The organism is Pseudomonas sp. TWI628 (assembly GCF_039673865.1).
Taxonomy (GTDB): domain Bacteria; phylum Pseudomonadota; class Gammaproteobacteria; order Pseudomonadales; family Pseudomonadaceae; genus Aquipseudomonas.
The window spans coordinates 1-56,261 of record NZ_JBDJMM010000027.1; the positions used below are offsets into that span (position 1 = coordinate 1).

The 56,261-nt window shown below is 64.1% G+C and carries 53 protein-coding genes (1 of these 53 running past the window's edge); 20 read left to right on the forward strand and 33 right to left on the reverse strand.

Annotated elements, in window-relative coordinates:
* From ABE528_RS20285 to rpsB, 9 genes are all read right to left on the reverse strand, one after another.
* Positions 1-294, reverse strand: a 294-nt coding sequence (locus ABE528_RS20285; protein ID WP_346653913.1) for a POTRA domain-containing protein, incomplete at its 3' end; no start/stop codon positions are given.
* 74 nt (positions 295-368) lie between these two features.
* On the reverse strand, positions 369-1,721 hold the full coding sequence (gene rseP / locus ABE528_RS20290; protein WP_346653914.1) for a sigma E protease regulator RseP: 1,353 nt from the start codon (positions 1,719-1,721) through the stop codon (positions 369-371).
* A 48-nt stretch (positions 1,722-1,769) separates the two neighbouring features.
* A complete protein-coding gene (ispC, locus tag ABE528_RS20295) occupies positions 1,770-2,960 on the reverse strand; it encodes a 1-deoxy-D-xylulose-5-phosphate reductoisomerase (RefSeq protein ID WP_346653915.1) in 1,191 nt (396 codons plus the stop codon).
* Complete coding sequence (locus ABE528_RS20300) at positions 2,957-3,772, reverse strand: phosphatidate cytidylyltransferase (RefSeq protein WP_152959009.1); 816 nt, start codon at positions 3,770-3,772, stop codon at positions 2,957-2,959. The genes ispC and ABE528_RS20300 overlap by 4 nt, the downstream gene beginning before the upstream one ends.
* On the reverse strand, positions 3,772-4,527 hold the full coding sequence (uppS, locus tag ABE528_RS20305) for a polyprenyl diphosphate synthase (RefSeq protein WP_152959008.1): 756 nt from the start codon (positions 4,525-4,527) through the stop codon (positions 3,772-3,774). The genes ABE528_RS20300 and uppS overlap by 1 nt, the downstream gene beginning before the upstream one ends.
* A 15-nt stretch (positions 4,528-4,542) precedes the next feature.
* Positions 4,543-5,100 carry a ribosome recycling factor gene (gene frr, locus ABE528_RS20310; protein WP_152959007.1) on the reverse strand — a complete coding sequence of 186 codons (558 nt, stop codon included), beginning with the start codon at positions 5,098-5,100 and terminating at the stop codon, positions 4,543-4,545.
* Positions 5,097-5,840, reverse strand: a complete 744-nt coding sequence (gene pyrH / locus ABE528_RS20315) for a UMP kinase (RefSeq protein WP_110639358.1) — start codon at positions 5,838-5,840, stop codon at positions 5,097-5,099. Before pyrH ends, frr begins: the two co-directional genes overlap by 4 nt.
* Positions 5,841-6,020: 180 nt before the next feature.
* A complete protein-coding gene (tsf, locus tag ABE528_RS20320; RefSeq protein ID WP_152959006.1) occupies positions 6,021-6,884 on the reverse strand; it encodes a translation elongation factor Ts in 864 nt (287 codons plus the stop codon).
* 184 nt (positions 6,885-7,068) lie between these two features.
* Positions 7,069-7,806, reverse strand: coding sequence for a 30S ribosomal protein S2 (gene rpsB / locus ABE528_RS20325; RefSeq protein WP_060512637.1), 738 nt, complete (start codon positions 7,804-7,806; stop codon positions 7,069-7,071).
* A 346-nt stretch (positions 7,807-8,152) separates the two neighbouring features.
* On the opposite strand from rpsB, the gene map reads away from it, so the two are divergent.
* Genes map through dapC form a run of 3 tightly spaced genes read left to right on the forward strand, consistent with a single transcriptional unit; the run spans position 8,153 to position 12,907 of the window.
* Positions 8,153-8,935 carry a type I methionyl aminopeptidase gene (gene map / locus ABE528_RS20330; RefSeq protein ID WP_152959005.1) on the forward strand — a complete coding sequence of 261 codons (783 nt, stop codon included), beginning with the start codon at positions 8,153-8,155 and terminating at the stop codon, positions 8,933-8,935.
* A gap of 39 nt (positions 8,936-8,974) precedes the next feature.
* Positions 8,975-11,680: a [protein-PII] uridylyltransferase gene (locus tag ABE528_RS20335; RefSeq protein ID WP_152959004.1), complete on the forward strand. Its 2,706-nt coding sequence runs from the start codon at positions 8,975-8,977 to the stop codon at positions 11,678-11,680.
* A 30-nt stretch (positions 11,681-11,710) separates the two neighbouring features.
* Positions 11,711-12,907, forward strand: coding sequence for a succinyldiaminopimelate transaminase (dapC, locus tag ABE528_RS20340; RefSeq protein WP_346653916.1), 1,197 nt, complete (start codon positions 11,711-11,713; stop codon positions 12,905-12,907).
* Positions 12,908-12,940: 33 nt separating this feature from the next.
* On the opposite strand, the gene ABE528_RS20345 is transcribed toward dapC, so the two are convergent.
* Positions 12,941-14,587, reverse strand: a complete 1,647-nt coding sequence (locus ABE528_RS20345) for a Na+/H+ antiporter (RefSeq protein ID WP_152959002.1) — start codon at positions 14,585-14,587, stop codon at positions 12,941-12,943.
* A 343-nt stretch (positions 14,588-14,930) separates the two neighbouring features.
* Here ABE528_RS20345 and ABE528_RS20350 point away from each other — a divergent pair, with 343 nt between their 5' ends.
* From ABE528_RS20350 to ABE528_RS20365, 4 genes are all read left to right on the forward strand, one after another.
* Entirely contained in the window at positions 14,931-15,278 is a 348-nt protein-coding gene (locus ABE528_RS20350; protein WP_346653945.1) for an ArsC family reductase, read from the forward strand.
* A 31-nt stretch (positions 15,279-15,309) separates the two neighbouring features.
* Positions 15,310-16,344, forward strand: coding sequence for a 2,3,4,5-tetrahydropyridine-2,6-dicarboxylate N-succinyltransferase (gene dapD, locus ABE528_RS20355; RefSeq protein ID WP_346653917.1), 1,035 nt, complete (start codon positions 15,310-15,312; stop codon positions 16,342-16,344).
* Positions 16,345-16,425: 81 nt separating this feature from the next.
* The gene (locus tag ABE528_RS20360; RefSeq protein WP_346653918.1) at positions 16,426-17,631 is read left to right on the forward strand and encodes a cysteine desulfurase; all 1,206 of its coding nucleotides are present in this window, start codon (positions 16,426-16,428) and stop codon (positions 17,629-17,631) included.
* On the forward strand, positions 17,628-18,038 hold the full coding sequence (locus ABE528_RS20365; RefSeq protein ID WP_346653919.1) for a SufE family protein: 411 nt from the start codon (positions 17,628-17,630) through the stop codon (positions 18,036-18,038). The genes ABE528_RS20360 and ABE528_RS20365 overlap by 4 nt, the downstream gene beginning before the upstream one ends.
* A gap of 48 nt (positions 18,039-18,086) precedes the next feature.
* Here ABE528_RS20365 and tcdA read toward each other — a convergent pair whose 3' ends face one another.
* Complete coding sequence (gene tcdA, locus ABE528_RS20370; RefSeq protein ID WP_346653920.1) at positions 18,087-18,896, reverse strand: tRNA cyclic N6-threonylcarbamoyladenosine(37) synthase TcdA; 810 nt, start codon at positions 18,894-18,896, stop codon at positions 18,087-18,089.
* Between the two features lie 134 nt (positions 18,897-19,030).
* Between tcdA and ABE528_RS20375 the strand changes: the two genes are divergently transcribed.
* The 4 genes from ABE528_RS20375 to ABE528_RS20390 all read left to right on the forward strand — a co-directional run bounded on the left by ABE528_RS20375 (position 19,031) and on the right by ABE528_RS20390 (position 24,076).
* On the forward strand, positions 19,031-21,622 hold the full coding sequence (locus ABE528_RS20375; protein WP_346653921.1) for a glycosyltransferase: 2,592 nt from the start codon (positions 19,031-19,033) through the stop codon (positions 21,620-21,622).
* A 95-nt stretch (positions 21,623-21,717) separates the two neighbouring features.
* Positions 21,718-22,869: a succinyl-diaminopimelate desuccinylase gene (dapE, locus tag ABE528_RS20380; protein ID WP_152958993.1), complete on the forward strand. Its 1,152-nt coding sequence runs from the start codon at positions 21,718-21,720 to the stop codon at positions 22,867-22,869.
* Complete coding sequence (locus ABE528_RS20385) at positions 22,869-23,681, forward strand: putative RNA methyltransferase (RefSeq protein WP_346653922.1); 813 nt, start codon at positions 22,869-22,871, stop codon at positions 23,679-23,681. The genes dapE and ABE528_RS20385 overlap by 1 nt, the downstream gene beginning before the upstream one ends.
* A gap of 17 nt (positions 23,682-23,698) precedes the next feature.
* Positions 23,699-24,076 carry a hypothetical protein gene (locus tag ABE528_RS20390; protein WP_346653923.1) on the forward strand — a complete coding sequence of 126 codons (378 nt, stop codon included), beginning with the start codon at positions 23,699-23,701 and terminating at the stop codon, positions 24,074-24,076.
* A gap of 76 nt (positions 24,077-24,152) precedes the next feature.
* Here the strand turns inward: ABE528_RS20390 and ABE528_RS20395 are convergent, their stop codons facing one another.
* Entirely contained in the window at positions 24,153-24,362 is a 210-nt protein-coding gene (locus ABE528_RS20395; RefSeq protein ID WP_003252255.1) for a cold-shock protein, read from the reverse strand.
* Between the two features lie 231 nt (positions 24,363-24,593).
* On the opposite strand from ABE528_RS20395, the gene plsB reads away from it, so the two are divergent.
* The 4 genes from plsB to ABE528_RS20415 all read left to right on the forward strand — a co-directional run bounded on the left by plsB (position 24,594) and on the right by ABE528_RS20415 (position 28,605).
* On the forward strand, positions 24,594-27,080 hold the full coding sequence (gene plsB / locus ABE528_RS20400) for a glycerol-3-phosphate 1-O-acyltransferase PlsB (RefSeq protein ID WP_152958990.1): 2,487 nt from the start codon (positions 24,594-24,596) through the stop codon (positions 27,078-27,080).
* 83 nt (positions 27,081-27,163) lie between these two features.
* Positions 27,164-27,415, forward strand: a complete 252-nt coding sequence (locus tag ABE528_RS20405; protein WP_346653924.1) for a hypothetical protein — start codon at positions 27,164-27,166, stop codon at positions 27,413-27,415.
* Between the two features lie 72 nt (positions 27,416-27,487).
* Complete coding sequence (locus tag ABE528_RS20410) at positions 27,488-27,886, forward strand: YbaY family lipoprotein (protein WP_152958098.1); 399 nt, start codon at positions 27,488-27,490, stop codon at positions 27,884-27,886.
* 32 nt (positions 27,887-27,918) lie between these two features.
* Positions 27,919-28,605, forward strand: a complete 687-nt coding sequence (locus ABE528_RS20415; protein ID WP_152958099.1) for a DUF4197 domain-containing protein — start codon at positions 27,919-27,921, stop codon at positions 28,603-28,605.
* Between the two features lie 35 nt (positions 28,606-28,640).
* Here ABE528_RS20415 and ABE528_RS20420 read toward each other — a convergent pair whose 3' ends face one another.
* Complete coding sequence (locus tag ABE528_RS20420; protein ID WP_152958100.1) at positions 28,641-31,706, reverse strand: efflux RND transporter permease subunit; 3,066 nt, start codon at positions 31,704-31,706, stop codon at positions 28,641-28,643.
* 6 nt (positions 31,707-31,712) lie between these two features.
* Positions 31,713-32,813 carry an efflux RND transporter periplasmic adaptor subunit gene (locus ABE528_RS20425; protein ID WP_346653925.1) on the reverse strand — a complete coding sequence of 367 codons (1,101 nt, stop codon included), beginning with the start codon at positions 32,811-32,813 and terminating at the stop codon, positions 31,713-31,715.
* 168 nt (positions 32,814-32,981) lie between these two features.
* Between ABE528_RS20425 and ABE528_RS20430 the strand changes: the two genes are divergently transcribed.
* Complete coding sequence (locus tag ABE528_RS20430; RefSeq protein ID WP_152958102.1) at positions 32,982-33,623, forward strand: TetR/AcrR family transcriptional regulator; 642 nt, start codon at positions 32,982-32,984, stop codon at positions 33,621-33,623.
* A gap of 118 nt (positions 33,624-33,741) precedes the next feature.
* On the opposite strand, the gene ABE528_RS20435 is transcribed toward ABE528_RS20430, so the two are convergent.
* Positions 33,742-34,518, reverse strand: coding sequence for a class I SAM-dependent methyltransferase (locus tag ABE528_RS20435; RefSeq protein WP_152958135.1), 777 nt, complete (start codon positions 34,516-34,518; stop codon positions 33,742-33,744).
* A 103-nt stretch (positions 34,519-34,621) separates the two neighbouring features.
* On the opposite strand from ABE528_RS20435, the gene ABE528_RS20440 reads away from it, so the two are divergent.
* The gene (locus ABE528_RS20440) at positions 34,622-35,242 is read left to right on the forward strand and encodes an energy transducer TonB (protein WP_346653926.1); all 621 of its coding nucleotides are present in this window, start codon (positions 34,622-34,624) and stop codon (positions 35,240-35,242) included.
* Positions 35,243-35,244: 2 nt separating this feature from the next.
* On the opposite strand, the gene ABE528_RS20445 is transcribed toward ABE528_RS20440, so the two are convergent.
* The 7 genes from ABE528_RS20445 to ppc all read right to left on the reverse strand — a co-directional run bounded on the left by ABE528_RS20445 (position 35,245) and on the right by ppc (position 42,390).
* On the reverse strand, positions 35,245-35,934 hold the full coding sequence (locus ABE528_RS20445) for an extensin family protein (protein WP_346653927.1): 690 nt from the start codon (positions 35,932-35,934) through the stop codon (positions 35,245-35,247).
* A 6-nt stretch (positions 35,935-35,940) separates the two neighbouring features.
* Positions 35,941-36,771, reverse strand: coding sequence for an isocitrate lyase/phosphoenolpyruvate mutase family protein (locus tag ABE528_RS20450; RefSeq protein ID WP_346653928.1), 831 nt, complete (start codon positions 36,769-36,771; stop codon positions 35,941-35,943).
* Between the two features lie 28 nt (positions 36,772-36,799).
* Positions 36,800-37,669: a DUF72 domain-containing protein gene (locus ABE528_RS20455; RefSeq protein WP_346653929.1), complete on the reverse strand. Its 870-nt coding sequence runs from the start codon at positions 37,667-37,669 to the stop codon at positions 36,800-36,802.
* Positions 37,670-37,672: 3 nt separating this feature from the next.
* A complete protein-coding gene (locus ABE528_RS20460; RefSeq protein WP_152958107.1) occupies positions 37,673-37,960 on the reverse strand; it encodes a hypothetical protein in 288 nt (95 codons plus the stop codon).
* Between the two features lie 131 nt (positions 37,961-38,091).
* On the reverse strand, positions 38,092-38,766 hold the full coding sequence (gene tsaB, locus ABE528_RS20465) for a tRNA (adenosine(37)-N6)-threonylcarbamoyltransferase complex dimerization subunit type 1 TsaB (protein WP_346653930.1): 675 nt from the start codon (positions 38,764-38,766) through the stop codon (positions 38,092-38,094).
* A gap of 88 nt (positions 38,767-38,854) precedes the next feature.
* A complete protein-coding gene (gene adk / locus ABE528_RS20470) occupies positions 38,855-39,505 on the reverse strand; it encodes an adenylate kinase (protein WP_346653931.1) in 651 nt (216 codons plus the stop codon).
* 257 nt (positions 39,506-39,762) lie between these two features.
* Positions 39,763-42,390 (reverse strand): phosphoenolpyruvate carboxylase, encoded by a 2,628-nt coding sequence (gene ppc / locus ABE528_RS20475; RefSeq protein ID WP_152958110.1) that lies wholly within the window; start codon positions 42,388-42,390, stop codon positions 39,763-39,765.
* Between the two features lie 169 nt (positions 42,391-42,559).
* Here ppc and ABE528_RS20480 point away from each other — a divergent pair, with 169 nt between their 5' ends.
* The 3 genes from ABE528_RS20480 (at position 42,560) to ABE528_RS20490 (ending at position 44,433) form a co-directional block, all read left to right on the forward strand.
* Positions 42,560-42,904: a pilin assembly protein gene (locus ABE528_RS20480; RefSeq protein ID WP_152958111.1), complete on the forward strand. Its 345-nt coding sequence runs from the start codon at positions 42,560-42,562 to the stop codon at positions 42,902-42,904.
* A 273-nt stretch (positions 42,905-43,177) separates the two neighbouring features.
* Positions 43,178-43,591: a DUF4398 domain-containing protein gene (locus ABE528_RS20485; protein ID WP_152958112.1), complete on the forward strand. Its 414-nt coding sequence runs from the start codon at positions 43,178-43,180 to the stop codon at positions 43,589-43,591.
* A gap of 50 nt (positions 43,592-43,641) precedes the next feature.
* Positions 43,642-44,433 carry an OmpA family protein gene (locus ABE528_RS20490; RefSeq protein ID WP_152958113.1) on the forward strand — a complete coding sequence of 264 codons (792 nt, stop codon included), beginning with the start codon at positions 43,642-43,644 and terminating at the stop codon, positions 44,431-44,433.
* A 148-nt stretch (positions 44,434-44,581) separates the two neighbouring features.
* On the opposite strand, the gene ABE528_RS20495 is transcribed toward ABE528_RS20490, so the two are convergent.
* The 11 genes from ABE528_RS20495 to ABE528_RS20545 all read right to left on the reverse strand — a co-directional run.
* The gene (locus ABE528_RS20495; protein ID WP_261942911.1) at positions 44,582-44,908 is read right to left on the reverse strand and encodes a hypothetical protein; all 327 of its coding nucleotides are present in this window, start codon (positions 44,906-44,908) and stop codon (positions 44,582-44,584) included.
* Positions 44,905-45,828 carry an alpha/beta hydrolase gene (locus ABE528_RS20500; protein ID WP_346653932.1) on the reverse strand — a complete coding sequence of 308 codons (924 nt, stop codon included), beginning with the start codon at positions 45,826-45,828 and terminating at the stop codon, positions 44,905-44,907. Before ABE528_RS20500 ends, ABE528_RS20495 begins: the two co-directional genes overlap by 4 nt.
* Positions 45,800-47,077: a flavohemoglobin expression-modulating QEGLA motif protein gene (locus ABE528_RS20505; protein WP_346653933.1), complete on the reverse strand. Its 1,278-nt coding sequence runs from the start codon at positions 47,075-47,077 to the stop codon at positions 45,800-45,802. Before ABE528_RS20505 ends, ABE528_RS20500 begins: the two co-directional genes overlap by 29 nt.
* 25 nt (positions 47,078-47,102) lie before the next feature.
* Positions 47,103-47,651 (reverse strand): hypothetical protein, encoded by a 549-nt coding sequence (locus ABE528_RS20510; RefSeq protein WP_152958116.1) that lies wholly within the window; start codon positions 47,649-47,651, stop codon positions 47,103-47,105.
* A gap of 29 nt (positions 47,652-47,680) precedes the next feature.
* Complete coding sequence (locus tag ABE528_RS20515; protein WP_152958117.1) at positions 47,681-48,385, reverse strand: TetR family transcriptional regulator; 705 nt, start codon at positions 48,383-48,385, stop codon at positions 47,681-47,683.
* Positions 48,386-48,491: 106 nt separating this feature from the next.
* Positions 48,492-49,994, reverse strand: coding sequence for a lysine--tRNA ligase (lysS, locus tag ABE528_RS20520; protein WP_346653934.1), 1,503 nt, complete (start codon positions 49,992-49,994; stop codon positions 48,492-48,494).
* Between the two features lie 93 nt (positions 49,995-50,087).
* Positions 50,088-51,183 (reverse strand): peptide chain release factor 2 gene (gene prfB, locus ABE528_RS20525; RefSeq protein WP_152958119.1). Its coding sequence is split into 2 segments (ribosomal slippage): positions 50,088-51,110 and positions 51,112-51,183, totalling 1,095 coding nucleotides; the frame shifts between segments, so codons are not numbered across the junction.
* Between the two features lie 92 nt (positions 51,184-51,275).
* A complete protein-coding gene (wspR, locus tag ABE528_RS20530; protein WP_152958120.1) occupies positions 51,276-52,280 on the reverse strand; it encodes a Wsp signal transduction system regulator diguanylate cyclase WspR in 1,005 nt (334 codons plus the stop codon).
* A 51-nt stretch (positions 52,281-52,331) separates the two neighbouring features.
* Complete coding sequence (locus ABE528_RS20535; RefSeq protein ID WP_152958121.1) at positions 52,332-53,345, reverse strand: chemotaxis response regulator protein-glutamate methylesterase; 1,014 nt, start codon at positions 53,343-53,345, stop codon at positions 52,332-52,334.
* A complete protein-coding gene (locus ABE528_RS20540; protein ID WP_346653935.1) occupies positions 53,342-55,624 on the reverse strand; it encodes a hybrid sensor histidine kinase/response regulator in 2,283 nt (760 codons plus the stop codon). Before ABE528_RS20540 ends, ABE528_RS20535 begins: the two co-directional genes overlap by 4 nt.
* Positions 55,621-56,261, reverse strand: partial view of a chemotaxis protein CheW gene (locus tag ABE528_RS20545; RefSeq protein WP_346653936.1) — the 3' portion only. The gene runs 25 nt beyond the window's last position; 641 of the gene's 666 nt are visible here — the last part of the coding sequence; its start codon lies off the right edge, out of view — the gene reads right to left on this strand; the stop codon is at positions 55,621-55,623. The genes ABE528_RS20540 and ABE528_RS20545 overlap by 4 nt, the downstream gene beginning before the upstream one ends.

The following is a 56,261-nucleotide window of genomic DNA, read 5'->3' on the forward strand; positions in this document are numbered from 1 at the left end:
GATCTCGATGCTCGACACCGACGGGCGCTCGACCACGTTGATGATCAGGACGTTGCCATCGCGGTTCAGCTGGATGTCCTGGAAGAAGCCGGTCTTGAACAGCGAGCGGGTGGAATCCACCAGGCGGCGGTCGTCAGCCTGGTCGCCAACGTTGAGCGGCAAGGCGCCGAACACGCTGCCAGCGGATACCCGCTGCAGGCCGTTGACACGAATATCGGAGATAGTGAAGGACTCGGCGTGAACTTCAGCGATCATCAGTGCGGACATGACCGCAGTTAGCAGCAGACGTTTCATGAAGTCCTTTTATTCCAACTGGCAATAAACAACCCGCCGCATGGAAACGGCAGGTTCGCAATTGAGCGAAGCTTTTAAAGTCGACCCAGATCGTTGATCAGGGCGAGCAACATCACCCCTACGACCAAACTGATACCGATCTGGACCCCCCAACCTTGCACCCGTTCTGACAGCGGACGACCGCGCGCCCACTCGACCAGGTAAAACAGCAAATGCCCCCCATCCAGTACTGGAATGGGCAGCAGGTTAAGAACCCCCAGGCTTATGCTCAGGTAGGCCAGGAAATTCAGGAAATCCCCCACGCCGGACTGGGCTGAAGCGCCCGCCACTTTAGCAATGGTTATCGGTCCACTCAAGTTTTTTACCGAGAGCTCACCGAACAGCATTTTCTTCAGCGACTCGAGGGTCAGGACACTCATGTTCCAGGTCCGCGAGAGGCCCTCGCCCACGGCATCCAGCGGGCCATAGCTGACTTCGCGGAGCATGCTGGCCGGCCATTCGGCGCCCTTCACACCCGCCCCGAGGTAGCCCCCGGCAGCCTTGCCTTCACCTTTGTGAGCCAGCGTGACCGGCACATCGAGGGCCGCGCCATCGCGCTCGACGCGCAGCACCACCTGGGCATCGGGGCGGGCGCGAACACTGTCCACCACCTGCTGCCAATCGCTCAGCGCCGCGCCGTCGAGGGCCAGCAACTTGTCGCCGGCCTTCAGACCAGCGGCCGCAGCCGGGCCTTTCGGGTCGATCTCGGCCAGCACCGGCGACACCGCCGGCCGCCATGGGCGCAGGCCCAGGGACTGAATAGGGTCCGGCTCGTCGGCGCCTTTGAGCCAATGGTCCAGTTTCACCTGCAGCTGGCGCTCGGCAGTGGCGCCTTCGTCGCGCACCCCCACCTGCAGCGTGCCGCTCTCACCCAGGCGCCGAACCAACTGCAGATTGACTGCCGACCAACCGCTGGTCGCCTTGCCATCGATAGATACAATTTCCTGACCGGCGGCCAGGCCTGCCGACGCTGCCAGGCTGCCGGATTCGACCGCGCCGATCACCGGGCGGACCTGCTGGGTACCCAGCATGGCCAGTAGCCAGAAGAAGACGATGGCCAGCAGGAAGTTGGCGATCGGGCCGGCCGCCACAATGGCGATGCGCTGACGCACCGACTTGCGGTTGAAGGACTGATCGGCAAGCGCCGGAGGCACTTCGCCCTCACGCTCGTCGAGCATCTTGACGTAGCCACCCAGAGGGATCGCCGCCACCACGAACTCGGTGCCCTGACGGTCATGCCAGCGCAGCAGCGGCATGCCGAAGCCGACCGAGAAGCGCAGCACCTTGACCCCGCAGCGCCGGGCAACCCAGAAGTGGCCAAATTCGTGGAACGTGACCAATACACCCAGGGCCACCAGGGTGCCGACAATCATGTAGAGCGCAGTCATATCTATCTCCGAATGACGTTCAGCAGAACCCTGGCAGAGCGCCCAGCCTCAACGACCGTGACGCCTCAGCCACTCACGAGCCAGCTCACGGGCACGCTGGTCGGCAGCGAACACGGCCTCCAGCGACTGCAGCGGCACCACAGGTTCCTGATCAAGCACCTGTTCGATCATACCCGCGATCTCCGGGAAGCGGATACGCCGCTGGAGAAATGCCTCGACGGCGACCTCATTGGCCGCATTGAGCACCGCAGGCGCGCTGTTACCGGCTTCAGCCGCCTCGCGCGCAAGGCGCAGGCAGGGGAAGCGCTGTTCGTCCGGCGCCTGGAAGTCCAGACGGGCAATGGCAAACAGGTCCAGCGGCGCAACCCCGGAATCGATCCGCTCCGGCCAGGCCAGGGCGTTGGCGATCGGGGTACGCATGTCCGGATTGCCCAACTGGGCCAGCACCGAACCATCGACGTAGTCGACCAGCGAATGGATCACGCTTTGTGGATGCACCACCACTTCGACCTTGGCCGGCGCCGCATCGAACAGCCAGCAGGCTTCGATCAGCTCCAGCCCCTTGTTCATCATGCTGGCCGAGTCCACGGAAATCTTCCGCCCCATGGACCAGTTGGGATGGGCGCAGGCCTGTTCCGGCGTGACATCGACCAGCGCTGCCTGGGGCGTTTCGCGGAACGGCCCACCCGAGGCGGTCAGCAGGATGCGGCGCACACCAACCTGGCCCAGGCCGCGGGCATAATCGCCCGGCAGGCACTGGAAAATCGCATTGTGCTCGCTGTCGATCGGCAGCAGCACGGCACCACTGCGCCGTACCGCGTCCATGAATAGCGCGCCGGACATCACCAGCGCTTCCTTGTTGGCCAGCAACACCTTCTTGCCCGCCTCGACGGCGGCCAGGGTCGGGCGCAGGCCCGCGGCACCGACGATGGCGGCCATCACCGCATCCACTTCAGGGGCTGCCGCAACCTCGCAGAGGCCCGCCTCCCCTACCAGCACCTGCGCAGTGCAACCGGCGCCAACCAGGCCATCGCGCAGGCGCGCAGCGGCTTCGTCATTGGGCACCACGGCATAGGCTGGACGGTGCCGAACGCACAGGGCCAGCAGTTCGTCGATGCGCGAATAGCCGCTCAGCGCGAACACCTGGTAGCGCTCGGGGTGCCGTGCAATCACATCGAGGGTGCTCAGGCCGATCGAGCCGGTCGCACCCAGGACAGTAATCCGCTGCACGCTGCTCACATCACACCCCATTCGGCAGCCCACAGCAGCACGGCAAAGATCGGGATCGCAGCGGTCAGGCTGTCGATGCGATCCAGCACACCACCATGGCCAGGCAGCAGGTTGCTGCTGTCCTTGATGCCGGCACGGCGCTTGAACATGCTTTCGGTCAGGTCGCCGATCACCGACGACATGACCACCAGCGCGGCGCCCAACAGCCCTAGCAGAAGCTGAGCGAAGCCCCAGTCACGACTGATGCCCACCGCCAGGGTGATCACCAGGCTGACGGCCAGGCCACCATAGACGCCTTCCCAGCTCTTGCCCGGGCTCACCTGGGGCGCCAGCTTGCGCTTGCCAAAGGCACGACCGGAGAAATAGGCGCCAATATCAGCAGCCCAGACCAGCACCATGACCGACAGGATCAGCCAGTTGCCCAGCTGCCAGTGCTTGAGCAGGATCAGCCCTTGCCAGGCCGGCAACAGGATCAGCAGGCCGATCAACAGCTTGCAGGCCGCACTGGCCCAGAGCTCGCTGCTGCGTGGGTAGGTCAGCACCAGCCAGGTGGCCAGCGCCCACCAGATGACCGAAGCCCCGAGCACCCAAGGTGCAAGGTCCGGCATGAGATGGAGCAACATCAGCGCCCCGGCGACTACAGCGGCGTAGGCGATGCGCAAAGGCTGGGCCATAAGCCCGGCCAGACGCGCCCACTCCCAGGCACCGAGGGTCACCACGAAGCCGATGAACAGGGCGAAGTCCCCGCCGTTGAGCAGGAAAAACCCACCCAGCGCGACCGGCAACAGGATCAGCGCAGTAATGATGCGTTGTTTAAGCATTAAGCACGAGCTCCAGCCTCGACCTGCTCGCTGGTCTTACCGAAGCGGCGCTGGCGCGAAGCGAAATCGGCCAGGGCTTTGCGCATGGCCTCGTGTTTGAAATCCGGCCAGTAGAGGTCGGAGAAGTACAGTTCGGCGTAAGCCAGCTGCCACAGCAGGAAGTTGCTGATGCGATGCTCGCCACCGGTACGGATGCACAGGTCGGGCAACGGCAGCTCACCTGTGGCCAGGCAGGTCTGCAGCAGACCCGGGGTGATGTCGTCCGGACGCAGGTGACCGGCCTGAACCTCACGCGCCAGGCGCTGGGCTGCCTGGGCGATATCCCACTGACCACCGTAGTTGGCGGCGATCTGCAGAATGAAGCGGTTACTGCCCGCTGTCAGCGCCTCGGCTTCACGCATGGCGGCCTGCAGCTCGGGGTGGAAACGCGAACGGTCACCGATGATGCGCAGGCTGATATTGTTCTCGTTGAGGCGCCGGGCCTCACGGCGCAAGGCCGAGAAGAACAGCTCCATCAACGCACCGACCTCTTCGGCCGGGCGCTGCCAGTTCTCACTGGAGAACGCGAACAGGGTCAGCACTTCGACCCCGGATTCAGCACACACCTCGATGACTGCGCGCACCGCATCGACGCCGGCCTTGTGCCCGGCGACGCCGGGCAACAGGCGCTTCTTCGCCCAGCGGTTGTTGCCATCCATGATGATCGCGACATGACGCGGCACCGACGACGGTACCGCCAACTTGGACTTTTCCATTAAAAAACCTCGGCCTTAAACGGCCATCAGGTCCTTTTCCTTGGCTTTATAAGCAGCATCGACTTCAGCAATGAACTTGTCGGTCAGCTTCTGGATTTCATCAGCGGCGCGACGCTCTTCGTCTTCGCTGATTTCCTTGTCCTTGGTCAGCTTCTTCAGATCACCCAGGGCATCACGGCGCACGTTGCGCACAGCCACCTTGGCATCTTCGGCAACGCCGCTGGCCTGCTTGGTGTAGCCCTTGCGGGTTTCTTCGGTCAGGGCCGGCATCGGTACGCGGATGGTGGTACCGGCGCTGGACGGGTTAAGGCCCAGGTCGGAGGTCAGGATGGCCTTCTCGATGGCAGCGCTGAGGTTCTTGTCGTGAGCGACGATCTTCAGGGTGCGGGCGTCTTCGACGGTGATCGCAGCCACCTGGTTCAGCGGCATCTCGCTGCCCCAGGCAGTGACCTTGACGGTATCCAGGATGCTTGGGTGAGCGCGACCAGTGCGGATTGCCGCCAGGTTGCGAGCAAGGGCCTCGAGGGACTTGGTCATGCGCTCCTGCGCGTCTTTCTTGATGTCGTTGATCATGCTTGGACTTCCTCGATCAAAGTACCTTCACCGCCACCGACCACGATGTTCAGCAGGGCGCCAGGCTTGTTCATGTTGAATACCCGCAACGGCATCTTGTGGTCACGGCACAGGCAAATTGCGGTCAGGTCCATCACGCCCAGCTTGCGATCCAGAACCTCGTCATAGGTCAGGTGATCGAACTTCTCGGCGTGCGGATCCTTGAATGGATCGGCAGTGTACACACCATCAACCTTGGTCGCCTTCAATACCACGTCGGCATCGATTTCGATGCCGCGCAGGCAGGCTGCGGAGTCGGTAGTGAAGAACGGGTTGCCGGTACCGGCAGAGAAAATTACCACATCCCCGGAGTTGAGGTGGCGAATAGCTTTGCGACGATCGTAATGATCGGTGACGCCAACCATGGAAATGGCCGACATGACCAGGGCCGGGATGTTCGAACGCTCCAGCGCATCGCGCATGGCCAGGCCGTTCATCACGGTGGCCAGCATGCCCATGTGGTCACCGGTGACACGGTCCATGCCGGCTGCGCTGAGCGCTGCGCCGCGGAACAGGTTGCCACCACCGATCACCAGGCCGACCTGAACACCGATCCCTACCAGCTGGCCAACTTCAAGGGCCATGCGGTCCAGCACCTTCGGGTCGATCCCGAATTCTTCCGAGCCCATCAGGGCCTCGCCGCTAAGTTTGAGCAAAATGCGTTTATAGCGAGGTTGGCGACCACTCACCTGCTGAGCCATTGCGAGTCTCTCCTGCGGCGTACTTTTAGAAAATTCGTGCGAGCCGTTTTCGGCTTGCTAACTGTAGCGTGGCACCGTTTTGGTGCCAGCGGCGCCGGGCCTTATAAACCCTGCGCCGTTTTGACAAAGAGGCTGCGCGCGTGAGCGGGCAGCCTCTTTGGGGCGACAGACGGGGCTGTCTTACTGCTTGGCAGCAGCTACCTGAGCGGCAACTTCTTCAGCGAAGTTGTCGACTGGCTTCTCGATGCCTTCGCCAACCTTGAAGTAGGTGAAGGAAACGATTTCAGCACCGGCTTTCTTGGCCAGCTCGCCAACTTTGACTTCTGGGTTCATGACGAAGGCTTGCTCTTTCAGCGAGGCTTCGGCCTTGAACTTGGCGATACGACCGTTGACCATGTTCTCAACGATGTTTTCCGGCTTGCCAGCGATCTTGTCAGCGTTCAGCTGCAGGAAGACGCCCTTCTCGCGCTCGATGGCCTCGGCGGAGATTTCCGACGAATCCAGGAACTCTGGGTTCGAAGCTGCAACGTGCATGGCGATGTTCTTGGCCAGCTCGACGTCGCCGCCTTTCAGAACAACGACTGCACCGATCTTGTTGCCGTGCAGGTAGGCGCCGACAACGTCACCTTCAACGCGCACCAGGCGACGGATGTTGACGTTTTCGCCGCACTTGGCAACCAGGGCTTCACGAGCGGACTCACGCGAGGCGATCAGCGGAGCAGCGTCGGTCAGCTTCTGGGCGAAGGCTTCTTCCAGGCTTTCGGCCACGAAGTTCTTGAAGTCGTCTTGCAGGGCCAGGAAGTCGGTCTGCGAGTTCACTTCCAGCAGGACGGCGGCTTTGCCGTCGGCCTTGACGGCGATAGCGCCTTCAGCAGCGACGTTGCCAGCCTTCTTGGCGGCCTTGATGGCGCCCGAGGCACGCATGTCGTCAATGGCTTTCTCGATGTCGCCGCCGGCCTTTTCCAGGGCCTTTTTGCAATCCATCATGCCTTCGCCGGTACGCTCGCGCAGTTCTTTGACCAGCGCCGCAGTAATTGCTGCCATTTCAAAATCCTCTTGGAAAGTTTTTCAACCATTCCACCCGTTCGTCACGGGCGTTAAATTCTGCAAATCGCTGCTTTTATATCAGCTCGCCCATCATGCGGGGCCGTTGCTGACAGCAGGATTTCAAGGTGGCAAAAAGGGGGCAGAGCCCCCTTTTCGCGTGCCAAGTAGACGCTAGCGCCTATTACTCAGCAGCAGGTGCAGCCGCTTCTTCAGCGTAGACTTCGGTGCCGCCAGCAACGTTGTTGCGACCGCGGATGATGGCGTCAGCCATCGAAGTCATGTACAGCTCGATGGCGCGGATGGCGTCGTCGTTACCTGGGATGACGTAGTCAACGCCTTCTGGGCTGCTGTTGGTATCGACAACGCCGATAACCGGGATGCCCAGCTTGTTGGCTTCGGTGATAGCAATGCGCTCGTGGTCAACGTCGATCACGAACAGGGCATCAGGCAGGCCGCCCATGTCCTTGATACCACCCAGGCTGCGGTCCAGCTTTTCCAGATCGCGCGAACGCATCAGGGCTTCTTTCTTGGTCAGCTTGGCGAAGGTGCCATCTTCGGCCTGGGTTTCCAGGTCGCGCAGACGCTTGATCGAAGCACGGATGGTTTTGTAGTTGGTCAGCATGCCGCCCAACCAACGGTGATCAACGTATGGCGAACCAGCGCGAGCAGCTTGCTCGGCTACGATCTTGCCGGCGGAACGCTTGGTGCCGACGAACATGATCTTGTTCTTGCCCTGGGCCAGACGCTCTACGAAAGCCAGAGCTTCGTTGAACATTGGCAGGGTTTTTTCCAGGTTGATGATGTGAATCTTGTTACGCGCGCCGAAAATGTACTTGCCCATTTTCGGGTTCCAGTAACGGGTCTGGTGGCCGAAGTGCACACCGGCCTTCAGCATATCGCGCATGTTGACTTGGGACATGATAGTTCCTTGATAAGTCGGGTTGGGCCTCCACGCATCCCAATGACCAACCCGCGCTTCCGGAGAATCGGGGCACCCAGGTCATCGTGTCGACACGTGTGTGGGTTTAATGCTGACGGGGTCGTCCCCGAAAGCGGCGCATTTTATACCACAGACCGCGAGCGAACGGAACCCGGATCAGGTTGCGTCCGTCAGCAGTTTTTGCAGCACCCTGCCAAACAGGCCAGAATGCCTCCTATAGACAGCAGCATGGCCGCCTTTATCCCGACAGAATGCCGCCCTGCTCTGCTAGAATCCGGCCTTTCCCGTTTGTTCGCGCCGCCTGCGGCGCCGTAGAGAGCCTGTAATGACCGTCACCATCAAGACTGCAGAAGACATCGAGAAGATGCGCATCGCCGGCCGCCTGGCCGCCGATGTGCTGGAAATGATCGAAGAACACGTCAAGCCCGGTATCACCACCGAAGAGCTCGACCGCCTGTGCCACGACTACATCGTCAACGTCCAGCAGGCCATCCCGGCGCCCCTCAACTACAAGGGCTACCCGAAGTCGATCTGCACCTCGATCAACCATGTGGTCTGCCACGGCATCCCCAACGACAAGCCGCTCAAGGACGGTGACACGCTGAACATCGATGTCACCGTGATCAAGGACGGCTACCACGGCGACACCAGCCGCATGTTCCACGTCGGTACCGTGCCGGTCTGGGCCGAGCGTCTGTCCAAGGTCACCCAGGAATGCATGTACAAGGCCATCGAACTGGTCAAGCCAGGCTGCCGCCTGGGCGACATCGGTGAAGTGATCCAGAAGCACGCCGAGAAGAACGGTTTCTCCGTGGTGCGCGAGTTCTGCGGGCACGGCATCGGCAAGGTGTTCCACGAAGAGCCGCAGATCCTGCACTACGGCCGCGCCGGCACCGGCATGGAGCTCAAGGAAGGCATGACCTTCACCATCGAGCCGATGATCAACCAGGGCAAGGCCGACACCAAGGTGCTGGGCGATGGCTGGACTGCCATCACCAAGGACCGCAAGCTCTCGGCCCAGTGGGAACACACCCTGGTGGTCACGGCTACCGGTTACGAGATCTTCACCCTGCGCAAGGACGACACCATCCCGCGCACCTCGGCCTGATTGCACCCAAGGCAACCTAAAAGACAGGAACGCGACGCAATGCCCCAGGTGGATCCCGAGCTGTTCGACCGCGGCCAGTTCCAGGCGGAACTGGCCCTCAAGGCGAGCCCCATCGCCGCCTTCAAGAAAGCCATCCGCCAGGCCGGCGAGGTGCTCGACAGGCGTTTTCGCACAGGCTGCGAAATCCGCCCGCTGATCGAAGCCCGCGCCTGGCTCGTCGACAATATCCTGCAACAGGCCTGGAACCAGTTCGACTGGGGCGACCCAAGCGGCATCGCCCTGGTGGCGGTTGGCGGCTATGGCCGCGGCGAACTGCACCCGCACTCGGACATCGACCTGCTGATCCTGCTCGGCGCCGCCGAGCATGAACAGTACCGCGACGCCATCGAGCGCTTTCTCACCCTGCTCTGGGACATCGGCCTGGAAGTCGGCCAGAGCGTGCGCACCGTCGGCGAGTGTGCCGAGCAGGCCCGCGCCGACCTGACGGTGATCACCAACCTGATGGAGAGCCGCACCATTGCCGGCCCCGAAGACCTGCGCCAGCGCATGCTCGAGGTGACCAGCACCACGTACATGTGGCCGAGCAAGGAGTTCTTCCTCGCCAAGCGCGCCGAACTCAAGGCCCGCCACCACAAGTACAACGACACCGAGTACAACCTCGAACCCAACGTCAAAGGCTCGCCCGGTGGCCTGCGCGACATCCAGACGGTGCTCTGGGTGGCCCGCCGCCAGTACGGCACGCTGAACCTGCACGCCCTGGCCGGCGAAGGCTTCCTGCTGGAAAGCGAGAACGAACTGCTGGCCTCGTCCCAGGACTTCCTGTGGAAGGTGCGCTACGCCCTGCACATGCTTGCCGGGCGCGCCGAAGACCGCCTGCTGTTCGACCACCAGCGCAGCATCGCCGCGCTGCTCGGCTACAGCGACGAAAACCCCAAGCGCGCCATCGAACAGTTCATGCAGCAGTACTACCGGGTGGTGATGAGCATCAGCCAGCTGTGCGACCTGATCATCCAGCACTTCGAGGAAGTCATCCTCGCCGATGACGACAGCGGTACCACGCAGCCGCTCAACCCTCGCTTCCGGCTGCACGACGGCTACATCGAAGCGGTCAATCCGAACGTGTTCAAGCGCACGCCGTTCGCCATGCTGGAGATCTTCGTGCTGATGGCCCAGCACCCGGAGATCAAGGGCGTGCGGGCCGACACCGTACGCCTGCTGCGCGAACACCGGCACCTGATCGACGACACCTTCCGCAACGATATCCGCAATACCAGCCTGTTCATCGAGCTGTTCAAGTGCGAAATCGGCATCCACCGCAACCTGCGACGGATGAACCGCTACGGCATCCTCGGCCGCTACCTGCCGGAGTTCGGCCTGATCGTCGGGCAAATGCAGCACGACCTGTTCCACATCTACACGGTCGATGCGCACACCCTCAACCTCATCAAGCACCTGCGCAAGCTGCAGTACACGCCGGTGTCCGAGAAATTCCCGCTGGCCAGCAAGCTCATGGGCCGTCTGCCCAAGCCCGAGCTGATCTACCTGGCCGGCCTGTACCACGACATCGGCAAGGGCCGCCAGGGCGACCACTCCGAGATCGGCGCGGTGGATGCGCAGAAGTTCTGCGAGCGCCACCAGTTGCCGGCCTGGGACAGCCGGCTGATCGTCTGGCTGGTGCAGAACCACCTGGTGATGTCGACCACCGCCCAGCGCAAGGACCTGTCCGACCCGCAGGTGATCAACGATTTCGCCCTGCATGTGGGCGACGAGACGCGCCTGGACTACCTCTACGTGCTGACCGTGGCCGACATCAACGCCACCAACCCCAGCCTGTGGAACTCCTGGCGCGCCAGCCTGCTGCGCCAGCTCTACACCGAGACCAAGCGCGCCCTGCGTCGCGGCCTGGAGAACCCGCTGGACCGCGAGGAACAGATCCGCCAGACCCAGTCGGCCGCACTGGACATCCTCGTGCGCGAGGGCACCGACCCGGACGACGTCGAGCAGCTGTGGTCGCAGCTGGGCGATGACTACTTCCTCAAGCACAACGCTGCCGACGTGGCCTGGCACAGCGACGCCATCCTCCAGCAACCGGCCGATGGCGGACCACTGGTGCTGATCAAGGAAACCACCCAGCGCGAGTTCGAGGGCGGCACGCAGATCTTCATCTACGCGCCCGACCAGCACGACTTCTTCGCCGTGACCGTGGCCGCCATGTCGCAGCTGAACCTGAACATCCATGATGCGCGGATCATCACCTCGAGCAGCCAGTTCACCCTCGACACCTACATCGTGCTCGACAACGACGGCGGCTCGATTGGCGACAACCCGCAGCGGGTCAAGCAGATCCGCGACGGCCTGACCGAAGCGCTGCGCAACCCCGAGGACTACCCGACCATCATCCAGCGCCGGGTGCCGCGCCAGCTCAAGCACTTCAACTTCCCGCCGCAGGTGACCATCCTCAACGATGCCCAGCGCCCGGTGACCATCCTTGAGATCACGGCTCCGGACCGCCCCGGCCTGCTGGCACGGATCGGGCGGATTTTCCTGGAGTTCGACCTGTCGCTGCAGAACGCCAAGATCGCCACCCTCGGCGAGCGCGTGGAAGACGTGTTCTTCATCACCGATGCCGACAACCAGCCGCTGTCCGACCCGCAGCTGTGCAGCCGCCTGCAGGAAGCCATCGTGCAGCAGCTGCAGGCCGGCCAGGCCAGCGATGCCAACCCGACGACCCGCGTGACTTTTTAACGATTAGACGATTGACGAGACCTTGCGCCGATGAACCATGCCTTGACCCAGCTTCAGCCCTACCCGTTCGAGAAACTGCGCGCCCTGCTGGGCACCGTGAAGCCTGCGGCAGACAAACGCGCCATCGCCCTGTCGATCGGTGAGCCCAAGCACGAATCGCCGGCATTCGTCGCCCAGGCCATGGCCGACAACCTCGACAAGCTGGCGGTGTACCCGAGCACCATCGGCCTGCCGGCCCTGCGCCAGGCCATCGGCCAATGGTGCGAGCGGCGTTTCGGCGTGCCGGCCGGCTGGCTGGACGCCGACCGCCACATCCTGCCTGTCAATGGTACCCGTGAGGCGTTGTTCGCCTTCACCCAGGCCGTGGTCAACCGTGCCGATGACGGCCTGGTGGTCAGCCCCAATCCGTTCTATCAGATCTACGAAGGCGCGGCCCTGCTGGCCGGTGCCACGCCGCACTACCTGCCCTGCCTGGAAAACAACGGTTTCAACCCTGATTTCGACGCCGTGCCGGCCGACGTCTGGAAGCGTTGCCAGATTCTGTTCCTGTGCTCGCCAGGCAACCCCACCGGCGCCCTGGTGCCAATGGATACCCTGAAGAAGCTGATTGCCCTGGCCGACGAGCACGACTTCGTGATCGCCGCCGACGAGTGCTATAGCGAGCTGTACTTCGACGAAGATGCGCCGCCACCGGGCCTGCTCAGCGCTTGCGCCGAGCTCGGCCGCAACGACTTCAAACGCTGCGTGGTATTCCACAGCCTGTCCAAGCGCTCTAACCTGCCAGGCCTGCGTTCAGGCTTCGTCGCCGGTGACGCCGAGATCATCAAGCCGTTCCTGCTGTACCGCACCTACCACGGCTGTGCCATGCCGGTGCAGACCCAACTGGCCAGCATCGCGGCCTGGCAGGACGAGGCGCATGTACGCGAAAACCGCGATCAGTACCGTGCCAAGTACGACGCCGTGCTCGATATCCTGCAGCCGGTGCTGGACGTGCAGCGCCCGGATGGCAGCTTCTACCTGTGGGCCAAGGTGCCGGGCGGTGACGCCGAGTTCACCCGCGACCTGTTCGAGGCCCAGCATGTGACCGTGGTGCCGGGGTCGTACCTGTCGCGTGAAGTCGACGGTGTGAATCCAGGCGCCGGCCGGGTGCGCATGGCGCTGGTTGCGCCGCTGGCCGAGTGCATCGAGGCGGCGGAGCGGATTCGCGCCTTCCTGCAAAACCGCTGATTGGCCGGGGGGCGCTTTGCGCCCCCCTACTGTCTATCTGACCTGCCCCAGGTTCGCCTCACTCAAATCCAGCTCACCTAACACCTGCCTGACCACCTCATCGCCCACCAGATGCTGACGATGCAGGTTGTACAGTTCCAAGCGCTGAGCCCGCAGCGCCCGCAAGCGCAAACGCCGCTCCAGCAAGTCCATCTGTTCAGCCAATGCCCGTGCTTCAGCCGTGTCGTCGTAGCTGTCCAGCTCATCCCGGTACTCGGCCATCAGCCGTGCCTTGAGCTCCGTGGCCAGGGTCGCCTGTGCCGCATCCTGTGGCGCGCTGGCATCGATCACCTCTTCCGCTTCCAGCGCATGGATCGCCGCCTCGGCGGTACGCCGCCAGGCTTCCTGCACTTCCTGATGCAACCGTTCATCCGGGCTCTTGGTGACGCCGCGCAGCAGCAGCGGCAGCGCAACACAAGCACTGATCAGCGACAGCAGAATCACCCCGGCAGCAATGAAAATCAGCAGGTCACGCTCTGGAAATGCCTGGCCCGCGCCCATCAGCAGGGGCACCGACATCACACCGGCCAGGGTCACCGCCCCGCGCACACCGCCCAGGGTCAGCAGCCAGCAAGAACGCATGGTCGGCGTCAGTACCAGTGCCGGTTTACCTCGCCAGCGGCGTATCACGCCGATGGCACGCCAGATGCTCTGCACCCAGACAAAACGCAGCAGGATCAACGCGGCGAATATCGCCAGCACATCCAGGCAACGCCATGCCAGGGTCGGCCAGACGGTGGCCTCGTGGCTGACTACGGCCTTGATGATTTCAGGCAGCTGCAGGCCCAGCAGCAGGAAGATCAGGCCGTTGAAGGCGAACTCCAGCAGCGACCAGACGCTGCGATTGAGCAGGCGGGTGCTGGTCTGGCGCGGCAACAGGTCGAGCCAGCTCTGCATCATGCCGGCGGCCACCGCCGAGAGAATGCCAGACACGCCCAGGCGCTCGGCCAGTACATAGGCGGCAAACGGCAGCAGCAGCATGAATACCACGTGGGTGGCCGGGTCATCCCAGCCGCGGGCGATCATCCAGGCGCGCAGGCGACCGATCAGCCAGCTCAGGGCCACCCCCACTGCCAGGCCGCCGAGGGCCACCAGAACGAAGCTGAAGCTGGCATCGGCCAGCGAAAATGCTCCGGTAATGGCGGCGGCCAGGGCGAACTTGAAGGTCACCAGGCCCGAGGCATCGTTCATCAATGCCTCGCCCTGCAGCATGTGCATCAGCGGCGTCGGCAGGCGGTCCTGGGCGATGGCCGACACCGCCACGGCATCGGTGGGCGACAGCACGGCGGCCAAGGCGAAGGCCACCGGCAGCGGAATACTTGGCAGCAACCAGTGGATGAAGTAGCCGGCGCCGACCACGGTGAACAGCACCAGCCCCACGGCCAGCGCCACTACCGGACCGCGGATGCGCCACAGCTCGCGCTTGGGGATGCGCCAGCCGTCGGCGAACAGCAGTGGCGGCAGGAACAGAAACAGGAACAATTCGGGGTCCAGGGCCACATGCAGGCCCAGGGTCGGCCAAGCCAGCAACGCGCCTGCGGCAATCTGCACCAATGGCAGCGGCAACGGGATCATGCGCCCGACCAGTTTCGACACGCTTACCAGCGTCAGCAGAATGAGGACGGTGTAGGCGGACTGCATCCGTGAAGGCTTCCTTTGTGAACCAAAAACGACAGCAGGGGCGAGAGATCGCCATTGAAACAATATGTTAGCGGGGTATGGCAAAACCAGGCCGCTGCACGATAGTCGCAGTTGGCGGATGAAAATGTAACATGATGATACTTGGCCGTTGCGGGTTGTGCGGGTTCGGGAGCGTATTGGCCTGGAGGCGCATGTCCTGGGTGCTGTGGCGCTCGGTATCACAGACAACACAAACCTCAAGGCATGCACACCCCGTGGCGCTCAAAGGATCGTTCCCGCATAATCCCGCGACTGACATTCGGAAATGGAGAGATTGAGGCAGCCTGTGGCCTCAATGCACACAATGACCTACACGCTCTACGGCATCAAAGCCTGTGACACCATGAAAAAGGCGCGCACCTGGCTCGAAGACAACGCCATCACCTACGAATTCCACGACTACAAGGCCCAAGGCATCGACCGCGACAGCCTCAACCGCTGGTGCGACGAACACGGCTGGGAAATCATCCTCAACCGTGCCGGCACTACCTTCCGCAAGCTCGATGACGCCAGCAAGGCCGACCTCGACCAGGCCAAGGCCGTTGAACTGATGCACGCCCAGCCGTCGATGATCAAGCGCCCGGTGCTCGACCTTGGCGGGCGCACCCTGGTCGGCTTCAAGCCCGACCTGTACGCCGCCGCACTGGCCTGAGCCCCTACCCTATTTCGCACGAGGTAATCACATGTCCAATACCCTGTTCAGCCTGGCCTTCGGTGTCGGCTCCCAGAACCGCCAGGGCACCTGGCTGGAAGTGTTCTACGCACAACCGCTGCTCAACCCGAGCGCCGAACTGGTTGCCGCAGTAGCGCCGATCCTCGGCTATGAGGGCGGCAACCAGGCCATCTCCTTCAGCAACGCCCAGGCCGCCCAGCTCGCCGAAGCCGTGAAAGGCGTCGACGCCGCCCAGGCCGCCCTGCTGACTCGCCTGGCCGAGAGCCACAAGCCGCTGGTCGCCACCCTGCTGGCCGAAGATGCCGCGCTGGCTTCGACCCCAGAGGCCTACCTCAAGCTGCACCTGCTGTCGCACCGCCTGGTCAAGCCGCACGGCTTGAGCCTGGCTGGCATCTTCCCGCTGCTGCCGAACGTGGCCTGGACCAACCAGGGTGCCGTCGACCTGAGCGAGCTGGCCGAACTGCAACTGGAAGCGCGCCTGAAGGGCGAGCTGCTGGAAGTGTTCTCGGTGGACAAGTTCCCGAAGATGACCGACTACGTGGTCCCGGCCGGCGTGCGTATCGCCGACACCGCCCGTGTGCGCCTGGGCGCCTACATCGGCGAAGGCACCACCATCATGCACGAAGGCTTCGTCAACTTTAACGCTGGCACCGAAGGCCCAGGCATGATCGAAGGCCGCGTTTCCGCTGGCGTATTCGTCGGCAAGGGTTCGGACCTGGGCGGCGGCTGCTCGACCATGGGCACCCTGTCCGGTGGCGGCAACATCGTCATCAAGGTCGGTGAAGGCTGCCTGATCGGCGCCAACGCCGGTATCGGCATTCCGCTGGGCGACCGCAACACCGTCGAAGCCGGCCTGTACATCACCGCCGGCACCAAGGTGAACCTGCTGGACGAGAACAACGAGCTGGTGAAAGTGGTCAAGGCCCGCGACCTGGCCGGCCAGACCGACCTGCTGTTCCGCCGCAACTCGCTGAACGGCGCCGTGGAGTGCAAGACCCACAAGTCGGCCATCGAGCTGAACGAGGCGCTGCACGCCCACAACTGAGAACCCTTGGCGGTTTGAAGTGTTAAGATCGGGTCTGGCGTGCATGCGCCAGACCCGATTTTCATTCCAGGCCCCGCGAACATGTTCCAGCCCTCCCCCTGGCGCGCCGATTTCCCCGCCATCGCCGCCCTGCAACGGCAGCACCAGACCTACCTGGACAGCGCCGCCACCACCCAGAAACCCCAGGCGTTGCTCGATGCCCTGAGCCATTACTACGGCCACGGCGCTGCCAACGTGCACCGCGCCCAGCACCTGCCCGGCGCGCTGGCAACCCAGGCCTTCGAGAGCAGCCGCGACAAGCTGGCCGCCTGGCTCAATGCAGCGGACTCACGGCAGATCATCTTCACCCACGGCGCCACCTCGGCGCTGAACCTGCTGGCCTATGGCCTGGAACACCGTTTCGAAGCGGGCGACGAGATTGCCATCAGCGCCCTGGAGCACCACGCCAACCTGTTGCCCTGGCAGCAACTGGCCCGTCGGCGCGACCTGCGCCTGGTGGTGTTGCCGCTGGACGAGCATGGCCGTATCGACCTGGATCAGGCGCTGCAACTGATCGGCCCGCGCACCCGCGTGCTTGCCGTCAGCCAGCTGTCCAACGTGCTCGGCACCTGGCAACCCTTGCCTGCGCTGCTGGCCCACGCCCGTGCACAAGGTGCGCTGACCGTGGTCGATGGAGCCCAGGGCGTGGTGCATGGCCGCCATGATGTGCAACAACTGGGCTGCGACTTCTACGTATTCTCAAGCCACAAGCTGTATGGGCCGGAGGGCGTCGGCGTACTGTACGGCCGTGCACAGGCACTGGAGCTGCTGCGCCACTGGCAGTTCGGCGGCGAAATGGTGCAACTGGCCGATTACCCGAGCGCAAGCTTTCGCCCGGCCCCCTTGGGTTTCGAAGCCGGCACCCCGCCGATCGCCGGCGTCATCGGGCTGGGGGCGACGCTGGATTACCTGGCCAGCCTCGACAGCCATGCCGTCGAGGCCCATGAAGCCAGCCTGCACCAGCACCTGCTGCGCGGCCTGGCCGACCGGGAAGGCGTGCGCGTGCTCGGCACACCACAGACAGCCCTGGCCAGCTTCGTCATCGAAGGCGTACACAACGCCGACATCGCCCACATGCTGACCGAGCAAGGCATTGCCGTACGCGCGGGGCATCACTGCGCGATGCCGCTACTCAAGGGCCTGGGGCTGGACGGGGCGATTCGGGTGTCGCTGGGGCTGTATAACGATAGTGACGACCTGCAACGCTTCTTCGCGGCGCTGGACCAAGGCCTGGAGTTGCTGCGATGAATTTGCCTTTGCCGGCCCAGCACGCGCTGGAAAGCTTTGAACAGGCACGCGGCTGGGAGCAGCGTGCGCGGCTGCTGATGCAATGGGGCGACGGGCTGGAGCCGCTGAGCGAGGCGGACAAGGCCGAGAGCAACCGGGTGCACGGCTGTGAAAGCCTGGTGTGGCTGGTGGCTGAACAGGCCGATGGGCAGTGGCACTTCAAGGCTGGCAGCGATGCGCGGTTGTTGCGCGGGCTGCTGGCGCTGCTGCTGGTGCGGGTTCAGGGGTTGGCCAGTGCGGAACTGGCCGGGCTGGATCTGCACGGGTGGTTCACCCAGCTGGGGCTGGAACGGCAACTGTCGCCATCGCGCAGCAATGGGCTGCATGCGGTGTTGTTGCGGATGGCTGAGCTGGCCAGCACCCGCTGAATCAATGTCGCCTGCTTCGTGGGTTTACCTGCGAAGCAGGCAGCGCGATTATTCGGGCTTGACCCGCTCGGAAGGCCGCCGCGCGCCCGCCACCAGTTTTTCGATCGCCTTGCTCGCCGCAACCATGCCAAAGGTCGCAGTCACCATCATCACCGCACCAAAGCCCCCCGCGCAGTCCAGGCGCACGCCTTCACCGACAAAACTCTTCTGCAGGCAGACACTGCCATCGCCCTTCGGATAACGCAGCTGCTCGCTGGAAAACACGCACGGTACGCCATAGTTGCGGCTGGTATTGCGCGAGAAGTTGTAATCCCGGCGCAGGGTCGAGCGCACCCGCGAAGCCAGCGGGTCGTTGAAGGTCTTGTTGAGGTCGCCGACCTGGATCTGCGTCGGGTCGATCTGCCCGCCCGCCCCCCCGGTGGTGACGATGGCGATCTTGCGGCGCCGGCACCAGGCGATCAGCGCGGCCTTGGCCATCACGCTGTCGATGCAGTCGATCACCGCATCCATACCTTCGGTGATGTACTCGGCCATGGTTTCGCGGGTGACGAAATCCGCCACGGCGTGCACCGTGATCGCCGGGTTGATCGCCCGCAGGCGCTCGGCCATCACCTCGACCTTGGGCCGCCCCACCTGGCCTTCCAGGGCATGGGCCTGGCGGTTGGTGTTACTGACACAGACGTCGTCCAGGTCGAACAGGGTGATCTCGCCCACGCCACTGCGCGCCAAGGCTTCGGCAGCCCACGAGCCGACCCCGCCGATGCCGACGACTGCCACATGGGCATTGCGCAGGCGCTGCAGGCCCTCGTCGCCGTACAGCCGGGCAACGCCGGCAAAGCGTGGATCTTCTGTGCTCATGTTCCTACCCCGAAAGCGCGTACCCGAAAAAGCGGCGCGCATTATAGGCCAATGGCCGCTCTGACCTCCATCGTTAGGAAACACCCTACCATTACTGCTTTAATGTCCTATCACTTGGACAGAATCGGACCACAATGTCATCTCGCAAATTCGGCCTCAACCTGGTGGTGGTCCTGGCCATCGCCGCGCTGTTCACCGGGTTCTGGGCGCTGATCAATCGCCCAGTCTCCGCACCTGCCTGGCCGGAACAGATCTCCGGTTTCTCGTATTCGCCGTTCCGCCTTGGGGAGAGCCCGCAAAAGGGCCAATACCCCAGCGATGACGAGATACGCCAGGACCTGGAGCAGCTGAACAAGCTCACCGACAACATTCGTATCTATACCGTCGAAGGCACCCAGGCCGAAATCCCGCGGCTGGCCGAAGAATTCGGCTTGCGGGTGACCTTGGGCATCTGGATCAGCAAGGACCTGGAACGCAACGAACGCGAGATCGAAAAAGGCATCGAGCTGGCCAACCACTCACGCAGTGTGGTGCGGGTGGTGGTCGGCAACGAAGCGCTGTTCCGCGAAGAAGTCACGCCCGAGGAGCTGATCCAGTACCTCGATCGCGTACGCGCCGCCGTCAAGGTACCGGTCACCACCAGCGAGCAGTGGCACATCTGGAAGGAACACCCGGAACTGGCCAAGCACGTCGACCTGATTGCCGCGCACGTCCTGCCGTACTGGGAGTTCGTGCCGATGAAAGACTCGGTACAGTTCGTCCTCGACCGCGCCCGCGAGCTGCGTCACCAGTTCTCGCACAAACCGCTGCTGCTGTCGGAAGTCGGCTGGCCAAGCAACGGCCGCATGCGCGGCGGCGCCGACGCCACCCAGGCCGACCAGGCCATCTACCTGCGCACCCTGGTCAACACCCTCAACCGCCGTGGCTACAACTACTTCGTCATCGAGGCCTACGACCAGCCGTGGAAGGCCAACGACGAAGGCTCGGTAGGCGCCTACTGGGGCGTATACAACGCCGAGCGCCAGCAGAAGTTCAACTTCGAAGGGCCGGTGGTGGCGATCCCGCAATGGCGGGCATTGGCGGTCGCTTCGGTGGTGCTGGCGATGATCGCCCTGGCCGTGCTGCTGATCGACGGCTCGGCCTTGCGCCAGCGCGGCCGCACCTTCCTCACGTTCATCACCTTCCTGTGCGGATCGGTGCTGGTGTGGATCGCCTATGACTACAGCCAGCAATACAGCACCTGGTTCAGCCTGACCGTCGGCGTGCTGCTGGCGCTCGGCGCGCTGGGCGTGTTCATCGTGCTGATGACCGAGGCCCACGAGCTGGCCGAGGCGGTGTGGATCCACAAGCGCCGGCGCGAATTCCTGCCGGTGCAGGGCGACAGCGCCTACCGGCCCAAGGTGTCGGTGCATGTGCCGTGCTACAACGAGCCACCGGAGATGGTCAAACAGACCCTCGACGCCCTCGCCGCGCTGGATTACCCGGACTATGAAGTGCTGGTGATCGACAACAACACCAAGGACCCGGCCGTGTGGGAGCCGCTCAAGGCCCACTGCGAGAAGCTCGGCGAGCGTTTCAAGTTCTTCCATGTCGCGCCCCTGGCCGGCTTCAAGGGCGGCGCGCTGAACTACCTGATCCCGCACACTGCCAAGGACGCCGAAGTGATCGCGGTGATCGACTCGGACTACTGCGTCGACCGCAACTGGCTCAAGCACATGGTGCCGCACTTCGCCGACCCGAAGATCGCCGTGGTGCAGTCGCCACAGGACTACCGCGACCAGAACGAAAGCACCTTCAAGAAGCTCTGCTACAGCGAATACAAGGGCTTCTTCCACATTGGCATGGTCACCCGCAACGACCGTGACGCGATCATCCAGCACGGCACCATGACCATGACACGGCGCAGCGTGCTGCAAGAGCTGGGCTGGGCCGAGTGGTGCATCTGCGAAGATGCCGAACTGGGCCTGCGGGTGTTCGAGAAAGGCTTGTCGGCCGCCTACGCCCACAACAGCTATGGCAAGGGCCTGATGCCCGATACCTTCATCGACTTCAAGAAGCAGCGCTTCCGCTGGGCCTACGGCGCCATCCAGATCATCAAGCACCACGCCAGCGCCCTGCTGCGCGGCAAGGGCAGCGAGCTGACCCGTGGCCAGCGTTATCACTTCCTGGCCGGCTGGCTGCCGTGGGTTGCCGATGGCATGAACATCTTCTTCACCGTCGGCGCACTGCTGTGGTCGGCGGCGATGATCATCGTGCCGCACCGGGTCGACCCGCCGCTGATGATCTTCGCCATCCCACCGCTGGCGCTGTTCTTCTTCAAGGTCGGCAAGATCATCTTCCTCTACCGCCGCGCGGTGGGGGTGAACCTCAAGGATGCCTTTGCTGCGGCACTGGCGGGGCTGGCGTTGTCGCACACCATCGCCAAGGCGGTGCTGTACGGGTTCTTCACCAGCAGCATGCCGTTCTTCCGGACGCCGAAAAATGCCGACAGCCATGGCTTGCTGGTGGCGATTTCCGAAGCGCGGGAAGAACTGTTCATCATGTTGCTGCTGTGGGGCGCGGCGCTGGGCATTTTCCTGGTGCAGGGGCTGCCGAGTTCGGACATGCGCTTCTGGGTGGCGATGTTGCTGGTGCAGTCGCTGCCGTATGTGGCTGCACTGGTGATGGCGTTTCTGTCGTCGCTGCCCAAGCCGGTCGAGAAGGCCGCCGAAGCACAACAGGCTTGAGATTGCGGGGGCGCTTTGCGCCCCCAAGACCCCTCTGTTTGATATAAGATAACGCCCCTCAGATTTCCCCGCCTTGCCTTGCCCCGGAGTCCCCCATGACGGCCCCTGCCGAGCTCTCGCCTACCCTTCAACTGGCCTGCGACCTGATCCGTCGCCCCTCGGTCACCCCCGTCGATGCCGACTGCCAGGCGCAGATGATGAACCGCCTGGGCGCCGTGGGCTTCCAGCTGGAGCCGATGCGCTTTGAAGACGTCGACAACTTCTGGGCTACCCACGGTAGCCAGGACGGCCCGGTACTGTGCTTCGCCGGCCACACCGACGTGGTCCCCACCGGCCCGGTGCAGCAGTGGCAGCACGAGCCGTTCGAGGCCCTGATCGACGCCGACGGCATGCTCTGCGGCCGCGGCGCCGCCGACATGAAAGGCAGCCTGGCCTCGATGGTGATCGCCAGCGAGCGCTTCGTGCAGGACTACCCGAACCATCGCGGCAAGGTCGCCTTCCTGATCACCAGCGACGAGGAAGGCCCGGCCCACCACGGTACCAAGGCCGTGGTCGAGCGCCTGAAAGCACGCAACGAGCGCCTGGACTGGTGCATCGTCGGCGAGCCGTCGAGCACCACCCTGCTCGGTGACGTGGTCAAGAACGGCCGTCGCGGCTCGCTCGGCGCCAAGCTGACCGTGCGCGGCAAGCAGGGCCACGTGGCCTATCCGCACCTGGCACGCAACCCGATCCACCTGGCCGCCCCGGCCCTGGCGGAACTGGCTGCCGAGCATTGGGACGAGGGCAACGCGTTCTTCCCGCCGACCAGCTTCCAGATCTCCAACCTCAACTCCGGCACCGGCGCCACCAACGTGGTCCCGGGCGAACTGACCGCGCTGTTCAATTTCCGTTTCTCCACCGAGTCGACCGTTGAAGGCCTGCAGGCGCGGGTTTCGGCGATCCTCGACAAGCACGCGCTGGACTGGTCGGTCGACTGGGCACTGTCGGGCCTGCCGTTCCTCACCGAACCGGGCGAACTGCTCGACGCCGTGTCGGCCAGCATCAAGGGCGTCACCGGCCGCGACACCCAGCCGTCGACCAGCGGTGGCACCTCCGATGGCCGCTTCATTGCCACCATGGGCACCCAGGTGGTCGAGCTTGGCCCGGTCAACGCCACCATCCACCAGGTCGACGAGCGGATCCTGGCCAGCGACCTCGACCTGCTGACCGAAATCTACTACCAGACCCTGGTCCGGTTGCTCGCCTGATGCTCGCCTGCCCCCTCTGCCAGGCAGCCCTGTCGCGGCTCGACAACGGCGTGGTGTGCCCGGCCGGCCACCGTTTCGACCGCGCCCGCCAGGGTTACCTGAACCTGCTGCCGGTGCAGCACAAGAACAGCCGTGACCCAGGCGACAACCAGGCCATGGTCGAAGCCCGCCGCGACTTCCTCGACGCCGGCCACTATGCCCCGGTGGCTCGCCGCCTGGCCGAGCTTGCCGCCGAGCGCCGGCCCGGTGCCTGGCTCGACATTGGCTGCGGCGAAGGCTACTACACCGCGCAGTTGGCCCAGGCGTTGCCTGATGCCGATGGCTATGCCCTGGACATCTCCCGCGAGGCGGTCAAGCGCGCCTGCCGCCGCGCGCCCGAGGTTACCTGGATGGTCGCCAGCATGGCCCGCGTGCCGTTGGCCGATGCCAGCTGCCAGTTCATCGCCAGCGTGTTCAGCCCACTGGACTGGGACGAGGCCAAGCGCCTGCTCAGCCCCGGTGGCGGCCTGATGCGCGTGGGCCCGACCAGCGGCCACCTGATGGAGCTGCGCGAAGTGCTCTACGATGAAGTGCGCCCCTACGCCGATGACAAGCACCTGGCCCTGGTGCCCGAAGGCATGGCCCACGCCCACAGCGAAACCCTCGAGTTCCGCCTGAGCCTGGCCGCACCCAAGGCCCGTGCCGACCTGCTGGCGATGACCCCGCACGGCTGGCGCGCCAGCGCCGAGAAGCGCGCCCGGGTGATCGACCAGCCCGAGCCGTTCGAGGTGACGGTTTCCATGCGTTATGACTATTTTGTGCGCCAGCACTGAGCACATCCGGAGCCCTTATGCGCCAACCCGATATCGAGATCTACCTGAAGGACGCCGACGTCGACCACAAGCAAATTGCCGAGTGGCTCAGCCAGGCAATCGGCTCGTGCAGCGAATGGAAGCAGAAAGGTCAGACCTTCAAATGCCAGACCGGTAACATTCCGGTCACCTGGTTACCCAAGGCTGTAGGGAAATGGAACAGCCTTTACCTGGAAAGCGACCAGACCCCATGGGCCGATGACGTCGCCTGCGCCCGCGCCGCGTTCGCCGCGCTGAACGTCGAGGTGCGTTGCGCGCCGGGTGGCTGGGTCGAGGAAGACGGCGAGGAAGATGCCGATCGCTGGATCCGCATCAGCGCCGACGGTGAAGAGGAAATCACCTGGCGTACTTCTTGAGCTGCAAGCTTCAAGAGGGATTGCATCAGGCTGCAAGCACACGGTCGCTTGCAGCTTGAAGCTTACAGCTAGAGGCTCAGAGCCCGACTACGTCCTCGGCTTGCAGGCCTTTCTGGCCCTGCACGCAGGCGTATTCCACCCGCTGCCCTTCGACCAGGGTACGATGCCCCTCACCGCGGATCGCCCGATAGTGGACGAAAACATCCGCACCACCTTCGCGCTGAATGAAGCCATAACCTTTGGCATCGTTGAACCACTTAACATTCCCAGTCTCACGAGACGACATCTGAACTACTCCGGATTTTTATTGTGAAGATCGCCTTGTAGACACAGGGTGTCCTCCCTATGTCGACGCCGCTTGCCGAAATATCCTGCAAGTGGCAGGCCGAGTATATGACACAGAACAAAGAATTTTCATGACCGTCGCGCTATTTACCGAATTTTGCTGAACTTGCGCCGATACGGCAGACTAAATGGCTGTCTATTCTCTGAAATTCATTCCCAGGGCACTCACCCCATGACCCGTTCCCCCCTGCGCCGCCTGATCTTCGGCGCCCTGCGTCGCCTGATATACCTGTGGGTGCGCTCCGAGACCATCAACCAGTCATCCCTGCCCCTCAAGCTCGACCGCAGCCGCCCGGTCTTCTATGCCCTGCCCTCGCCATCGCTCACCGACCTGGCAGTACTCGACCGTGAATGCACCAAAGCGGGGCTGCCGCGCCCGGTGCTGCCGGTGGCCGTCGGCCCGCTGCAAGAACCTGCCGCGTTCTTCTACCTGACGCCGGACCCGGACTGGCTCGGCCGCCACGACAAGCGCGGTGCCCCGCCCACCCTGGAGCGCCTGATTGCCACCGTCAGCCAACATGCCGAGACAGATGCGCAGATCATTCCGGTCAGTGTGTTCTGGGGGCAGACGCCGGCCAGTGAAAACAGCCCATGGAAATTGCTGTTCGCCGACAGCTGGGCAGTGACCGGGCGCCTGCGCCGGCTGCTGACCGTGCTGATCCTGGGGCGCAAGACCCGCGTGCAGTTCTCCGCGCCGATCCACCTGCGCGAACTGGTGCAGCACAACAAGGGCCACGAGCGTACTGTGCGCATGGCCCAGCGCCTGATGCGCGTGCACTTTCGCAACCTCAAGACCGCAGTGATCGGCCCCGACCTCTCGCACCGCCGCAACCTGGTCAAGGGCCTTGTGCATGCGCCCCTGGTCCGCCAGGCCATCACCGACGAAGCCCAGCGCCAGAACATGCCCGTGGCCAAGGCCGAAGCCCAGGCGCTGCGCTATGGCAACGAGATCGCCTCGGACTACACCTACACCGCGATCCGCTTCCTGGAAGTGGTGCTGAGCTGGTTCTGGAACAAGATCTACGACGGCATCAAGGTCAACCACATCGAGCAGGTGCAGGGCATCGCCCCGGGCCATGAAGTGATCTACGTGCCCTGCCACCGCAGCCACATCGACTACCTGCTACTGTCGTACCTGCTGTTCCGCAATGGCCTGACGCCGCCGCACGTCGCGGCCGGGATCAACCTGAACATGCCGGTGATCGGGGGCCTGCTGCGCCGTGGCGGCGCCTTCTTCATGCGCCGCACGTTCAAGGGCAATCCGCTGTACACCGCAGTGTTCAATGAATACCTGCACACCCTGTTCACCAAGGGCTTCCCAGTCGAGTACTTCGTCGAAGGTGGCCGTTCGCGCACTGGGCGCATGCTGCAGCCGCGTACCGGCATGCTGGCGATCACCTTGCGCAGCTTCCTGCGCTCGTCGCGCACGCCGATCGTATTCGTGCCGGTATACATCGGCTACGAGCGTGTGCTGGAGGGCCGTACTTACCTCGGCGAACTGCGTGGGGCAAGCAAGAAGAAGGAGTCGATCTTCGACATCTTCAAGGTTTTCGGTGCACTGAAGCAGCGCTTCGGTCAGGTGTACGTCAACTTCGGCGAGCCGATCCGCCTGGCCGGTTTCCTCGACGAGCAACAACCCGGCTGGCGCGAGCAGGAGCTGGGCCCGCAGTTCCGACCAGCCTGGCTGAATGATGCCACCACCCGCCTGGGCGAAACCGTTGCCCGCCATCTCAACGAGGCAGCAGCGGTCAACCCGGTCAACCTGGTGGCGCTGGCCCTGCTCTCCACCAGCCGCCTGGCGCTGGACGAGCGCGCCCTCACCCGCGTGCTCGACCTGTACCTGGCCTTGCTGCGCCAGGTGCCTTACTCCGAGCACACCACCTTGCCCGAAGGCGACGGCCTGGCACTGATCGAGCACGTGCGCGGCATGGACCTGCTGGCCGAGCAGAAGGACGCCCTGGGCCGCATTCTCTACCTGGATGAGGCCAACGCGGTATTGATGACCTATTACCGCAACAACGTCCTGCACATCTTCGCCCTGCCCGCCCTGCTGGCGAGTTTCTTCCTCAGTAGCTCGCGCATGAGCCGCGAACTGCTGGGCCAGTACGTGCATGCGCTGTATCCCTACCTGCAAGCCGAACTGTTCCTGCGCTGGGCGCCGGAGCAACTGGACGAGGTGATCGACCAGTGGCTGGCGGCACTGGTGGAACAAGGCCTGCTGCGCCATGAGAACGACCTGTACATGCGCCCGGCACCGAGCTCACGCCAGTTCGTGCTGCTGACCCTGCTCGCCCGCACCATCACCCAGACCTTGCAGCGTTTCTACATGGCCACTTCGCTGCTGCTCAACAGTGGGCAGAACACCCTCAGCGCCGAAGAGCTGGAAGACCTGTGTGTGATGATGGCCCAGCGCCTGTCGATCCTGCATGGCCTGAATGCCCCGGAGTTCTTCGACAAGACCTTGTTCCGCCACTTCATCCAGACCCTGATCGGGCAGGGCGTGCTGCGCCCGGATGGCCATGGCAAGCTGGGTTACCACGACAAGCTCGGCGAGCTGGCCGAAGGCGTGGCCAAGCGTGTGCTGTCGGCGGAGCTGCGCCTGTCGATCCGCCAGGTAGCGCTGCACCGTGATGAGACCATGGGAATCGTCCAAGGGTAGGCGTACAGGCTGTAGCGGAGCTGTGGAAGGACGCAGGATCAATGAGCAGCACGCATTGATCCACTCTCAAGGAGCTTCTTAATATGTCGAGCAAATCCAGCATCAGCAAAGGTATCCATGGCGGCAACCTGCCGGAAGCCGTCACCCAACGCATCCACGGCGGCAACCTGCCGGAAACCGTCACCCAAGGCATCCACGGCGGCAACTTGCCGGAAACCGTCACCCAAGGCATCCACGGCGGCAGCTTGCCGGAATCCATCACCGAGGGTATCCACGGAGGCAATCTCACTCCGGCATCCACTGAGGGGATTCACGGCGACAACAGCAAGGGTTGACCACTGCGCCGGGAAATCCGCTAAAGTCCCTGGGGTTGGCCACAAGCCAGCTCCAAGGACACCGGAGATTCCATGAAAAAACTCTTTATGCTGTGTTGCGCATCCCTGCTCGCAGCCTGTTCCAGCCACACCCCGTCCACCCAGGCCAGCCTGGATGGCGAAGTCTTCTACCTGCAGCGCATCGCCCTGCCGCCTGCCGCCACCTTGAGCGTCGAGTTGCAGGATGTCTCGCTGATGGACGCCCCCGCCGTGACCCTGGCGCGCCAGGCCGGCCCGGTCAAAGGCAACGTGCCACTGCCGTTCCACCTCATTTACGACCCGGCCCAGGTCAAGCCCGGCCACCGCTACGCGGTCAGCGCGCGGATCGAGCTGGACGGCAAGCTGCTGTTCATCAACACCGAACACCACGGCGTCGCACTCGACGGCAGCGACCCGCAGCCGGTACGGGTCAAAGTCGACCCGGTGCGCTGAGCCCGCCCCATTTCATCGATAAGGAAATACCCATGATTCGCGCCTCCCTGCGCTTCACTACCCTGTGCGCCGGCCTGCTGCTGTCGGCCAGCGCCCTGGCGCTGTCGCTTGGCGACCTGAGCCAGTCCGACGCCACCGGCGGCCTGAAGGATGCCCTCACCCAGGGCGCGCAGATTGCCGTCAAGCAGTTGAGCACGCCAGGCGGTTTCAGCAACAACCCTGACGTGCGCATCGAGCTGCCGGGCAACCTCGGTAAAGCTGCCAAGGCCATGAAGATGTTCGGCAAGGGCGACCAGGTCGATGCCCTGGAAGCCAGCATGAACAAGGCCGCCGAAGCTGCCGTGCCACAGGCCCAGGCGATTCTGGTGGATGCCGTGAAGAAGATGACCGTGACCGATGCCAAGGGCATCCTCAGCGGCGGTGACGACTCGGCCACCCAGTACCTGAACAAGAGCAGCCGCGAGCAGATCCGCGCCAAGTTCCTGCCGATCGTCAAGCAGGCCACCGACAAGGTCGGCGTCGCCCAGCAGTACAACGCCTTTGCCGGTCAGGCCAAGGGCCTGGGGCTGATCAAGGATGACGCCAACATCGAGAACTACGTGACCGAGAAGGCGCTGGATGGCCTGTTCGAGATGATTGCCAAACAGGAACAGAGCATTCGCCAGAACCCGGCACAGGCCGCTACCAGCCTGGCCAAGAAAGTCTTCGGCGCCCTTTGACGCCCTGGGGGGGCGCCTTGCGCCCCCTACGATTTTCAGCCCTTCCTGACCCTGAACCACGCCGCATACAACGCCGGCAAGAACAGCAAGGTCAGCGCCGTGGCCACGATCAACCCACCCATGATCGCCACCGCCATCGGCCCATAGAACACACTCCGCGACAACGGAATCATCGCCAGCACCGCCGCCAGCGCGGTCAGCACGATCGGCCGGAAGCGCCGTACCGTGGCCTCGATGATCGCCTGCCAACGGTCCATTCCGCCAGCGATATCCTGCTCGATCTGGTCCACCAGGATCACCGAGTTGCGCATGATCATCCCCGCCAGGGCGATGGTGCCGAGCATGGCGACGAAGCCGAACGGCTGGCGGAACACCAGCAGGAACAAGGTCACGCCAATCAGCCCCAAAGGCGCGGTGAGGAACACCATCACCGTGCGCGAGAAGCTGCGCAGCTGGATCATCAGCAAGCTCAGCACCACCACGATGAACAGCGGCATGCCGGCGTTCACCGATTTCTGCCCGCGCTCGGAGTCTTCCACCGTGCCGCCCACTTCCAGCAGGTAGCCATCCGGCAGCTTGGCCTTGATCTCCTGCAAGGTCGGCAGGATCTGCTTCACCAGCGTCGCCGGCTGCTCCTTGTCATAGATGTCGGCACGCACGGTCACCGTCGGCAGGCGGTTGCGGTGCCAGATGATGCCTTCCTCGAAGCCATACTCCAGCGTCGCCACCTGCGACAGCGCCACGCTCTGGCCGTTGTTGGTGGGCAGCGCCAGGCTGCCGAGGTTAGCCAGTTCGCCACGCTCCTGCTGGGTGCCGCGCAAGAGAATCTCGATCAGCTCGTTGTCCTCGCGGTACTGGCTGACCGTGGTGCCGGTCAGCGAACTCTGCAGGAAGCTCGACAGTTGCGCGGTACTCACGCCCAGGGCACGGGCGCGGTCTTGATCGATTTCCAGGAACACCGCCTTGCTCGGTTCTTCCCAGTCCAGGTGCACATTGACCACATGCGGGTTCTCGCGCACCTTGTCCGCCACTTCCCGGGCCAGGGCACGGGCCTTCTCGATATGCTCGCCAGTGACCCGGAACTGCACCGGGTAGCCCACGGGCGGGCCGTTCTCCAGGCGCGTGATGCGGGCGCGCAGGTCGGGGAACTGCTGGTCGACGGTGCTGATCAGCCAGCCGCGCAGGCGCTCGCGGTCTTCCATCGACTTGGCCAGCACCACGAACTGGGCAAAGCTGGCAGCGGGCAGCTGCTGGTCCAGCGGCAGGTAGAAGCGCGGCGAACCGGTGCCCACATAGGCCACGTAGTTGTCGATGCCGTCCTGCTGCTTGAGCAGCGCTTCCAGTTGCTTGACCCGCTCGGCGGTATTGGCCAGCGAGGCACCTTCGGCAAGCTTCAGGTCAACCATCAGCTCCGGGCGCCCCGAGGCCGGGAAGAACTGCTGGGGCACAAAGCGGAACAGCAGGATGCTGCCGACAAAGGCGGCAATGGTCAGCAGGATCACCGTCTTGCGCCGCCGCACGCACCACTCCACCACACGCCGTACGCGCTGGTAGAATGGCGTGCCGTACGGGTCGGGCGCGTGCCCGTCCTTGCCATGGCGGGCAGCATGCAGCTTGGCCAGGTCCGGCAGCAGCCGTTCGCCCAGGTAAGGCACGAAGACCACCGCAGCGACCCACGAGGTCAACAGCGCGATGGTCACCACCTGGAAGATCGAGCGGGTGTATTCGCCAGTGCTCGACGCCGCCGTGGCAATCGGCAGAAAGCCCGCGGCCGTGATCAACGTACCGGTGAGCATCGGGAACGCCGTGCTGGTCCAGGCGTAGCTGGCGGCCTTGAGGCGGTCATAACCCTGCTCCATCTTGATCGCCATCATCTCCACGGCAATGATCGCGTCGTCCACCAGCAGGCCCAGCGCCAACACCAGCGCGCCGAGCGAGATCTTGTGCAGGCCGATGCCGAAGTAGTGCATGGTGGCGAAGGTCATGGCCAGCACCAACGGGATGGCCAAAGCCACCACCAGGCCGGTGCGCAGGCCGAGGGAGAAGAAACTCACCAGCAGCACGATCACCAGCGCCTCGACCAGCACCTGGACGAACTCGCCGACCCCGGCCTTGACCGCCGCCGGCTGGTCGGAGACCTTGCGCAACTCCATGCCGGCGGGCAGGTTGCGCGCCAGGCGCTCGAACTCATCTTCCAGTGCCTTGCCCAGCACCAGGATGTCGCCGCCGTCCTTCATCGACACCGCCAGGCCGATGGCGTCCTCGCCCATGAAGCGCATGCGCGGGGCGGGCGGGTCGTTGAAGCCTCGGTGCACATCGGCCACATCGCCAATGCGGAAGGTGCGGTCGCCCACCCGGATGGGGAACTGGCGGATCTCATCAACGCTGTCGAAGCGCCCGCTCACCCGCAGTTGCAGGCGCTCACTAGGGGTTTCGAAGAAACCGGCGGTGCTGACCGCGTTCTGCTCACGCAACGCCTGCTGCACCGCCTCCAGCGGCACCCCGAGGGTAGCCAGCTTCAGGTTGGACAGCTCGATCCAGATCTTCTCGTCCTGCAGGCCGATCAGCTCGACCTTGCCCACGTCCTTGACCCGTTGCAGCTGGATCTGGATACGGTCGGCGTAATCCTTGAGCACCGCATAGTCGAACCCGGCGCCGGACAGCGCGTAGATATTGCCGAAGGTGGTACCGAATTCGTCGTTGAAGAACGGCCCCTGAATCTCCGGCGGCAAGGTGTGGCGGATGTCCGCGACCTTCTTGCGAATCTGGTACCAGAGCTCGGGAATGTCCCTGGAGTGCAACGAGTCGCGGGCCATAAAGGTGACCTGCGACTCACCCGGACGCGAGAACGAGACGATCCTCTCGTACTCACCGGTCTCCATCAGCTTCTTCTCGATGCGCTCGGTAACCTGACGTGACACTTCCTCGGCCGTGGCCCCTGGCCACAGGGTACGAATGACCATGGCCTTGAAGGTGAACGGAGGGTCTTCACTCTGCCCCAACTTGGTGTAGGACATGGCGCCAATGGCAGCCAGCAGAATCATCAGGAACAGCACAATTTGGCGGTTACGCAGCGCCCACGCGGAAAGGTTGAAACCCATCGGGACTTACTCCTTGGCCGCCAGGTTCACCACGCGGTTGGTGCGATCTACCGGCCGCACTTCCTGCCCCTCGCGCAGCACATGGCCACCGGCAGCGACCACCCAGTCGCCCGGCGCCAGGCCTTCGAGCACCGGCACGGTTTCACTGCCATACGCGCCCAGGCGCACCACGGCACGCTCCAGGCGGCTGTCCTTGTTGACCCGCCAGACATAGGCCTGGCCGTTTTCCGCGGTGACGGCCGACAGTGGCACTGCCAGCGGAATCACTCCGTCATGGGCAATGAACACCCGCGCACTCTGACCGAGTTCGGCAGGCACCTTGGCCGAGGTGAAGGCAATTCTTGCGGCGAATGTCCGTGAGCGCGGGTCGGCGGCAGGTGACAACTCGCGAATGCGCCCTTGGAAGCGTTGGTTGGGGTGCGACCACAATTCGATGCTGACAGCCTCGCCCACGGCAAAACGGGCGAACTGCTGTTCCGGCAGGCCGATGGCCACTTCACGCTCACCGTCGGCAGCGAGTGTGAACACGGTCTGCCCGGCCGCGACCACTTGGCCGACTTCAACCTGGCGCTTGGCGATGACACCCGCCTGCGGCGCACGCAACACGGCGTAATCAGCCTGGTTGCCGGCCACGTCGAATTCGGCCTTGGCCTGTTTCAGGCGGGCGAGGCCTGCACGGTAGAGGTTTTCCGCGTTGTCATACTGGGAGTGGCTGACCATCTGCCGGTCGAGCAGCTTCTGGTAGCGGTCGCGCTCGGCGCGCACCAGCGACAGGTTGGCCTCGGCCGCTGCCAGCTGGGCGCGGTTGGCCTCCAGCTGCAGGCGCACGTCCTGTGGGTCAAGCTCGGCCAGCGGCTGCTCGGCCTTGACCCGCTGCCCCTCCTCCACCAGGCGCTTGCTAACCTTGCCGCCGATGCGGAAGGCCAGCTCCGGCTCGAAGCGCGCGCGCACTTCACCGGGGTAACTGTCGGCAGCGGCTTCGGCCGGCTGCGGCTGCACCACCAGGGCCGGGCGCGGCGCGGCAGGCGGGGCTGCTTCCTGGCCGCAGGCTGCCAGCAACAGCGCGGCAGCAGCGGGCAGAGCGAGGGACAAGGCATGGCGCAACATGATGAATCCTTTCGCGAAGTGCACATTGAATATTTATACTGGCGAGTATATTAAATCAGGGAACCGAGGCCGGGAAGCCAGCGTCGGAAAGAAAATCAACATTAACGAAGGTCGCGACCTGCAGCCGGATGCCGTTGCACCCGGTAAGATGGGCGCCCCCTCAACCAGATGCGGATTCCAATGTCCAACGACGCACCCAACGGCCCGGGCCGGCCCAAGGACCTGGCAAAGCGCGAGGCCATCCTCGAAGCCGCCAAGGCCCTGTTCCTTAGCCTCGGTTATGCCAACACCAGCATGGATGCGGTCGCTGCGGCGGCAGGTGTTTCAAAACTCACGGTCTACAGCCATTTCACCGACAAGCAGACGCTGTTCGGCTCCGCCGTCATGGCGACCTGCCAGAACCAGTTGCCGGACTTGATGTTCGAGTACCCGGAGGGAGCGGCGGTGGAGGAGGTGTTGCTGACTATCGGCCATAGCTTCCAGGCGCTGATCAGCAGTGACGAGGCGGTCAAGCTGAGCCGCCTGATCATGGCCCAGAGCAGCCAGGACCCGGGGTTTGGCGCGTACTTCTACGAAGCCGGGCCGAAGCGGCTACTGGTGGGGATGGAAGCACTGTTGCGCAGGATCGATGGGTGCGGGCTACTGCGGATTGCCAATCCGCTGCAGGCGGCCGAGCACTTCTTCAGCCTGGTCAAGGGTGCGCCTGATTATCGCCTGTTGCTGGGGTGTGCCGGGCCGCTGGAGGGAGATGAGGCCGAGGCCCATGTGCGTGAGGTGGTGGCGTTGTTTATTCGGGCATTCAAGGCCTGAGTCAGCCTCAACCGGCCTCTTCGCAGGCACGCCCGCTGCCCCAGGTTCCGCTCGGCTTGCAGGACCTGGGATACCCCTGAAGGAGCGGTTTTAACCGCAAAGAAGCCGACGCAGGCGATCAAGCCTTCAGGGCTTTCTTCGGATAGATGTCATAGCGGCTCGACTTGCCTTCCAGGCTGTGGCTCGGCTTCGGCCCATCAATGATCGGTGCCTTGCGCGGCCGCTTCACCACCACCCGGTGACTGGCCAATGCCAGTGCCGCCTCCAGCAATGCAGGCGCATCCAGGTCATCGCCTACCAGCGGCCGGAACACGCGCATCTCCTTCTTCACCAGCGCGCTCTTGTCACGGTGCGGGAACATCGGGTCGAGGTAGATCACCTGCGGCGGCTCGCCTTCCCAACTGCGCATGCGCTCGATGGCATTGCCAGTCAGCAGGCGCATGCGCCCGACAATCGGCCCCACTTCTTCATCCAACCGACCGCGAGCCAAGCCATCCTCCAGCAACGCGGCAATCAGCGGCTGGCGCTCGATCAGGGTCATCTGGCAGCCCAGGCTGGCCAGCACGAACGCGTCCTTGCCAAGCCCCGCCGTGGCATCCAGCACCTGCGGCCGCACGCCTTGGGCGATGCCCACCGCCTTGGCAATCATCTGCCCGTTGCCGCCTCCAAACTGGCGCCGGTGCGCGGCCTGGCCTTCGACGAAGTCCACCCGCACCGGCCCCGGCGCCTGCGGGCCCAGCTGCTGGATCTGCAAGCCGTCGGCGCCCACCTGCACGGCAAACCCGGCAGCGTCGTCCTGCAGCGGCAGCACCAGGCGCTCGGCCCATGCGGCAGCTTGCGCCTCGAATTCAGCCGAAAGCGCCTCGACCCGGATACCTGTGCCCTGCTCTTCCATCATTCACACCTAGAAATTGACCCCTGCCCCTCATGTATCGGCCGCCATGGCCGATACAGGCAATATCCCGCTATTCTGCCAGAGCCCAGCGCGCACGACTGCCATGACAGACACTCTTCCCATCGGTTTGACCTACTTGTCGCCTGTCGGCAACTACGGTCGGCAGAATACCCAGGCACTCGGGGGCGTCAGCCACCTGTGGCAGGATTTCTTTGCCCGCGCGATGGAAGAGCAGCAAGCGCAAGAGCCCGACAGCGTCAGCCAAGCCATGGTGCAGTATGACCAGGCCAGCGGCGAGCCGATTGGCGGAGCCAAGGCCCTGGCGATGATCGAAACCCAGCGCGCCTGCCCGGTACACGACACCATCGTCGCACCGCCCGAGCCCCTGTTCCTGCCCAAGGCGGAACTTGAGGCCCACCTGCTGGAGCCGGCGCCGGAGCCGTTCAGCGTCGCTGAGATGATCCAGCAACAGCGCCAGCTCGACATCAGCAACAACTGGCTGCGCCCGGTGGTGATGAGCCAGGGTCACCCGCTCCCCGAACCAGGCCCGGCCCCCTCCCCGCGCCCGTTGCACCTGCCGATCGCCGAATTCGAGATGAACCTGCTCGACCCCGCGCCAGAGCCGTTTGATGAGGCGACCATGGCCAGGCAGCAGAACGATCTGGAGTTCGACATGCACTGGGCGCGCCCGGTAGTGCTGAACAACGTTCGCGTCAACGCCTGAGATCAGCGACAGACCTGCCAACGCCCCATGTCCAGATGAAAGTGATTGTGGTGGGCCGCGTTGTAGTTCGGCCCCAGCACCGTGCTGAAACTGTCGCACGCCACTTGCCGCACCTGCCTTAGAAATTCACCCTTCTGCCCGCCCGCCTGCCAGTCCCGCGCCAGCACGATGCGCTGACCGTCCTGCAGGCGAAAGCCGCTGATATCCAGCGCGTTCGCCGTAGCGTGCTGGCTCAGGCGCCCCTGCTTGCGGTTGTAGACATTGCGGCAGGCAAAGCTGCCCAGGTGTTCCACCTGAGCAACGGGCTGGCCAAACACCCGCTGTGCAACCGCTTGCAGCCCATGCTGTTCGAACAACGCATAAGCCACTGCCAAAGGGCAGCTGGCGAGGAAACTGCTGCTTAGCCGGGCTTGCCCCTGCTCGATGCGCCATACGTTCCGCAGAGGGCAGCTGGCCGATGATGGGCTGTCGGCTTGCGCGCGGTAGCGCAGGCCGGAAGTCTCCAGCACCTGGCGGCACAAGCTTGGGTCATTGCGCAGTCGCGACAGCTTGTAACTCGTCAGCCAGTTCGGCGGTTGGCGCACATCCAGCGCCGCCCACGGGTTCCAGGCGTCCGGAAGGCGCCAGCCCAATTGCCAGGCCAGGCCTGCCATCACCAACAGCAGGCCGCACAGCATCATCACCGCGCGCATGGCGCCTCAGCGGCGGAACAGGTCGTTGAGCTGGGCGAATGGCAAGGCCTGTTCACCGTAGCTGAATGTGCCTTGATCTCGAATCTCCAGGGCCGCACGCTGGAACGCACCCAGTGCTGCCCGGGCCAACGATGAACCGACACTGATCCGACGCACACCCAGGTCCTGCAACTGGTTGACGCTCAATGGCACACCCGCCAGGCCCATCAGCACATTGACCGGCTTCGGCGCCACGGCCTGCACCACCGCTCGTACCTCATCCACACTGCGCAACCCCGGCGCGTAGAGCACGTCGGCACCGGCCTCGGCAAAGGCCTGCAGGCGCAGGATGGTGTCGTCCAGGTCCATGCGCCCGTGCAGCAGGTTTTCCGCACGGGCACACAGGGTGAACGGGAATGGCAGGCTGCGGGCGGCCTGCACCGCAGCTCGTACCCTCGCCACGGCCAGTTCGAAGTCGTAGATCGGCGCCTCGGCGCGGCCGCTGGCATCTTCGATCGAGCCGCCGACCAGCCCTGCTTCGGCGGCACGCAGGATGGTCTGGGCGCAGTCCTCCGGCAGGTCACCGAAGCCGTTTTCCAGGTCGGCGGCCACCGGCAAGGGCGTGGCATCGACGATCACCCCGGCGTTGCCCAGGGTCTCCTCCAGGCTCAAGGCGCCTTCGGCATCCGGTCGGCCGAGGCTGAAGGCCAGGCCTGCGCTGGTAGTGGCCAAGGCTTCGAAGCCTAGGCTGGCCAGCAGCTTGGCGGAACCGGCATCCCAGGGGTTGGGAATGACGAAGGCGCCATCACGTTCGTGCAGTGCCTTGAAGGCTTCGGCTCGCAGGGTCTGTACATCCATGATCACAACCTCCGGGGTCAGGGAATGGTCAGAGTAGCCCCAGTTGTTCGACCTCGGGGGCACGCGGCAATTCCGGCAATGCTGCCAGGCCTGGCAGACGCGCCATCAACCGCTGGTGAAAACGCTGGGCCAGCGCGGCAGCCAGGCGGTTGTCAGACGTGTGCAGGAACACATAAGGGTTGCGCCCCTCCTCGATCCAGGCGGCGACCTTGTCCACCCAGGGCGTGAGGAAGGGCTCGTTGGCCTCAAGCTGCGGATGGCCGATAAAGCGCACCTGCGGGTGCTGGCTGAAGGCGGCGGGGCGCGGTGGCACCTTGGGCTTTTTCGACTGCGCATGCAGCACGGCGGGGTCGCGTGAAGTGCAGCTGAACAGGGCGCGGGGGTCGAGGCAAATGCGCTCCACGCCGCGCTCGTGCAGCAGACGGTTGAGCAGCCGCTCTTCCTCGCCCTTGGCGAAGAACGCCTGGTTGCGCACCTCCACGGCCACCGGCACACCGATTTCGTCGAGAAAGTGGCACAGCTCGCCCAGCCGTGCGGGGCTGAACTGGGCCGGCAACTGCAGCCAGTACGGCGATACGCGCTGGCCCAGCGGGGCCATCAGGCGGGTGAAGTCGAAGGCCGCTTCCAGCTGATCGCGCAGGTCACCTTCGTGGCTGATATCCCTGGGAAACTTGGCGGTGAAACGGAAGTGTGCGGGCATGACCTGCGCCCAGCGGGCGATGGTGCCGGGGGCGGGGCGCGCATAGAACGTGGTGTTGCCCTCGACGGCGTTGAATACCTGGCTGTAATAGCCAAGCATTTCATGGGTGCTGGCGTCGGCGGGATACAGGTAGTCGCGCCAGGCGTTCTCGCTCCAGGACGGGCAACCTACGAAATATGGGAGGGGTAATGGATCCATCCATCAAATGTACAGGTCGAGCCCCAGTACTTCCATGTCCCAGTCGGTAAAACCGGCCGTGCTGAGATAGCTGGCCAACGCAGTGGCGGTGCGCCGGTCACGGGCGCGAGGGAATACCATGTCCTGCTGGCGAGCCGGCAGGCCCGCCGGGCGACGACGCGCAGAAGCCTCTTGGGTGACTTCGCTCTCCTCCACCAGCTCGGCATCGTCCACGTTCTCGTCACGCACCGCTGCTTTGCGCGGGGTGCGCTTGATCGGGTAGGACTGCGATGAGAAACCGTCGATACGCATGGCATGAGCACTCAGGACCAATGATGGCAATTTAGCAGCATCAGGGTTCCGTCGCTAATGCTCGAGTGATAACTGGACCACAGTTTGCGCCGAAGGTTTTATCGTTAACCGCGATAACCGACGAACAGTACTCAGCGCGCCTTGGGTGTGGCTACATTATCGCGCAAGTAAACCGGTTGCGCCTGTTCGGCGGCGATTGCCTCGCCACGGGCCCAGGCGAAGCTGGCCAGGCTGAGGATGTCCAGAGCATTTGGCAAAGCGGCCGGGTTGCTGGCGCAGGCCTGCACCGCCAAACGCTCGGCATAGCCCCAGCCGGTACCGGCACCGAACCAGTCACCGCTGCTGCCTTCAGGCAGGGCCACGCGCTCAGGCGGCAGCACGGCTTCCAGGCCCTGCAGGCGCATTTCACCGGCTTCGGCCTTGTAGCAACCCCAATACACTTCGTCCATGCGCGCATCGATGGCAGCGGCCACCTGCTGCACACCCTGCTCGCGCAGCGCGCCCTGGGCCAGCGCAGCCAGGTTGGACACTGGCAGCACTGGGCGCTCCAGCGCAAACGCCAGGCCCTGCACCACGCCAATGGCGATACGCACCCCGGTGAACGCGCCCGGGCCACGGCCGAAGGCGATGGCATCCAGTGCATTGAGCGCCACGCCGGAATCTGCCAGCAGCTGCTTGATCATCGGCAGCAGCTTCTGCGCATGCATGCGCGGGATCACCTCGTAATGGCTGGTTACCTTGCCGTCATGCAGCAGTGCGACGGAACAGGCTTCGGTGGCGGTATCCAGGGCCAGCAGGGTGGTCATCGAACGGGTATCCAGGTGCTAGGGGAAAAGAGCGGCAGTATAAACGACAACGGCCCGCAAGCGGGCCGTTGTGACACATGGCGTTGGATCAGCTCAGGGCGTCCAGCACCTTGGCGGTGATCGACTCGACCGAGCCGACGCCTTCGATGTGGCTGTACTTCGGCTTGCCATCATTCGCTTTAGACAGCTTCTGGTAGAAGTCCACCAGCGGCTTGGTCTGGCTGTGGTAGACCGACAGGCGGTGACGCACGGTTTCTTCCTTGTCGTCGTCGCGCTGGATCAGGTCTTCGCCGGTGACGTCGTCCTTGCCTGCCACTTTCGGCGGGTTGTACTGAATGTGGTAGGTACGGCCCGAGGCCAGGTGCACACGGCGGCCAGCCATACGGCCGACGATTTCTTCGTCGTCGACGGCGATTTCGACCACGGCGTCGATGTCTACGCCAGCGGCAACCATGGCTTCAGCCTGCGGAATGGTGCGCGGGAAGCCGTCGAACAGGCAGCCATTGGCGCAATCCGGCTGGGCGATACGCTCCTTGACCAGGCCGATGATCAGCTCGTCGGAAACCAGCTGGCCGGCATCCATGACTTCCTTCAGTTGCAGGCCCAGTGGGGTACCGGCCTTGACGGCGGCACGCAGCATGTCACCGGTGGAGATCTGTGGAATACCGAACTTCTCGGTGATGAACTTTGCCTGAGTACCTTTACCGGCCCCGGGAGCTCCCAGCAGAATTACGCGCATCTCGTGCTCCTCAAATTTTTTTATGAAATTCAATGGATTCGGCAATCGAGGCCAAGTCCGGAAAATCGGGTATGACCATAAATCGGTCAGAAGGCTGCTCAAGATACACAGCGCTCGGCAGCCAGACAAGCGTCCCAAAGTTGCAGCATTGCGTCATTTGTAACTGAAACCGAAGGGGGTTGCGCCCGGCGCAACCACCCTCCTCGTCCTGTTCTGGCCGACACCCTGTCAATCGGCAAGGGCCGCAACAGCTGGCGTCAACCGGTGTTGCGCAGGCCCGCGGCAATCCCTGCCACGGTCACCAGCAAGGCCTGCTCCAACGGGCTGTCCAGAGCGGCTTCGCGGCTGCGCGAACGGGCCAGCAACTCGGCCTGCAGGCGGTGCAGCGGGTCCAGGTAGGTGTTGCGCAGGCTGATGAATTCCAGGGTCTCGGGGCTATGCGCCAGTAGCACCGGCTGCCCGGTCAGGCCCAGCACCACCTGGCACGACTGCGACAATAGGTCGCGCAGGTGCGCACCTAAAGGCAGCAAGCCTGGTTGCACTAGACGTTGGTCGTAGGCCTCGGCGATTTGCGCATCGGCCTTGGCCAGGACCATTTCCAGCATGTCGATGCGAGTGCGGAAGAACGGCCACTGCTCGCGCATCTGCGCCAGCAGTTCGCCCTGGCCCCGCGCCAAGGCATTGCTCAGGGCGGTTTCCCAGCCCAGCCAGGCCGGCAGCATCAGGCGTGTCTGGGTCCAGCCGAAGATCCACGGGATCGCCCGCAAGCTTTCGATGCCACCGGCACGGCGCTTGGCCGGGCGGCTGCCCAGCGGCAGGCGGCCCAGTTCCTGCTCAGGAGTGGACTGGCGGAAGTACTCGACGAAGTCGGGGTTTTCCCGCACCACGCCGCGGTAGGCCTTCACACCGTCGGCCGCCAGCTGGTCCATCAGTGCGCGCCAGGCGGGCTCTGGTGGTGGTGGTGGAAGCAAGGTGGCTTCGAGCACGGCGGCCAGGTATAGGTTGAGATTCTGCTCGGCGATGCCCGGCAAGCCGAACTTGAAGCGGATCATTTCGCCCTGTTCGGTAGTGCGGAACCGCCCTGCCACCGAGCCCGGGGGCTGCGACAGGATCGCCGCATGGGCCGGGCCGCCGCCACGGCCGACCGTACCACCACGGCCATGGAACAGCAGCAGCTCGACCTGATGCTCGCGGCAGATGCGCACCAGGTTTTCCTGGGCACGGTACTGAGCCCAGGCAGCCGCCGTGGTGCCTGCGTCCTTGGCCGAGTCGGAATAACCGATCATCACTTCCTGCGGCCCGCGCAGGCTGGCGCGATAGCCCGGCAGACCGAGCAGGCGCTGCATCACCGGCCCGGCGTTGTCCAGGTCGGCCAGGGTTTCGAACAACGGCACCACGCGCATCGGCCGGGTCAGGCCGGCTTCCTTGAGCAGCAGTTGCACAGCCAATACATCAGAGGCCGCGCCCGCCATCGAAATCACGTACGAGCCCAGCGATGCGCCCGGTGCAGCGGCGATCTCACGGCAGGTGGCCAGCACTTCTGCGGTCTCTGCCTGGGGTTTGAAGTGCGCCGGCAGCAACGGCCGGCGATTCTTCAATTCGGCCTGGAGGAATGCGATGCGCTGTTCTTCGTCCCAGTCGGCATAGCTGCCCAAGCCCAGGTAATCGGTAATCTCCGCCAGCGCATCACGGTGCCGGGCGGCGTCCTGGCGCACATCCAGGCGACCGAGGAACAGGCCGAAGGTCACCGCCCGGCGCAGGCTGTCAAGCAATGGGCCATCGGCGATCACGCCCATGCCGCACTCATGCAACGACTGATAGCACAGCTCCAGCGGGGCGATCAGGTCGCGGTTGTCCACCAGCACCTCGGCGCTGGCCGGCGGGTTGCTGGTCAACGCGAGCTGGGCCCAGGCGCGGGTCGCGCGCAGGCGGTCGCGCAGTTGCTTGAGCAATGCCCGGTACGGCTCGGCACTGTCGCCCACACGTTCACGCAAGGCACTACTGGCTTGCTGCATGGACAGCTCGGCCGCCAGCGCATCGACATCGCGCAGGAACAGGTCGGCGGCCATCCAGCGGGCCAGCAGCAGCACCTCACGGGTCACGGCGGCGGTGACATTGGGGTTGCCGTCACGGTCACCGCCCATCCACGAGGCGAAGCGAATGGGCGCAGCTTCCAGCGGCAGGTGCAGGCCGGTGGCGTCGAACAGCGCCTTGTCGACCTTGCGCAAGTGGTTGGGAATGGCCTGCCACAGCGAATGCTCGATCACCGCGAAGCCCCATTTGGCCTCGTCCACCGGGGTTGGCCGGGTGCGGCGGATTTCTTCGGTGTGCCAGGCCTCGGCGATCAGCCGGCGCAGGCGCTCACGCACCTGCTCGCGCTCGGCGGGGGTCAGGTCACGGTGGTCCTGCACGGCCAGCTGGCCGGCGATGGCATCGTATTTCTGGATCAACGTGCGCCGCGCCACTTCGGTCGGGTGCGCGGTCAGCACCAGCTGGATATCGAGCTTGGCCAGTTGCCGGGCCAAGGCGTCATCCTTGTGCCCGGCCTGCTTCAGGCGAGCCAGCAGTTCGGGCAAGACCCGCGCCTCGAACGGCTCTGGCTGGCCGGCATCGCGACGGCGAATCAGCTGATACTGCTCGGCCATGTTGGCCAGGTTGAGGAACTGGTTGAAAGCTCGCGCCACCGGCAGCAGGTCTTCTTCTGCAAGGTCGGCCAGGGTCGAGCTCAACTGCTCGCCAGCGCCGCGGCGGTCGGCCTTGGCGCTGTGGCGAATGTCCTCGATCTTCTGCAGGAACGCATCACCGTGCTGCTGGCGAATGGTCTCGCCGAGCAACTCCCCCAACACATGGACATCTTCACGCAGGCGCACATCGATATCAGTCATTGGCCCTCTCTTCGGCGCGGCTCGCCACGCTCTGCTCAGGAAACAGCACTGGCCCAAGAGTGCCCACTGCCGGGGCGCGATGGCAAGCCGCGATCGCGCAAAGCAAACTAAAGTTAAGGCAGCGCAGTCCGATGCACTGCAGCCTTTACTGGCGTTGACAGAGGTCATCATGAAAATCCGCGAACTCGCCCAGCACTGGGAACAGAATGCCGCCGGCACCCTGAGCCCCACCGGCCATGCCTTGCACCTGGACCTGGAGTCCGAGGCACGCCTGGCCGCCCTGATCGACATGTACCCCAAACGCACCGCCGAGGAACTGCTCGGCGAACTGGTCGCCGCCGCGCTGGAGGAGATAGAAGCCAGCTTCCCCTACGTGCAGGGCCAGAAGGTCATCGCCACTGACGAGGAAGGTGACCCGCTGTACGAAGACATCGGCCCGACCCCGCGCTTTCTGGCGCTGTCACGGCGCCATCTGCACGACCTCAGCAACACCGACGGCGACAGCGGCAACTAAATTCCCCTTTGACTTTCCGGGCCTGCAACGGGCCCGGATGCCCGTTCCAGACAGCGAAGTTCCAGGCACAACCGCTGACCGACCAGTCAGAAAAAGTTAGGCAGCCGAGGCAACTTTTTCTGAACCTTTCAAAAAACGGTCAAGTCCCAGCCAATAGCCATCACGCTAAAACCCTGCACACCTGCCATGGTGCATCGTTCAGCGCAAGCGCAGGCAATGTCAGGGATTGAGCGATGGACTGCTATGGACATCGTCGTAATCAGGAGTGATCCAATGGAACTGACCACCATCAACACCCGCAACCCGAAAGCTACGTCCGGCCACGTTCGCGGGTTGAAGCTGGCCGCGCTGGCCCTGGGCAGTAGCCTGGTCCTGGCCGGCTGTGCAGGCAACCCGCCTACCGAGCAGTACGCCGTCACCCAGTCCGCCGTGAACTCCGCCGTCAGTGCCGGTGGTACCGAGTTCGCTGCCGTGGAAATGAAAGCGGCCCAGGACAAGTTCAAGCAGGCCGAAATCGCCATGCACGACAAGCAGTATGACGAGGCCAAGCGCCTGGCCGAGCAGGCCGAATGGGACGCCCGCGTCGCCGAGCGCAAGGCCCAGGCAGCCAAGGCCCAGAAGGCCGTGCAGGATGCCCGCCAGGGCGTTCAGGACGTGCGTCAGGAAGGCCTGCGCAGCGCTGAATGAGCGCCGCCATGCCAACCCTAGCCTTCGCAACTGATCAAAGGATGAACACTATGCGCAACTACGTCATGATTCCCGCCCTGCTGGCCGTGAGCATCGGCCTCGCCGCCTGCTCCCACGACCCGAACCCCAACCTGGAGTCGGCCCGCAGCAACTTCTCGGCGTTGCAGAGCGACCCGCAGTCGAGCAAGGTGGCCGCGCTCGAGACCAAGGATGCCCAGGACTGGCTGAACAAGTCCGACAAGGCCTTCATGGACCGTGAAGACAGCAAGAAGGTCGACCAGCTCGCCTACCTGACCAACCAGCGTATCGAGGTGGCCAAGGAAACCATCGCCCTGCGCACCGCCGAAAACGAGTTGAAGAACGCCTCGGCCCAGCGTGCCCAGGCCAAGCTCGATGCCCGCGACGCGCAGATCGCCAAGCTGCAGGACAGCCTCAACGCCAAGCAGACCGACCGCGGTACCCTGGTGACCTTTGGTGACGTGCTGTTCGACTTCAACAAGGCCACCCTCAAGAGCAACGCCTACCCGAACATCACCAAGCTGGCCCAGTTCCTTCAGGAGAACCCGGAGCGCAAGGTGATTGTCGAGGGCTACACCGACAGCGTTGGCTCGGCCAACTATAACCAGGGCCTGTCCGAACGCCGCGCCGCCAGCGTGCGCGCGGCGCTGGTACGTGCAGGCGTGGACCCGGCGCGTGTCGTCGCCCAGGGTTATGGCAAGGAATACCCGGTGGCGGACAACGGCAGCAACTCGGGCCGTGCGCAGAACCGTCGGGTAGAGGTGACCATCTCCAACGACAACCAGCCGGTGGCACCGCGTTCGGTGAGCCAGATCCAGCAGTAAGGCTGGTCAGCTGAAATGAGAAAGCCCCGCGATCGATGCGGGGCTTTTCTTTTGCCTGTTCCGGCCTCTTCGCGGGCAAGCCCGCTCCCATACCTGTGGGAGCGGCTTTAGCCGCGAAAGGGCCGGGACAGCCGCTAGAAATCCTAAATCATTGCACCTGCTGCGGCGTCTCCTGCCCCATGCAGCGCACCGCGCGCTTGCGGCTGTCTACCAGCACGCCGGTCAGGCCTTTCTGCTCGGTATCGAACAGCACCAGCACCCCATCCACGCACTGGGCCACCTGCGGCGCCGGGTCCAGCGAGACCTTGTAGTCCTCGCCCGGGATGGTCTTGAGCATGGTGAAGTCCTGCAGCAGCAGCGCATCCTCAGGCTTGGCGAAATGCAGGTAGCCGTAGTACCAGAGGGCCCCCACCGTCACGATGATGCTGCCGACACCGGTCAGGATCAGCGGGATGGCGTTGCGTTCTTCACTCATTGCGTGTTCTTCTCGTCAGGGTAGTTGGGCACTTCGGCAAGCCGCCGCAGGCCGTTGAAATGGCTCGGGTCATCAAGGAAGCGCAGCATCACCTGGCGCCACACCGGGTCGGCGAAGGTCTGCACGTGGCCGCCTCGGGTCAGTTGCAGCACCCGCGGGGCCGGTGCGTTCTGGTACAGGCGGATGCCGTTGTCCATCGGCACCAAGGTGTCGTCGATGCTGTGGAAGAACAGCTTCGGCGGGCTGCTCAGCTGCCCGATCGAACGGATTGCACTGTCGCCGTCTGGCACCAGCCAGGACAGCGGCACCTGCAGCGGCCAGGTCATCCACGAGGTGCTCAAGGCATAGCGCCCTACCCCACGGTAACTGGCTGGCACACCGTCGAACACCAAGGCACTGAAGCGCTGGCGCTGCTCGGGGTGCTGCGCCAGGTAATGGATCGCCATCGCCCCACCAAGGCTCTGGCCGAGCAGCACCAAGGGCTTGCCCTTGACCTCGGGGGCCTGGGCCAGCCACGCCATTGCCGCGTCGATATCCTGATAGACCTCCGGCAAGCTCGGTGAGCCCTCGGACAGCCCGTAGCCACGGTAATCGATCATCAGTACCTGGTAACCCTGCTCCGGCAGCCAGTAGCTGCCGCCCAGGTGGCCCGGCAGGTTGCCGCCGTTGCCATGCAGATGCAGCACCGTCCCCTTGACCTCCCCCCCCGCCTTGGCCGGCAGCCACCAACCGTGCAGGCGCAAGCCATCGGCGGTGGTGAGGGTGATATCGCGGTACTCCAGCTTGGCCCGCTCAGGGGTGAACGGCTCGCCGGGTTCCGGGTAGAACAACAGGCTGCTGCAACCGCCCAGCCCCAGCAGGAGCAGGCCCAGCATCAGCTGGCGGCAGCGCTCAGAGAATGTTCGCGTAGTCGGCTTCAATGCGATCCAGGCTCAAGTGGTTGAGGAAGTTGGAGAAGCACATCCAGGCCGACAGCGCGTTGAGGTCGCGGAACTGCTCCGGCAGGTACTTGGGCGGCTCCACCAGCCCTTCCTCGACCAGCTGGCGTAGGGTGCGCATGTCTTCCAGAGTGGTCTTGCCGCAGAACAGCAGCGGAATCTGTTCAAGCTTGCCCTTCTTCACGGCCAACTGAATGTAGTTGTAAACCATGATGAAGCCCTTGAGGTAGGACAAGTCCTTGGTGAATGGCAGGCCATTGGGCACCGAGCCACGGAACACCCGGCTGGCGTTGCTGTAGCTCTGCGCCATCTCGAAGCCCTGCTCGCGGAAGAAGTCGAACACTTGCAGGAAGTCGGCGCCCTCCTCGACCATGTGGATGGCGCGGGTGCGGTTGGTCAGCTTGCGCAGGCGGCTGGGATAGGAAGCGAAGGCGATCACCTCCATGAGGATGGCCAGGCCTTCCTGGGTCACCGTCGACGAGGGCGGGCCCTTGGCCAGGAAGGTGCAGATCGGCTGGTTCAGGCCGTTGAGGGTGGTGCCCACATGCACCAGGCCTTCATGCACCTCCAGCGCACGCACGTCCCGGTTGTTGAACATGGCATCGGCGCGCACCTTGATGTAGTCGGCACCGGCTGCGGCATCGGCAACGATACCGTCCGACTCGAACACGCGGATGGTTTCCTCGGCCTCGCCAAACACCTTGTTCAGGCGGCGCTGGAGGATGTCCACGGCCTCCTTGGCGGTCAGGTTCTTCGGCTCGTCCTTGAGGTCGCCGCGCCCGTCGATGTTGTTCAGGTAGTCCGAGAGCATCAGCCCCAGGTCGGCCAGGGTCGGGTCACCGGCGTGGAAGGCGTCGGAGGCCGCGCCGTACAGTTCCTGGGAGATCAGCCCGAAGTCTTCGGTACCGCGGGCTTCGAGCATGCGCACAACCATGCGGTATTCGCGGCACATGCGCTTCATGATCTGCCCGACCGGGTTGAACTGGCCGAGCTGGCGAATGATGTCACGCTCGATGGCCTGGAACTCGGCCTTCACCGCGCTGGAGTCGAACGCCAACGGGCGGGCCAGGTAGTAATCGCGGTCAACGGCGGGCGGCTCCTTGCCCTTGGCCTTGAGAAAGCCCTGGCGGATGTTGTCGTCCCATTTCACCGCGTCGAGGACCCGGATCGGGGTCTGTGCCGCGACGATGCGGTCGGACAGGGCGCGGATGGTTTGCTGGTACTCGTCCACGGAGGACTCCTTGGTCTGGTCCTGACTACTTGCCGCTGCGCTGGAAGCGCGCCACTTCGACGAACAGGTCGGAGTTGGCCGGGTCATCCAGGTAGGCCAGCACACGTGGCGACGGGCTGTCGATCAGCACGCCCTGTTCGCTTTCTTCCGGAATCTGCGTGCTGCGCCCGCTCAGTTCCTTTTTCTCGACCGCCTGCTGCACTTGCTCGACATCAAGGTTGTAGACCACCAGTTCCTTGCCATCGACGATGTCGAAACCGCCAATCAGGAAGTTGCCGCCCAGGCGCTTGGGCACGCCAGCCGACAGGTACCAGCGGTTGCCATGGCGCGACACGGTGAAGGTGTATTCCTCCGGCGCCTTGCCTTTGGCCGTGGCCACCGCCTTGTAGGCATCGCCGCCGCTGCGGCTGATGGTCAGCTTCAGCGGTTCGCCCCAGGCATCCTTGCTGCTCCACTTGCCGAGCAAGGCCTTGGGCGCCGCCTGGTTGCTCGGCAGCGGCTCATGAAAGGTCACCAGACAACCGCCCAGCAGGAGGAATGACAAGGTCAACAACACCACACGCCAGGCTTTCATCAGGTTCTCCTTGAAAGTTCGGTCACAGCTCAGGCCGATGCCAACACCAGGTGCAGGTAACGGGTAAGCATAGCGAGCATCTGCCCATCGGCTTGCGCATCGGCATCCTTGAGCAGGCCCTGATATTCCATCTGCTCGATAATCGCCGTCAACATTTGGGCGTCCTGTTCCGGTTGCTGCGAGCCGACCACCTGCAGCAGCTGGCGGGCGCCGTGCAGCAGAATCTGCTCGTGCGCACGCACCAGCTCGGCCAGGCGCGGGCACAGCAAGGCCTCTTGGCGGAAGGCCTGCTCGGCCATCATGAAGTCGCGGCGGTTGAGCAACTGGCGCTGCACATAGTCAGCGGTCATGCGGGCGATTTCGTCCGCCAGCCGCGCCCGCGACTGCACACTGCCATCACCCTGGGCGAGCAGCTGGCGCAGCACCACCTCGGTGTTGGCCCAGAGCTTGGCCATGTAGTCGGCGCTGCGCTCGACGTACTGAGCGAAGGTGTCGGTGAGCAGGTCTTCGATGTCCTTGAAGTAGTAAGTGGTGGCCGACAGCGGCACACCCGCCTCGGCGGCCACCGCACGGTGGCGCACGCCACGCACGCCATCGCGCACGACGATGCGCATGGCAGCGTCGAGGATCAGCTGGCGGCGCTGTTCGCTGCCTTGACGGGCGGTCTTGCGACCCTGGTACTGCACGCTTTCGGCGACGGCGGTGGCGATGCCGGCGGCGCCTTGTTGGGCCATTGCGGGTGTCACGGTGGTTACCTCATGGACAGGGGTTGGCCGGTACAGCCAATACAAGTGTACAGGCAAGAAAAAGCCGCCCCGAAAGGCGGCTTGTTCAGTTCACTCAGGCCTGTGGGCGCATGTGCGGGAACAGGATCACGTCGCGAATCGACGGCGAGTTGGTCAGCAGCATCACCAGGCGGTCGATACCGATACCTTCACCGGCAGTCGGCGGCATGCCGTACTCCAGGGCGCGAACGAAGTCGGCGTCGTAGTGCATGGCTTCGTCGTCACCGGCGTCCTTCTCGGCCACCTGGGCCAGGAAGCGCTCGGCCTGGTCTTCGGCATCGTTGAGCTCGGAGTAGGCGTTGGCGATCTCGCGGCCACCGATGAACAGCTCGAAGCGGTCGGTCACGGCCGGGTTTTCGTCGTTGCGACGGGCCAGCGGCGACACCTCGAAGGGGTACTCGGTGATGAAGTGCGGCTGCTCCAGCTTGTGCTCGACCAGCTCTTCGAAAATCATCACCTGCAGCTTGCCCAGGCCTTCGTGGCCCAGCACCTTGGCACCGGCCTTCTTGGCGATGTCGCGGGCACGGTCTACGTCCTGCAGGTCGGCAGCGGTCAGCTCGGGGTTGTACTTGAGGATCGAGTCGAATACCGACAGGCGGGCGAACGGCTCGCCGAAGTGGAACACCTTGTCGCCATACGGTACGTCGGTGGTGCCCAGTACCAGCAGCGCCAGCTCGCGGAACAGTTCCTCGGTGAGGTCCATGTTGTCGCGGTAGTCGGCGTAGGCCTGGTAGAACTCGAGCATGGTGAATTCAGGGTTGTGACGAGTCGAAACGCCTTCGTTGCGGAAGTTGCGGTTGATCTCGAACACCTTTTCAAAGCCGCCGACCACCAGGCGCTTGAGGTACAGCTCCGGCGCGATACGCAGGAACATGGCCATGTCCAGGGCGTTGTGGTGGGTTTCGAACGGCTTGGCCGCTGCACCGCCGGGAATGGTCTGCAGCATCGGCGTTTCGACTTCAAGGAAGTCACGCTCGATGAGGAACTTGCGGATGTGCGAGATCACCTGCGAACGCACACGGAAGGTGTGGCGGGTTTCTTCGTTGACCATCAGGTCGACGTAGCGCTGGCGGTAGCGCTGCTCGGTGTCGGTCAGGCCGTGGTGCTTGTCCGGCAACGGGCGCAGCGACTTGGTCAGCAGGCGCACGTTGGTCATCTCGACGTACAGGTCGCCCTTGCCGGAACGGGCCAGGGTGCCTTCGGCGCTGATGATGTCGCCCAGGTCCCAGGTCTTGACCGCTGCCAGGGTTTCTTCCGACAGGGTCTTGCGGTTGACGTAGACCTGGATACGGCCGGTCATGTCCTGGATGACCATGAACGAGCCACGGTTGAGCATGATGCGGCCGGCAACCTTGACCGGGATCGCGGCTGCTTCCAGCTCTTCCTTGGTCTTGTCCGCGTACTGTTTCTGCAGGTCGTTGCAGTAGCTGTCGCGACGGAAGTCGTTGGGGAAGGCATTGCCCTTGGCACGCTCAGCGGCAAGTTTTTCCTTGCGCAGGGCGATCAGGGCGTTTTCTTCCTGTTGCAGGTCTTGCGATTCGGTCTTGAGGTCGCTCATGTCGTCATTCTTTCCATCAGGTATTCGTTGCCCTTTTCGGGCAGGGCACGCGCTACCGGCGGGTGGCCAGGTAGCGCGGCAGTGATGTGCGGCTTACAGCCCCTGCTTGAGGCTCGCTTCCAGGTACTGGTCGAGGTCGCCGTCCAGGACCTTCTGGCAGTCGCTGCGCTCGACGCCGGTACGCAGGTCCTTGATGCGCGAGTCATCCAGCACGTAGGAACGGATCTGGTGGCCCCAGCCGATGTCCGACTTGCTGTCTTCCAGCGCCTGCGAGGCGGCATTGCGCTTCTGCATTTCCAGCTCGTACAACTTGGCCCGCAGCATTTTCATGGCGGTGTCCTTGTTGGCGTGCTGGGAGCGTTCGTTCTGGCAGGCCACCACGGTGTTGGTCGGCACGTGGGTGATACGTACCGCAGAGTCGGTGGTGTTCACGTGCTGACCACCGGCACCGGAGGAGCGGTAGGTGTCGATGCGCAGGTCGGACGGGTTGATCTCGATCTCGACCTTGTCGTCGATCTCGGGGGACACGAATACCGCCGAGAACGAGGTGTGGCGACGCGCACCGGAGTCGAACGGGCTCTTGCGCACCAGGCGGTGCACACCGATTTCGGTACGCAGCCAGCCGAAGGCGTACTCGCCCTTGATGTGCACGGTGGCGCCCTTGATGCCGGCGACTTCACCTTCGGACAGCTCGATGATGGTGGCGTCGAAGCCACGCTTGTCGGCCCAGCGCAGGTACATGCGCAGCAGGATGTTGGCCCAGTCCTGCGCCTCGGTGCCGCCGGAGCCGGCCTGGATGTCCAGGTAGGCGTTGTTCATGTCCATCTCGCCGCTGAACATGCGACGGAACTCAAGCTGGGCCAGGGATTCTTCCAGGGCCTGCAGCTCGGTCTCGACATCGCTCACAGCGCCTTCGTCACCTTCCTCGACAGCCATGTCGAGCAGGTCCTTGCAGTCGGCAAGGCCGTTGGCCATCTTGTCCAGGGTCTCGACGACCTGCGCCAGCATGGCACGCTCGCGGCCCAGGGCCTGGGCGTACTCGGGCTTGTTCCAGACGGCTGCGTCTTCCAGCTCGCGGTTTACTTCGACCAGACGATCATGTTTGTGATCGTAGTCAAAGATACCCCCGAATGGACTGCGAACGCTCGGTGAGGTCCTTGATGGTGTTCAGAATCGGTTGGATTTCCATGGGCGGGCAGCTCTCGTGCGAATTCGGTGAAAAGCCCGCGAGTATAACCCATCCAAAGAGCCGCGGCAGCCCGTTGGGCAGCCGCATCGGCCTCAGGCAATGCCGACCTGATTGCGCCCGCTGTTCTTGGCCAGATACAGGCCCTTGTCCGCCGCCGAAATCAGCTGCCGGCAATGGCTGCCGATGGCCGGGGTCAGGGTTGCCAGGCCGATACTCACGGTCAGCCGCGAGTCCGCCGTCGGCGCACTGTGCGCAATGTTCAGGCCGAGCACGGTCTGGCGCAACTTTTCTGCGATCAGGCGTGCACCGCCGGGCGAGGTGTTGGGCAACACCAGGGCAAACTCTTCGCCACCATAACGCGCCGGCAGGTCGGTCGGCCGCGAGCAGGAGCCGCGAATGGCCTCGGCGACCTGGCGCAGCGCCTCGTCACCGGCCAGGTGACCGAAGCTGTCGTTGAACACCTTGAAGTAATCGACATCGATCATCAGCAACGACAACTGCTGCTGCTCGCGCATGGCGCGGCGCCACTCCAGCTCCAGGTATTCGTCGAAGTGGCGGCGGTTGGACAGGCCGGTGAGGCCGTCGGAGTTCATCAGCCGCTGCAGCATCAGGTTGGTGTCGAGCAACTGCTGCTGGCTGACACGCAAGGCGCGGTAGGCCTCGTCGCGCTGCAGCAGGGTCAGGTAGGAGCGCGAGTGGTAGCGGATGCGCGCCACCAGTTCGATGTTGTCTGGCAACTTGACCAGATAATCGTTGGCACCGGCGGCGAAGGCTGCGCTCTTGACCAGCGGGTCTTCCTTGGTCGACAGGACGATGATCGGGATGTCCCGGGTGGCCGAATTGTTGCGGTACTCGCGCACCAGGGTCAGGCCGTCCAGGCCGGGCATGATCAGGTCCTGAAGGATCACCGTGGGCTTGATGCGCATGGCCTGGGCCACCGCCTGGTGCGGGTCGGCGCAGAAGTGGAAATCGATGTTCTCTTCGTGGGCCAGGCCACGACGGACCGCTTCGCCGATCATCGCCTGATCATCGACCAGCAGGACCATCGCCATGTTTTCATTGGGGGTCGCGAACCCTTCGATCGGTAGATCAGTCATTCGAATTCACCTGACCACGGCCGCCCAGGCGGCGCGATTCAATACAAGTCGTCATTTTGCGAAGAGTTCCATCAAGCGCCCGGCAATGCGTTCCAGCGGGCGGATCTCCACTGCAGCATCGATAGCCGCAGCGGCCTTGGGCATGCCGTAGACCGCACTGCTGGACTGGTCCTGGGCAATCGTCAGAAAGCCCCGCTGGCGCATCAGCTTCAGGCCCTGGGCGCCATCACGGCCCATGCCGGTGAGCAGCACGCCCACCGCATCGCCGTTCCAGTAGCGCGCCACACTCTCGAAGAACACGTCGATCGAGGGCCGGTAGATTTCATTGACAGGTTCGGCAGTGTAGGCCAGCTGGCCACCCTGGAGCAGGCGGATGTGGTGGTTGGTGCCGGCCAGCAGCACCTGCCCGGGCTGCGGCGGTTCGCCCTCGCGGGCCAGGCGCACCGGCAAGCCGCTGGCGCTGGCGAGCCATTCGGCCATGCCAGCGGCGAACACCTGGTCAACATGCTGGACCAGCACGATCGAGGCGCCAAAGCCTCGCGGCAGGCCTTTGAGCAGCACTTCGAGCGCTGCCGGGCCGCCTGCGGACGAGCCAATGGCCACCAGGCCACTGCGCTGGGAGGCCTCGCGCAGGGGAGCGGCGACCGACTTGCTGGCGCCGGGCCGCTGCTGGCCGATCAACCAGCCAATATTGAGGATCTTGCGCAGCAGCGGCGCCGCTGCCTCACGTGCGTCACCCGCCCCCACTGCGGGGGTGTCGACCACATCCAGCGCGCCATGGCCCATGGCCTCGAATACCCGGTGCACGTTCTGCTTGCGGTCGACCGTGACAATGACGATGGCACAAGGCGTTTCGGCCATGATCCGCCGGGTCGCCTCGACGCCATCCATCACCGGCATGATCAGGTCCATGAGAATCAGGTCGGGGGTGTCCTCGGCACACTTGCTCACGGCTTCGGCGCCGTTGCTGGCCACCCAGATCACCTGGTGTGCCGGCTCGAAGGCCAGGGCCCGGCGCAACGCCTCTACCGCCATGGGCATATCGTTGACGATGGCGACCTTCATCCCTGAGCACCTCCGATCAGCTCCACCACGGCATCCAGCAACGCATCATCGTGGAAGCTGGCCTTTGCCAAATAGTAGTCGGCCCCCGCGTCAAGGCCACGCCGGCGATCTTCTTCACGGTCCTTGTACGACACCACCATCACCGGCAGCGACTGCAACCGCTGGTCGCGGCGCACCAGAGTGACCAGTTCGATGCCATCCATGCGCGGCATGTCGATGTCGGTGATCAGCAGGTCGAACGTTTCGCTGCGCAGGGCATTCCAGCCGTCCATGCCGTCCACCGCCACCGCTACGTCATAACCACGGTTGCTCAGCAGCTTGCGTTGCAGCTCGCGCACGGTGAGCGAGTCGTCGACTACCAGGACGCGCTTGCGGCTGGCGCCTCGTGCCCCTTGCGCGCCGCGCTCGATACGTTCCAGGCGGCCCGTGCTGAGCAGTTTTTCGACCGAGCGCAGCAAGTCTTCGACATCGATGATCAACACCACCGAGCCATCGTCCAGCAAGGCACCCGCGGAGATGTCCTGGACCTTGCCCAGGCGCGGGTCGAGCGGCATCACCACCAGCACCCGCTCGCCAACCAGGCGCTCCACGGCCACCCCGTAAAGCTGCTCGCGCTCACGGATCACCACCACCCGCAGGCTGCTGGCCTCCCCCTGCCCTGCCGACCGATTGAGCAACTGGCTGGCAGCCACCAGGCCGATATGCCGGCCCTCGTGCCAGAAGTGCTGGCGGCCCTCGATCTGCACGATGTCATCAGTCGCCACCTCAAGGGTGCGCTCGATATGCGCCAGCGGGAACGCATAAGCCTCGCCACCCACTTCCACCACCAGGCTGCGCACCACCGACAGGGTCAGCGGCACCTCCAGGTGGAAACGACAGCCCTGGCCGGGCAGCTGGATCAGCTCGATCGAACCGCGCAGGTCGCGGACCATGTGCTGCACCGCATCCAGGCCGACACCACGGCCGGACACTTCGGTGACCTTGTCGCGCAGGCTGAAGCCCGGCAGGAACAGGAAGGTCAGCAGCTCGGCCTCGCTCATCTGCGCCACGGTATCGGCCGGCGACAGGCCGCGCTCGACGATGTTGCGCTTGAGCCGTTCAAGGTCGATGCCAGCACCGTCATCGCTCAACTCGAGGATCAACAACCCGGCCTGATGCGAGGCGCGCAGGCGGATCGTGCCTGCCTCCGGCTTACCCGCCAGCAGGCGCCGCTCAGGCAGCTCGATGCCATGGTCGACAGCATTGCGCAGCAAATGGATCAAGGGCGCTTCGAGCTTTTCCAGCACGTCGCGATCAACCTGGGTCTTCTCGCCTTCGATCTGCAATTGCACGTGCTTGCCAAGCGAACGCCCCAGGTCGCGAACCATCCGGCTCTGGCCAGTGAGCACATCGGCAAACGGGCGCATGCGACAGGCCAATGCCGTGTCGTACAGCAATTGAGCTCGCTGACTGGCCTGCCAGCCAAACTCGTCGAGGTCGGCGGCCTGCTGCTGCAGGATCTGCTGGGTTTCCAGCAACAGGCGCTGGGTCTGGGCCAGTGCATCCAGCACTTCGGAGCTTTGGCCACTGTCTTCAAGCTGCGTTTTCAGGCCGTCGAGGGCCCGCATGCCTTGGCCATGCATGCGCTTGAGGCGCTGCAAGGTGGCCAGGTAAGGTTTGAGGCGCTGGGTTTCGACCAATGACTTGCTCGACAGGTCGAGCAGGCTGTTCAGGCGGTCGGCGGTCACCCGCAAAACCCGCTCGCTGCCCTCGCCTGTGCGCTTGCCGGCCTTGAGCGGTGCAGCGGGCTCGGCCTCGACGACAGGCGCCATCGGCTCAGGATCAGCCTGGGATGGTGGGGCCACGGGCAGCGCCGGCTCAAGTGCAACCGCTGCCGCTACCGACGCGCCAGCAGGGTCGAGCAGGCCGGCCATCTGCACCAGGAACGCCGGCACCAATGCCTCGCCATTCGGATCGCCGGGCATGGCGATGTGCATCAGCAAGTCGGTGCCGCGCAGCAGTGCATCGATGTGCTCTGCGCGCAACAGCAGCCGGCCTTCCTGGGCCGCCACCAGGCAGTCTTCCATGACATGGGCGACGCTGACACCGGCATCGATGCCGACGATGCGCGCCGCACCTTTCAACGAATGGGCCGCACGCATGCAGGCTTCCAGCTGGTCAGCCTGGGTCGGGTTGCGTTCCAGTGCCATCAGCCCGGCACTGAGCACCTGGGTCTGCGCCTCGGCCTCCAGGCTGAACAGTTCGAGCAGCGATGCGTCGCGCATTTGCTCTGGGGTCATGACAGGCTCCGCTGCACGGCAGACAGTAAATGTTGATCGTCCAGCACCCGCACACTGCGCCCCCGCCACTGCAAGACCGCAGCGGTGAACGGTGCGGCATCCTCGGTCGCACCCTGCAAAGTGGTATCGAGGCGGTGAATGCCGTCGATCTCGTCCACCGCCATGACCACCGGCCCACCCGACGCTGCCAGGATCAACATGCGCGGCATCGCCCGACCGCTGCGCGCCTGCTCGGACAAACGCTCCACGCCCAGCAGGTCGCCCAATGACAGGCACGGCACCAGCGCGCCGCGCACATTGGCGACCCCTTGCAGGGCCCGGGAGCGTTGATGCGGCAACGAATGCACCGCTTGCAGGGGGGCGATCTCGGCCAGGCAGACAGTGGCCAGGGCGAGCCACTCCTCGCCCAGGCGGAACAGCAGCAGCGAACGCCCGGCCAAGGTTTCGGCGGGCGCGGTTTCGTGCGCCAGGTCCGTTTCGATCAGCGCATAGCGGTCAAGCAGGCGCGTGGCCGCCGCGGCGTAGACTTCGCAGTTGCGACAATGGATATGCCGCTCCAGCAATGGGCAGTCCTTGTTGCCGTGTACACCAATACGGTTCCAGCAGTCGTCGATGCGCTCATCGTCATTGGCCAGCA

What these genes read in the sequence shown, in the direction of transcription:
- ABE528_RS20425 (WP_346653925.1), bottom strand. Translation starts at nt 32,813, where the DNA reads ATGTTGCGCCATGCCTTGTCCCTCGCTCTGCCCGCTGCTGCCGCGCTG.
- ABE528_RS20515 (WP_152958117.1), bottom strand. Translation starts at nt 48,385, where the DNA reads ATGGCCCAACAAGGCGCCGCCGGCATCGCCACCGCCGTCGCCGAAAGC.
- ABE528_RS20385 (WP_346653922.1), top strand. Translation starts at nt 22,869, where the DNA reads ATGCTCGCCTGCCCCCTCTGCCAGGCAGCCCTGTCGCGGCTCGACAAC.
- lysS (WP_346653934.1), bottom strand. Translation starts at nt 49,994, where the DNA reads ATGAGCGACCTCAAGACCGAATCGCAAGACCTGCAACAGGAAGAAAAC.
- ABE528_RS20445 (WP_346653927.1), bottom strand. Translation starts at nt 35,934, where the DNA reads ATGCGCGCGGTGATGATGCTGTGCGGCCTGCTGTTGGTGATGGCAGGC.
- ppc (WP_152958110.1), bottom strand. Translation starts at nt 42,390, where the DNA reads ATGACTGATATCGATGTGCGCCTGCGTGAAGATGTCCATGTGTTGGGG.
- ABE528_RS20395 (WP_003252255.1), bottom strand. Translation starts at nt 24,362, where the DNA reads ATGTCGTCTCGTGAGACTGGGAATGTTAAGTGGTTCAACGATGCCAAA.
- ABE528_RS20490 (WP_152958113.1), top strand. Translation starts at nt 43,642, where the DNA reads ATGCGCAACTACGTCATGATTCCCGCCCTGCTGGCCGTGAGCATCGGC.
- wspR (WP_152958120.1), bottom strand. Translation starts at nt 52,280, where the DNA reads ATGACTGATCTACCGATCGAAGGGTTCGCGACCCCCAATGAAAACATG.
- ABE528_RS20535 (WP_152958121.1), bottom strand. Translation starts at nt 53,345, where the DNA reads ATGAAGGTCGCCATCGTCAACGATATGCCCATGGCGGTAGAGGCGTTG.
- rseP (WP_346653914.1), bottom strand. Translation starts at nt 1,721, where the DNA reads ATGACTGCGCTCTACATGATTGTCGGCACCCTGGTGGCCCTGGGTGTA.
- dapE (WP_152958993.1), top strand. Translation starts at nt 21,718, where the DNA reads ATGACGGCCCCTGCCGAGCTCTCGCCTACCCTTCAACTGGCCTGCGAC.
- ABE528_RS20480 (WP_152958111.1), top strand. Translation starts at nt 42,560, where the DNA reads ATGAAAATCCGCGAACTCGCCCAGCACTGGGAACAGAATGCCGCCGGC.
- tsf (WP_152959006.1), bottom strand. Translation starts at nt 6,884, where the DNA reads ATGGCAGCAATTACTGCGGCGCTGGTCAAAGAACTGCGCGAGCGTACC.
- ABE528_RS20345 (WP_152959002.1), bottom strand. Translation starts at nt 14,587, where the DNA reads ATGCAGTCCGCCTACACCGTCCTCATTCTGCTGACGCTGGTAAGCGTG.
- ABE528_RS20365 (WP_346653919.1), top strand. Translation starts at nt 17,628, where the DNA reads ATGAATTTGCCTTTGCCGGCCCAGCACGCGCTGGAAAGCTTTGAACAG.
- ABE528_RS20335 (WP_152959004.1), top strand. Translation starts at nt 8,975, where the DNA reads ATGCCCCAGGTGGATCCCGAGCTGTTCGACCGCGGCCAGTTCCAGGCG.
- ABE528_RS20510 (WP_152958116.1), bottom strand. Translation starts at nt 47,651, where the DNA reads ATGAAAGCCTGGCGTGTGGTGTTGTTGACCTTGTCATTCCTCCTGCTG.
- dapC (WP_346653916.1), top strand. Translation starts at nt 11,711, where the DNA reads ATGAACCATGCCTTGACCCAGCTTCAGCCCTACCCGTTCGAGAAACTG.
- frr (WP_152959007.1), bottom strand. Translation starts at nt 5,100, where the DNA reads ATGATCAACGACATCAAGAAAGACGCGCAGGAGCGCATGACCAAGTCC.
- ABE528_RS20415 (WP_152958099.1), top strand. Translation starts at nt 27,919, where the DNA reads ATGATTCGCGCCTCCCTGCGCTTCACTACCCTGTGCGCCGGCCTGCTG.
- ABE528_RS20455 (WP_346653929.1), bottom strand. Translation starts at nt 37,669, where the DNA reads ATGGATCCATTACCCCTCCCATATTTCGTAGGTTGCCCGTCCTGGAGC.
- ABE528_RS20495 (WP_261942911.1), bottom strand. Translation starts at nt 44,908, where the DNA reads ATGAGTGAAGAACGCAACGCCATCCCGCTGATCCTGACCGGTGTCGGC.
- ABE528_RS20435 (WP_152958135.1), bottom strand. Translation starts at nt 34,518, where the DNA reads ATGGAAGAGCAGGGCACAGGTATCCGGGTCGAGGCGCTTTCGGCTGAA.
- uppS (WP_152959008.1), bottom strand. Translation starts at nt 4,527, where the DNA reads ATGGAAAAGTCCAAGTTGGCGGTACCGTCGTCGGTGCCGCGTCATGTC.
- ABE528_RS20440 (WP_346653926.1), top strand. Translation starts at nt 34,622, where the DNA reads ATGACAGACACTCTTCCCATCGGTTTGACCTACTTGTCGCCTGTCGGC.
- ABE528_RS20430 (WP_152958102.1), top strand. Translation starts at nt 32,982, where the DNA reads ATGCGGATTCCAATGTCCAACGACGCACCCAACGGCCCGGGCCGGCCC.
- ABE528_RS20420 (WP_152958100.1), bottom strand. Translation starts at nt 31,706, where the DNA reads ATGGGTTTCAACCTTTCCGCGTGGGCGCTGCGTAACCGCCAAATTGTG.
- tcdA (WP_346653920.1), bottom strand. Translation starts at nt 18,896, where the DNA reads ATGAGCACAGAAGATCCACGCTTTGCCGGCGTTGCCCGGCTGTACGGC.
- ABE528_RS20540 (WP_346653935.1), bottom strand. Translation starts at nt 55,624, where the DNA reads ATGACCCCAGAGCAAATGCGCGACGCATCGCTGCTCGAACTGTTCAGC.
- ABE528_RS20390 (WP_346653923.1), top strand. Translation starts at nt 23,699, where the DNA reads ATGCGCCAACCCGATATCGAGATCTACCTGAAGGACGCCGACGTCGAC.
- ABE528_RS20485 (WP_152958112.1), top strand. Translation starts at nt 43,178, where the DNA reads ATGGAACTGACCACCATCAACACCCGCAACCCGAAAGCTACGTCCGGC.
- ABE528_RS20360 (WP_346653918.1), top strand. Translation starts at nt 16,426, where the DNA reads ATGTTCCAGCCCTCCCCCTGGCGCGCCGATTTCCCCGCCATCGCCGCC.
- pyrH (WP_110639358.1), bottom strand. Translation starts at nt 5,840, where the DNA reads ATGGCTCAGCAGGTGAGTGGTCGCCAACCTCGCTATAAACGCATTTTG.
- ABE528_RS20350 (WP_346653945.1), top strand. Translation starts at nt 14,931, where the DNA reads ATGACCTACACGCTCTACGGCATCAAAGCCTGTGACACCATGAAAAAG.
- ABE528_RS20450 (WP_346653928.1), bottom strand. Translation starts at nt 36,771, where the DNA reads ATGGATGTACAGACCCTGCGAGCCGAAGCCTTCAAGGCACTGCACGAA.
- rpsB (WP_060512637.1), bottom strand. Translation starts at nt 7,806, where the DNA reads ATGTCCCAAGTCAACATGCGCGATATGCTGAAGGCCGGTGTGCACTTC.
- ABE528_RS20405 (WP_346653924.1), top strand. Translation starts at nt 27,164, where the DNA reads ATGTCGAGCAAATCCAGCATCAGCAAAGGTATCCATGGCGGCAACCTG.
- ABE528_RS20410 (WP_152958098.1), top strand. Translation starts at nt 27,488, where the DNA reads ATGAAAAAACTCTTTATGCTGTGTTGCGCATCCCTGCTCGCAGCCTGT.
- adk (WP_346653931.1), bottom strand. Translation starts at nt 39,505, where the DNA reads ATGCGCGTAATTCTGCTGGGAGCTCCCGGGGCCGGTAAAGGTACTCAG.
- map (WP_152959005.1), top strand. Translation starts at nt 8,153, where the DNA reads ATGACCGTCACCATCAAGACTGCAGAAGACATCGAGAAGATGCGCATC.
- ABE528_RS20460 (WP_152958107.1), bottom strand. Translation starts at nt 37,960, where the DNA reads ATGCGTATCGACGGTTTCTCATCGCAGTCCTACCCGATCAAGCGCACC.
- plsB (WP_152958990.1), top strand. Translation starts at nt 24,594, where the DNA reads ATGACCCGTTCCCCCCTGCGCCGCCTGATCTTCGGCGCCCTGCGTCGC.
- tsaB (WP_346653930.1), bottom strand. Translation starts at nt 38,766, where the DNA reads ATGACCACCCTGCTGGCCCTGGATACCGCCACCGAAGCCTGTTCCGTC.
- dapD (WP_346653917.1), top strand. Translation starts at nt 15,310, where the DNA reads ATGTCCAATACCCTGTTCAGCCTGGCCTTCGGTGTCGGCTCCCAGAAC.
- ABE528_RS20375 (WP_346653921.1), top strand. Translation starts at nt 19,031, where the DNA reads ATGTCATCTCGCAAATTCGGCCTCAACCTGGTGGTGGTCCTGGCCATC.
- ABE528_RS20300 (WP_152959009.1), bottom strand. Translation starts at nt 3,772, where the DNA reads ATGCTTAAACAACGCATCATTACTGCGCTGATCCTGTTGCCGGTCGCG.